Below are 40531 nucleotides of genomic sequence, written 5' to 3'. Positions count from 1 at the left end.
AAAGTTAATATTCATCTTCCATTAAGGGGAGTAGCTATACAGTAAAGTCGTCAATACAGGATGTCAGTCCTCGGCTTTATTGGCAACTAAAGTTGTTTGCGAGACCTTACCAATAATTTGGTGAGGTCTTTTATTTATTTGAGACGTTGTGACCAAATCTTGGTTATAACGTCTCTTTTTCTCGATTATAATGTATGGGAGGTTAATGCTTGAAGACATACCAAGAGCTTGCAAATACAGTGGTGATTTCCCCTAAAAAGAATCGACTGCTTCACTATGATGACTCATTAAAACTTGTTGGAACGGGAAGAAGTGCCTTTGTCTTTCTGATTAATAATTCAAGTAAGGCAATTAAAGTTTTTTTCCCTAATTATACGTACATCGCAAAAGAAGAAGCTGACATATATATAGCGTTACACGATATTTCCTATTTCCCGACAGTTTATGATTCTGGATTAAATTATATTGTGATGGATTTCATTGAAGGACGGACTTTGTTTGAGTGCGTGAATCAAGGCATACCCATAACGGCAGAACATATTAAAGAAATTGATGCGGCACTGTTGCTAGCTTCTAACAAAGGATTAAATCCTTCTGATATCCACTTGAGAAATATTTTTATCACATCGACTAACGAGATTAAACTAATCGATGTGGCACGATTTAGACAAACGAAGGATTGTACCCAATGGAGTGACTTGAAATCGGCCTATGTTCTGTATTATAAAAAGCGATATTTTCCGAAAAAAATCCCGGCACCTGTCATGAACACTGTGGCGTTTTTCTATAAAAAACAGTTAATCTCCTTTTCGAAGATGGGGTAAGCAATCGGAGCGGCAGTTTTTTCAACAACTGCCGCTTTTTTATATGAAAGAATAAGCCGCTTCTCTAATTTTCAGAGACCGAGTTTAAAATTGGCAAGATTGTGGAGTGTTTGATTTCGCGTAGAGCTAAGCTCGTCTGTATACGAGAGATGCCCAATTTATTGAGTTTACGAATAAATTCTTCTAGTCCAAGGCGATTTTTGTTCGCGACTTTTAATAAATAATCGTATTCACCGGTGAGACAATGGCACTCTAAGACTTCTGGCATGGCTTCTAAATTGTTTTCTAAAGTTTCGAGTTGCTCGGCTTGGTGTATATCCGTGCTGATGAAGATGTAGCAGAGTAGGTCAAACCCAAGTTTTTGTTGATCAAGGATTGCGACTTGTTTTTGAATATAGCCTTCAATTTCTAAACGTTTAATACGTGCATGAGTGGCAGGTGGAGATAAATTCACGCGTCGCCCAAGTTCGGCGTTGCTAATGTTCGCTTGTCTTTGTAAAATATCAAGAATTTGTAGGTCGATTGCATCTAGTGCTTTATTGATAGGTAGTTCCATAAAAATGCTCCTTTGTTTTTTATTCTGAAATTTCACTATTAAAACGTCATATTCAGAATAAAATAAGTTATTTTAATTTAATACCTTTGATTATATCGAAATTTATAAGAATGACAAAATAATATATGGTATAAACCTCTATCATGCTAAAATTACTTAATAGTCATGAAGGGGTGGTAGGCCATGCCATACTTATATTATTTTTTATTATTGTTTACGAGTTTTTTGTGGGGAGGCAACTTTGTTGTTGGTAAAACATTAGTTGATCATGCTTCTCCTGTGACGTTAACGACATTGAGGTGGATCATTGCCGTCATTGTCCTTATTCCGATTGTCTGGTGGAAAGAAAAGAGTATTTTGCCTTCTCGAAAAGCGATTCTTCCTTTGATATTGATGGGGCTAACCGGTGTTGTCTTATTTAACCTTTTTCAATTTCTAGCGTTAGATTTTACGTCAGCAACGAACGTAGGATTGATTTCTACGTTAAATATGTTTTCTATTGCTATGTTTTCATTTCTATTTTTGAAAGAAAAAATAAATCCCTTGCAAGTAGGTTCCATGGTGATTTCCTTTGTGGGAGTAATGTTGGTCCTGTCAAAAGGACATCTCGAGGTACTATTTTCAATTGGGTTTAATAAAGGCGATTTATTAATGTCCGCGGCTGTATGTGTATGGGGGATTTATTCGGTCATCAGCAAGTGGGCTATGAAACATACAACACCACTAATGGCTACGTTATATTCAGGGATATTTGGTGTAATTGTCTTAATTCCTTTTAATGTACGCGATTTTACGATTACGAATTTGGATGCGTCATTTGTGCAATCTATATTATATACAGGAGTAGTTTCAACCGTAGTGTGCATGTTGTTATGGAATATCGGAGTACAAAAATTAGGTGCAACCACATCAGGTATGTTCTTGAATTTTAATCCCATTTTCACTGCAGTCATAGCTTTTATGTGGCTTGGGGAAAGAATGACTTGGATTCAAGGAGTAGGAAGCTTGATTGTTATTACAGGTTGTTTCTTATTTACAATCTTCAAAAGGAAGCCAGCTATGTTACCGACTTTACCTCAACTGTATGTGGAGGAAGGACTCCCATCAGCTATTGCTAGAAAGTGATAATTATATAAAAACGAACCTTAACCACGAATTAAATCGTGGGTGAGGTTCGTTTTTTGGGGGGCTCTGTTAATCGATTCTGTTGTTTATTGTTTCAGTTTCTGCACCTCTACGCTAGCTTCGAAACATGAAAGTGCCTTTGTGTAGACTATTGTGCAGTAGGTAAAGCGTCCGGAAAGGACACGAAACCCTCAATAGAATTCTCTAACTTAGCTTTTTATTTAGTAGGAACTGCTTCAATTTCTTCAGTTAATTTCACCAACTCATCAACTAATTCCCCGATGTAAGCGATAGTGTCGCGAAGTGGTTTTTCTGTTGTAATATCGACGCCTGCCATTTGAGCAAGTTCAACTGGTGATTTTGTGCCACCAGCTTGAAGAACTTCTAACCACTGTGCAACTGCAGGTTCACCTTCTTCTAATATACGTTTTGAAACTTGAGTTGAAATCGTTAAACCAGCACTGTATGTGTATGGGTATAAGCCCATGTAATAGTGAGGTTGACGCATCCAAGTTAATTCGGCACCTGGTGTAATGTCGACTGCATCTCCCCAAAATTCTTCTAGGACTCCACGTTTAATGTCATTCAATATCCCAGCATTAACATTGTGTCCTGCATTGACACGTTCATATACTTTGCGTTGGAAAGCAGCTTCAAGTAAATGTGTCACAAAGTTATGGTAGTAAGTACGTGCAACGATCGATGAAATAACCCAACGCTTGAATTTAGGATCGTCTGAATTCTCTAGTAAGTGGTTCGCCATTAACATTTCATTCATTGTTGATGGTGCTTCGATGAAGTAAAGAGATGGGCGAGAATTGAAGACATTCTGTTTTTTATGGGCATTATAGAAATGTCCTGCATGTCCAAGTTCGTGTGCTAAAACAAACACTTCGTTCATGCGGCTTGACCAAGAAATTAAGATGTAAGGATGTGCACCATAAGGGCTAGAACAGAACGCTCCAGTAGATTTTCCTTTATTTTGTGCAAAGTCTATCCAACGCTCATCAAATGAACGATTGACCATATCTAAATAGTCTTCACCCATAATTGCAAGGGCATCGTTCATGTATTTTTTGGATTCTTCAATTGTGATTTTTGGTTCGTATGAAGGATCTAATGGAATCTTCAAATCTGCAAATGTCATTTCCTCTAAGCCGTGAACGTCTTGAAGAAGTTTTGCATACTTACGCATATGTGGTGCAAGTTCGCTCATAATTAAGTCGATTTGACGATTAAATAGAGATTGATCAACTTCTTGACCAAATAATAAATAATCAAACATATTGTCATAACCACGTAGGTCAGAAGTGGTTTTTTCAATTTGTACATTCATATCGTACGTCTTAGCAGTAGTGTGCTGATAGTTCTTAATTTGACTTGAGAATGATTTAAATGCAGCACGTCTTATATCTGTATCCGTTTCTGCTTCCCAGTCTCCTTCAAATAATACGTAGCTTAACGGATATTTTTTGCCGTTAACTTCAAAATCTTCAAATGATAAATCAACCATCTTAGTTGTGTTATACAATTCGTAAGGACCATCGAATGAAGAAGAATACGCTGCTAAAGTTTTTTCTACTTCAGGATGAAGTTGGTGTGGTTTTTTGCGAATTAATTTTTTTAAGTAGTGAGCAAATTCAGTCGAATTTTTCATTGCTTCTTCTAAAACTTCAACTGGTAACTCTAGCAATTCACTATCTACAAACGATAGTTTACTACTTAAATTTGCAGAGACTGATCCGAATTTTGCAGAACGCATCTGTGCTTCGCTATCTGTTTGATCGGTACTGTACGCAAGACTTGCATAAGTACCGATGGGAACGAACCGCTCATAAATTTGTGCATAGCCTGTTAAAGCTTCTTCAGCAGACTGTGAGTCCTTGATGCTGCCTTTGAATCGTGTAGAAAAAGCATCTACTTCTTTTTCAAGTTCTACAAGTGCAGATTGGTAAGATTCTTCTGATGTAAATAAGTCTTGTAAGTTCCACGTTTCTTCTATAGTAACTTCTGAACGTGTCGGTAAACTTTTAACCAATGTCATCTCTCCCTTTTATTACGGATATCGAACTAATAATAAGTATAATTGTATTTGTTTAAACATTCACTCTTTTTGTGGAAATTAAGTTTATTTTTTTCAATTGATAAGTTAATTAATGTTGGATAGGAACAGAAGTCAGTAAAATTGCGCCTTGCATGCCGCAAAAGCGTGAAGAAAATGTGCTTGGGATTAGGTTTGTTGTTCAGATATGTGGTTATTCCCATTCATTTTGATTTAATCCCATACGCCCATTTTATTCTATTAATTCATACCTGCTAGCTCGTATGAGGATTCTCAGTCTGACTTTTTGCCGTTGACGTCTGAAAAAAGAGAGCTGACGTCTGAAAAAATGATGTTGACGTCTGAAAAAAATGGAGTTACGTCTGAAAAAATGCAACGGAGGAAAAAGTAAGTTGATTTAAAAAATTGCGAGTCGAAGTAGGAATCCATTATAGGATACCTTTAAACAAGAGGATAGGTTAAATATAGCTGCGAAAATGTACAATAAACAACCTTACTTTTTATAAAGCATTTTATCTAAATAAGGAATAGATTTACTGTTCGAACAGGCTTAATAAAATAATTTCAAAAAGTTCACGATAAAACTGATAATTCTTAATAATTCGGGTATTAATAGTTGGAGATATTTATTTTGACGGACTGTTTTCCATGCTATAAGATAAATAATACCAAGTAAGTTTATCTGAATTAGGAGGAATTGAAATGAAAAAAATTAGTGCTTTATTTTTAATGTTACTAACGGCTATTTTTGTGTTGTCAGCTTGTGGAACGACAAAAGATGATAATGCAAAAAACGATGATAATAACACTGGATCTACAGATGGTGATTTATTAGCGAAAGTTCAAGAAGATGGAGAGTTATTAGTTGGTACTGAAGGAACGTACCCACCATTCACTTACCATGATGAATCTGGTAAATTAACTGGTTTTGACGTTGAAATTGCTGAAGAAATTGCTTCGCGATTAGGTGTGAAAGCTAAATTCATGGAAACACAATGGGATGCAATGTTTGCAGGTCTTGACTCTAAACGTTTTGATATGATTGCTAACCAAGTTGGGATAAACGAAGAACGCATGGAGAAATATGATTTCTCTGAGCCTTATATTTCATCTGTAGCTGTTTTAGTAACTCAAAAAGGCAATACCGATGTAAAAACCTTTGAAGATATTGATGGGTTAAAATCAGCACAATCTTTAACAAGTAACTATGCAGAAATTGCTAAATCAAATGGTGCAGAATTAGTAGGCGTTGATGGATTTAATCAAGCTATTGAATTGTTAAACTCAAAACGTGTTGATGTAACGATTAATGATAATTTATCGGTTTTAGATTTCTTAAAACAAAAACCAGATGCAAATATCCAAATTGTAGACGAAGCTGGCGATGCAGCACAAAGTGGATTGATGTTTAATAAGGGTAACGAAACGTTAGTAGAAGCAGTAAATGAAGCGTTAAACGAAATGATTGAAGACGGTACGTATGATAAAATTTCAGATAAATGGTTCGGCGAAAATGTTTTGGAATAATTTTTCCATTGACCCTGAAAAAATGGAGCGCTCTTTAGATATTGCACAATCTTCCCTTCAGCCTTTGCTGGAGGGTGCTCTTGTATATACGCTTCCTTTATCACTAATTACTTTCGTTTTGGGGCTTATTTTAGCTGTGTTAACTGCTTTAGCTAGAATATCGACCGTTAAACCGTTCCAATGGATAGCACGTTTTTATGTGTCGGCAATTCGTGGTACTCCTCTATTAGTTCAGCTATTTATCCTGTTTTATGGGTTACCGTCAGTTGGAATTGTCATTGATCCATTTCCGGCGGCCGTGATTGGTTTTTCGTTGAACGTGGGGGCTTATGCTTCTGAAGTCATTCGTGCAGCTATTTTGTCTATACCAAAAGGTCAATGGGAAGCTGCACATATGATTGGGATGTCTTATTCGCAAACGTTGCGACGCGTGATTTTGCCACAAGCAACACGCGTGTCTATTCCACCACTATCGAATACTTTCATTAGTTTAGTAAAAGATACTTCATTGGCATCTTTAATTCTTGTAACAGAAATGTTTAGACGTGCACAAGAAATTGCAGCAACCAACTATGAATTTTTACTTCTATATACAGAAGTAGCCATTATCTATTGGATTATCTGTTTCTTCCTTTCGCTCATCCAAGGTCGACTGGAACATCGCTTCGATCGCTATGTATCAAGATAATTTAAATGGATGAAGAAGAAAGGAGCATAAGATGATTTCAATAAATGGATTACACAAAAAGTTTGGGGATCTTGAAGTATTAAAAGGTATCGACTTACATGTTAACAAAGGCCAAGTAATTGTTGTCATTGGACCTTCTGGATCAGGGAAAACAACGTTACTAAGATGCTTGAATATACTAGAAGTTCCGACTGCTGGTAGCATCACAATTGATGAACAAACTGCAGATTTCTCTAAAACTGTGAATAAAAGAACAGTAGATTTACTGAGAAGAGAGTCGGCAATGGTTTTCCAACATTATAATCTCTTCCCACATATGACAGCCCTTCAAAATGTGATGGAAGGTCCGGTCATCGTTAAAAAGATGTCGAAAACCGACGCACGAGCTAAAGCTGAACAGTTGTTGAATAAAGTAGGACTCGGAGACAAACTTGATTTCTACCCACATCAATTATCCGGTGGGCAACAACAACGCGTCGGAATCGCCAGAGCATTGGCATTAGAACCGAAAGTAATGCTGTTTGACGAACCGACGTCAGCATTAGACCCAGAGCTTGTGGGTGAAGTTCTACAAGTAATGAAAGACTTGGCAACCGAAGGAATCACAATGGTGGTCGTCACACACGAAATGCGATTCGCTAATGACGTCGCGAACGAAGTGATCTTTATGGACCAAGGTAAGATCATTGAGCGTAGCAAACCAAGCGACATGTTTACACATCCAAAAGAAGAACGCACAAGACAATTCTTAAACTTGATTCAATAGGAAGTTCAACTTAATGTAGGAAAAAGCGATTGTTCATTGAGAACAATCGCTTTTTGTGTATATGTAAGAAGGATAGCGGTTAGATTGTCATTAGCAAAAGTGCTGTCGATTACCTCTTACTCTTTTAGTTGCGAAGGATAATATAGACCATGTACACAATGTAGGAGAATGCTAAGAATATTCCTTCTCGTTTTCCAATGGTGAAATGAGTAAGAGCAAAAATTAATACAATAATGGTAAAGACAATCAGAACAATCATGTCTGTAAACAATGCGCTATTTACGCCGATTGGAGAAATAGTAGCAGAAGCACCTAGCACAAAAAGAATATTGAATATGTTACTACCGATTATATTCCCGAGCGCAATTTCACTCTCTTTTTTCAATGCTGCAATGATTGACGTGACAAGCTCAGGCAATGAAGTACCAACGGCGACAATCGTTAAGCCAACAAGGGCTTCACTCATTCCAAGTGAAAGGGCGATGTCGGTACTATTTTTAACGACCAAGTCGCCTCCAAATACAATGGCTGCAAGACCAGCTAAAGTAAAAGTCCCATTCTTTAACCAACTTTTATCTTTTTCAGCTATTTCAGGTTGTACATCTTCCACATCGTTTCTACTCTTCCGTGCAAGTTCGTAAACATAATAAAGAAAGACCGCGAAGATTAATAAAAGAATGATTCCATCACTTCGAGTCAAAAGATTTTCACTGAAATTTTGTAAAAAGCTATCTGCCATTACCACAAGTAAAGTGATACTCGCTAAGAAAGAGAATGGAATTTCTTTTCGAATCGTTTGGCTATTTACAACCAGAGGAGCGATAAAAGCAGTCATCCCTAATACGAATAGCGTATTAAATAAATTACTTCCCATTACGTTTCCGAGGGACACATCATCATTTCCACTTAACGCAGCAATAATACTGACCGTCGCCTCAGGAGAACTTGTTCCGAAAGATACAATGGTCAGACCTACAAGAATAGGAGGCACACGAAGGACCGAAGAAATATTTGAAGCGCCTTTCACAAAATAGTCGGCTCCTACGATAAGTAAGGCAAAGCCGACTACTAATAATAGATACGTCATTCTAAATCCCTCTTTTTTTATTTAATGGTATCAAAATGTAACCTTCTATGCGACCAATACGCCATTCATAAGTTGTTTGATTTGAAACAGTATTCAAATATTGCTTAAATTACAAAAGAAGGAGGAGTTTCTATTATGAACAATTTTCGAGTAGAGCACGATTCCATTGGTGAGATTCAAGTACCCTCTGATAAAATGTGGGGTGCACAAACACAACGTAGTAAAGAAAATTTTGCGATTGGAACGGAGTTAATGCCTATTCAACTAATTCATGCTTTTGCGGTATTAAAGAAAGCAGCGGCAAAAGTGAATTTTGATTTAGGCACATTATCAAAAGATAAAAAGCACGCTATTTCTCGGGCAGCCAATGAAATTATCGAAGGTAAGTGGGATGAGCATTTTCCCTTAGTCGTTTGGCAAACGGGGAGTGGTACACAGTCCAATATGAATGTGAATGAAGTAATTGCTTACCGAGGAAATCAATTGTTGAAGGATGAAGGTAGCGAAGAACTGCTCCATCCTAATGACGACGTGAATAAATCCCAAAGTTCCAATGATACATTTCCAACTGCCATGCATATCGCGGCAGTAGAAGTAGTTAACACTTTGTTGTTGCCGGAACTTGAGCGCTTACGTAATACGTTAAGCAATCAAGAGGAAGAATTTAAAGACATTATCAAAATTGGTAGAACGCATTTACAAGATGCTACCCCTTTAACATTAGGACAAGAAATAAGTGGTTGGAAGCATATGGTCGTGAAATGTGAGGAAATGATCCGTGAAAGTTTGCTTCATGTATCCGAACTTGCTATTGGAGGGACTGCTGTTGGTACAGGAATAAATGCACATTCAGAATTTGGGGACCGTGTTGCAGCTGAAATAAGCAAAGATACAAGTTATCAATTCATATCATCTTCAAATAAATTTCATGCGTTAACGAGTCATGATCAGTTGGTGTATGCACATGGTGCACTGAAAGCATTAGCTGCTGATTTAATGAAGATTGCTAATGACGTTCGCTGGTTAGCGAGTGGGCCTAGAAGTGGTATTGGAGAAATAACCATCCCAGCGAATGAACCAGGAAGTTCAATCATGCCAGGGAAAGTGAACCCGACCCAAAGTGAAGCCTTAACAATGGTAGCAGCTCAAGTTATGGGGAATGATGTGACGATAGGCTTCGCTGCAAGCCAAGGGAACTTTGAACTAAACGTCTTTAAGCCGGTCATCTTTTATAACTTCATGCAATCTGTCCAGCTTCTAAGTGACAGTGTACGAAGCTTCCATGACCTTTGCGTAATTGGCATTAAACCAAATGTAGAGCAACTTTCACATCATGTCAGCAATTCGCTCATGTTAGTAACTGCCTTAAATCCGCATATAGGATACGAAAATGCAGCGAAAATTGCCAAACAAGCTCATGAAAACGGCACAACATTAAAAGAATCCGCACTACAAAGTGGATTATTAACAGAAGAAGAATTCGACCGAATTGTTGATCCTGCGAAAATGATTAAATAAGTATAGATTGCACAAAAAAGACTGAGCCTTTTGGGCTTCAGTCTTTTTTTGTTTAGTCGTTTGGAAATTTATTCGCTTCTTCAGACACGACAAACGCCAAATCGTCATTACCGAATAACTGAAGAACCTCAATCAGTGTGCCTGAATCAATGTCCAAATCCATGGATTCGTTACTATCAATGATCGTTTTAATTGCTTCATTGGGACCTTGAGAAGGATAAGCCTTTTGATAAAGAACAAAAGGATCAATCTCATGATTTTCACACCACTGTACAAATAGTTGAATCATCACTTGTTCGTCTTCTTGATATTTTTGGATAATAAATTCGGTTATACTTTTTTGGTCCATCGATATGTACTCCTTTAGTTATGCATGCTGAAATAAATTTCCTAATTAATTGGATAAGGGTGACAGGTTCCAGTGCGCTTTGGACGCTTAACCTCCTGCATAATCTGAAGAACAACAAGTAGGACTTGGGTCTATCTAATAAGTTCCAAATATAAAAAAAGTGAGAAACATGAGTCTTTTAACTGTACATACATTCGAACATTTTAAAAAGGCGTAAGTTTCTGTTTTGCACAAGATAAACTTTTGAAAAATTGGAGTGTAAGGCGGCGGGAAAAGCATCTGCTCCTGCGGTTACTCGTCGCAAAGATATTGGACGAATGACAGTTCGTCCAATATCTTTCCAGCGGGAATAGCAGATGTTTTCTGCACCGAAAGCGAAGCGGCAGGTGCATGAGCTGAAGACCCCGCAGGCGAGCTTGCTCGTCGAGGAGGCTGAGGCCATGCCCGCGGAAAGCGTCCGTCTGTTTCTGTTTCTGCATCGCTTTGCTAGCTTCGAAACATGAAAAGGCGTTGCATCGCTTTGCTAGGTTCGAAACATGGAAGTGAGCTGAAACGGAAATCGCTCTTTACTTTAACACCTATTCTTAATGATCAGAACGCTAACTCAAACCATCGATAAAACAACGTTTATTTAAACCATCCTTTTTCCTTAAATCGTGAAATGGCTTCAATTCGATTCGTAACATCCAATTTATCTAAGATAACGGAAATATAGTTTCTCACGGTACCCGTCGTAATGTACATTTGACTCGCAATTTCTTTCGTGTTTTTCCCATTCGCGATAAGTTCGAGAACTTGGTGCTCACGTTCAGTTAAGGGATTATCTTCTCCGCTATAAGCAAGATCGATAAGTTCGGGAGCATATACTCGACGACCTTCCATAATACTGCGGATTGAATTTGCTAAATCTTCACTTGGACTATCTTTTAATAGATACCCCATGACGTTGGCTTTTCGCGCGCGTTCAAAATAGCCAGTGCGGGCAAATGTCGTAAGAATAATGACTTTGCAATCATGCTCTTTTAACTCTTCAGCCGCATCTAATCCAGTTTTGGAAGGCATTTCAATATCCATAATGCACACATCAGGATTCAACTCATGAACTAAATGAATAACTTCCTCACCATTATGAGCCTTTCCTACAACTTCCATGTCATCCTCCAGATCGAGTAATGACCCAAGTGCACCAAGTAACATCCGTTGATCTTCTGCTAAAACAATGCGAATCATAATTATTCCTCCTTAACCGATTGTAGGATGACGTGAGGGATGTGTATATTAAGGGTTGTGCCATCTACGCCTGAAATATCTAAATGTCCATTAACGAACTCTAAACGTTCTTTCATGCCGCGTAATCCATTGCCATCTAAAAATTGTCGATCCGCCTCGAAGCCAATGCCGTTATCTTGTACTTGCAGAAATAATTCAGTTTGAGTTTGTTTGATCAAAACATGACAAAAGCTTGCTTGACTATGTTTGACAACATTAGTGACTGCTTCTTTTAAACACATGCTTATGACGTTTTCGACGAGCAAGGGTGTATCTTTTAATACCGGATCTCCTTTTACTCGAAAATCAATCTCCGCGGCTTTTAAGATTTGTTGTACACGTAATAATTCATCTTCTAGTTTACCTGCACGCATATTGGACACGAGTTCACGTACTTCTTTTAATGCAATTCGTGCCGTGTGATTAATATCGAGAAGTTCTTGCTTAGCACGAATGGGATCTTTTTCAAGAACTTTGCTAGCTAAATCACTTTTTAAGCCAATCAATGAAAGTTTTTGGCCTAACGTATCGTGCAAATCACGGGCAATTCTCTGGCGTTCCTGCGTAACCAGTAGTTTAGAAATTCGTTTGTTGGCATTTTCTAATTGATCTTCTAACTTTTCTTGCTTATTGCGATTATAAGAATTAAAAGGCAATAAAATAACGCCAATTACACCGATTAGAATAAAAGGGAATTGCGAAACAAATAAATCTGATTGAGTAAAAAACCCAATACTGACTGACACCATTGTAGTGACAAGATGTACGACATACATCGTAATAAAACCAGCTTTATTGCGAATGTTGCCGATGAAAAACGCCAAGAATAAAGAAAAATAAAGATACCCAAACAATATAATTAACGTAATGCTGATAGCAATTTGAACGGCAATCCAAACATACATACGCCATCCTTTTGATATAAAAGATTGACGATAGGTCAAAAAGAACGCTACTACCAAAAGCAATCCGAGAAAGCTTTCAGAGGGCGAATAGGATTTAAATATATAAAATAACGGCAGAATACAAAAAATAATCCAAATGTATATACTGACATAAGGGTTTTTAGGGAATATTTGATACCAACTTTGCATAAATGCCTCCATAATTTTGTAAGGTTTGTTTAACAATAGTATAACAGACAGAAAAACCATTCCATGAGCGGAATGGTTTTTAGTGACTATTATTTTCCTTCCATGCTCGAACGTTTTGTTTGTAGTTGCATAGAATTCTTCGTATTTTGTAATAAATGTTTAATTTCTTTAAAGCTAACGAACGTTTTTTTCGATTCATCATATAAACGGAAGTGGAACGATTTTAAGCTTGTTTTCAAAGTAATCGTTGTTGCTTTGTGAAGAGGTGGTGTAGATTCATGTGCTTGCTCTAATCGATAATTAGGTACACGTGGGCTTAAATGATGCACATGGTGATAACCAATGTTCCCAGTTAACCATTGAAGCACTTTTGGCAATTTATAAAATGAACTGCCATCTACTGCAGCTTTTACATAATCCCATTGAGATTCATCTTCGAAATAAGAATCTTCAAATTGGTGTTGAACATAAAATAACCAAATTCCGAATGATCCTGCAACTATTAAGATCGTCCCTTGAATAATTGCGAATGCTTCAATTCCGACTAACCAAATCATAAACGCATACAAAGCAACAAGTGCTACGTTGATAAGGTATGTGTTGTTACGTTCTTTTGGACGAGCATCTTTACGGTTGAAACGGTTTGAAACTAAGTATAGGAACAATGGTCCCAATCCGAACATCACGATTGGATTACGATATAAACGGTAAGCCAATCGACGGCCAGGTGAAGCTGCAACATATTCGTCAACTGTCATAACCCAAACATCACCAACACCGCGTTTGTCTAAGTTACTGCTTGTCGCATGGTGAATCGAGTGATCACGTTTCCATTTTTCATAAGCGAACAATGTCAAAATACCAGTCAGTGTTCCTAAGATAGCATTGGCTTTTTTACTCTTAAAGAAAGAACCATGCGTGCAATCATGGAAAATGATGAACGTTCTAACGATAAAGCCTGATGCGACAACCGCTAATGCGAGTGTTAAGAAAATCGAAACGTCTAAACTTAAATACGCTAAGTACCACAAAATGAAGAATGGTGGAATTGTGTTAATAATTTGTTTTACACTTGCTGACATGTCAGATTTCTCAAATGGCGCCACTAGCTTACGTAGCTGCATAGTTTTTTCTTTACTCATAGCGTCCTCCTGGAATAGATATATTTGAATTTATTTACGTAAAAACTTGTTACATTAAGAATAGGGTTTAGGAGCAGATAATAAAAGGCATAAACGTCAAGTGAAGACTATGACAAGTGTCATATAGGTAGTGTTGATTAGAAAAATGAAGATCCTGATTATTTTTCTCGTTTTTTCACACATAATACGAAATAATTATGATTTTTTACACTTTTTCGAAAATTTTTTCTACTATTTTACGCCTGCTAAGATGAAAAAAAGCGGAGGGGGTATGCTACAGTAATACAAAGAGTCCGTAACAGGAGTGATAAACAATGACAAGAATATTAAATGAGAAAAATTTCATTGAGTTAATAGAAGAAGAAGCAGACATTATTATCCCGATTGCGAATGGTGAACCAATACGCTTACTAGATATTTTAGAAGAACATGCAAGTGAATTAATTCATGTGAAAATTCATCAAATGTTGGCTTTGCATCCTCGGAAATACATTTTAGGTGAGATGCCAGAACAACTTACACATGTGTCCTATTTTTTAAGTGGTGCAACACGCAAAACGTATCAAGACGCAAAAATGGACTTAGTGCCAAACAATTTTCACGAAGTTCCAAGCATGCTTTCGGAAGTTACGAAAATGTCGATGGTTTTGTCAGTGGCATCTCCAGTTGACGAGCATGGCTATTTTTCTTTAGGTACGCAAGCTGATTATGTAGCAGAATTTATTGGAAAGGTTCCCTTTGTTTTAGAGGTTAATCGCAACATGCCACGTACATTTGGCCATAATCAAATTCATATTAGTCAAATTGCAGGATATGTAGAACATGACGCCCCATTAGCTGAGGAAGTGGTTCCTGAAATCGGAGAAAAAGATATGCTCATTGCTGAAAAAGTAGCTGCAGATATTCAAGATGGGGATACACTTCAAATTGGAATTGGTTCGGTTCCAAATGCGGTTATGAGTTTATTGAAGAATCATCGAAATCTCGGAATACATACTGAAATGTTACCTGATGGAATCGTTGATTTGGTAGAGGCAGGTGCTATTGATGGCACGAAAAAATTTACAAACAAAGGGAAAATAGTTGCGACATTTGCATATGGAACGCAGCGTTTGTATGATTTTATCCATAACAACTCGTCTATAGAGTTTTTACCCGTCAGTAAAGTTAATGACCCTCGTGAAATTGCCAAAGAAGAAAATATTGTTTCCATCAATGCGACAACAGAAGTGGACTTATTCGGTCAATGTGCATCTGAAACGGTCGGAGGAAAGTATTATTCGTCTAGTGGTGGTCAAATTGATTTTGCACGTGGTGTTCGTTTTGCGAAAAATGGAAAAGGCTTTATTTGCATGCATTCCACAGCAAAAAACGATACCATTTCAAGAATTAAATTGGATTTGACGCCAGGTTCTGTAGTTACGACAGGCAAAAATGATGTAGACAACATCGTAACCGAATACGGCATCGCACGTTTGCATGGCAGATCAATCAGTGACCGGGCCAAGCAGTTAATCAGTATCGCGCATCCGAAATTTAGAGACGAGCTTACAGAAAGAGCTATTGAACGAGGAATTATCAAGTAGAAAATTTTAATTATATGTGCCAGGCAATTAGGAGTAAGTTGGAAGAAAAACGTCCAACAAAATTCCGAAAGCCTGGCCTTTTTTCATTCTATTATGGATGAATATGACTTAATTAATCATTATAAGGATATATGTAGCAGGGTTTCTGTCTTATTTGTCGAAATATATAAGGTATGTAATTATTAAGACTTAAAAGAATAAACTGTCCCCTTTACCATGGAAAATTGATTAGATGGGAGATTTATCTGCATGAAAAATCAACTCACTCTCATTGTAGCTGCGAAATGGCAACAATTTATGAATAGTCGAAATATAGAAGAAATGCTTAAATTGATGGATCAACAAATTGAATTCGTTGGTGGTAATGAATCCGGATATGGTCATCAAGAATTTACGGACTGGATTAATCGGACGGGACTCACATTAACGACTATAAATAGTAATGTGAAAGAAGAAAACTTATTGATTAAACACCTAGCCAAGTGTCAAGGGAATGATGGTTGTTTAAATGAAGAAGAAAACTTCTATACAGTAATTAAAATGAATAATGGGAAAATCGTTTATATAGGAAGATTTGATAATCTCCGAGATGCTGAAGAAATAAGTGGAATCTCTCTTACAAAATGAAACCTTTAAAGTAAAGCTACGTAGTAATAAGAAATAGACAGAATGTAAATTGAGGTGAAACGGATGACAGGAACAATTGCTGTAATTATGATTTTTTCTATACCGATTCTTGGAATAATTACTAATCATCTTAAAGACAGTCAAAAAATAAAAGCGAGCATGTTAAAAGATCAGTTGGAATTAGAGAAGTTAAAATATGATAATTTTATCGTTGAGACGGAAAAGATGCGTCTCGAACTAGAAACGATGAAAGTGGATTACACGAAAACGGAAGTTCCGATTTTTATTGATGTTCCGGGAGAAAAAACAATTATTTGAGATTGGAAAAAAGTCGCGAAATGTTTACACATTTTGCGGCTTTTTTAATTAGATTGATTTGTTGATTTGCTGTTCACTCCAAAGCCATAAACCTTTAGCAAGGTGTGGATTCTGTGCTAATTTGGACATGGTGTCTTCTTTCATTTGATAAAAATATTTTCCGCTTATTGAAGCTACTTCATTACTAGTAGCTAGGTGAATCGCTGTTTGAGCACCTTGTGTTGGCGTTAAAAAGAAAGGTTTTAACAAATTAACAAAGATCCGTCCAAATTCTGTTTTTCGATTAATTCCTAAATTAGTTGAGACAGCTCCTGGATGGACCGCATTTATCGTTACATTCGTGCCTTCTAATCGTGAAGTTAGTTCTTGCATAAAGAGCAAGTTTGCTAACTTAGAACGACCGTATCCTTTAGCTACGTTATAACCACGAGACATTTCCATGTCCTGTATATCGATTTTTCCCCACTTGTGCGCACCGGAAGAAACTACAATGATTCGACCTTGAGTGGCACGCTGTAATTCATTCAGCAATAATTGTGTTAAATAAAAATGTCCTAAATGATTTACACCTAGTTGGGCTTCGTGCCCCTCAGAAGTGAGCTCACGTTTTACAGTAACGACCCCCGCGTTATTTATAAGAACGTCTAAATGTTCGGATTTGGTTTGGAAAGCACTAGCGAAATTACGGATACTTTCAAAAGAACCCAAATCTCCTTGGATAAGTTCTATTGAGCTAGATTGACTTTGTGAAATCGCATCCTTTAATGCTCGAAGACCTTTTTCTTCATTACGACACATCATGACGACATGAAATCCTTGCTTGGCGAGTTCAATCGTTGTTGCTAATCCCATTCCAGAGTTCGCCCCTGTTACAATGGCAACTTTCTTCATTATTTACTCACCTCTTTTAGAATGAAAAAGCAGTTTCTCAGAAAGAAACTGCTTGAATGGACAAAATAATATTAGATCTGTTTTCCGCGGAGAGTCGCATATTCCTAGCTACCTAAACGAACCAACAAAATCGTTCATTTGCGACGAGTAACCGCAGGGGCAGCTCCCTAAGTAATGAGACCAACAAGTATGTGGTTTTCATATTTGCTGGCTCATCCGGGCTGCGCTAATGTACGACAGCAGTTGTTTACCGTGCCATTAATACAGCTTACCTTGTTTGTATAAAACGGTTGAAAGACGAGTAACCGAGTGAATATAACAATTTTGACGAAGTGGGAAAGGATCGCCAAAATATTGTGGAAGAATTAAATCCATTGTTGTCTGCATTTTCACGATTAATTGTTTGTGCACTTCTTCTTCAGTATAGAATTGAGTTTCACGCCCTTGTAACCATTCCAAATAGGAAACAATTACACCACCAGCATTCGCCAAGATGTCAGGAATGATGATTACACCTTTTTGGCTAAGGTATTCATCGGCTTCTGTTGTCGTCGGAGCATTTGCCCCTTCAACAATAATGCGTGCTTTTACTTGTTCTTTATTTAAATCATTTAATTGATTTTCAAGTGCAGCAAGGAATAATACATCTACAGCCATAGTTAATATGTCTTCGCGAGGTTGAATAACAGCGCTTACTGTTATTTCTTTTAATTGTTCTTCAGTAGTTGGCAAATCACCGCGATTTTTTGATGTAAATTCAACAAGTGCAGGAATATCTAGTCCATCTGGGTTAAATAAAGTTACGTTGCGATCGCTAACTGCAACTACTTTGTTTTGTATGTTCTTACAACGATATGCTTCTAATGCCGTAACCGATCCAACATTACCGAACCCTTGGACAGCAACTGTAAGTGGTTTGTTTACAAATTCAAGTGCTGTTTTTGCAAAAGGATTTGTTGATGCTGCCAGTGTCTTCTCATTTGCTGTTACATAGTCATGTAATAAATAACGGAATGAAAAGTATACGCCTTTACCAGTTGCTTCACGACGACCTAAAGATCCACCATTTACTACGCTTTTTCCTGTGAAACTTCCTAAATATGGACTACCTGGGTTGATTTTTTTATATTCAGCCATCATCCAATCCATTTCGCGTTCTCCAGAACCAACATCTGGAGCAGGAATATCTTTATCTGGACCTATAACATTATTGAAATAACGAACATACTTAATACAAATGCGTTGCAACTCTTGTTCTGTAAATGCTTTAGGGTCAATGATGATTCCGCCCTTGCCTCCACCAAAAGGAACATTATGAAGCGCATTTTTTAAAGTCATTAAAAACGCTAAATTCACAACTTCTTCTTCATTAACCGATTCATGAAAACGAATCCCGCCTTTATAAGGACCTAAAGCGTTATTGTGGTGAACGCGATAAGAGGGAATACGTATGACTTCGCCATCTTTTAACGGAACCCGTAAAAATGATTTATGTATTTGATTCGGTGTAGAGAGAATGGCATTGAGTGAGGTAAATGCTGTTTTTCGCATATCACCTTGTAATTCAGGTAAAAACGTTTCATTACTTAATAATGCATTTAATGACTGTTGTACAATCGATCTTGTTTGTTCTTCCATGCAAAACACCTCCGGTTATAATCTGTCTACTTTATTAATACCCTTAGCTTTGTGAAGTAAACGGATAAAACCCATCAGCAGAAGCCGTTGGGTTATTATCCAAATTATCGAGTTAGAGCATTTTTATAAATGAATATAAGACAATCTTTGGGGCAATTTATGAGTGACAATTAGTTCAATTAGTGCAATGTGTTTAAATCTTCCTTCTTTTGATTTAACTCTTTCTGAAGTGAAAGAATAGGATCTGTTTGTCCTTGATTCTTAATAGCATTTTCGACAGCTCTATCTGCATGTTCAATCATTTTGTGAGCTTGTTGTATAAACTGTTCTGATGGATTTGTAAAAGCTTGTCCTACAGCATTTGTAACATTGTCCACAGAATTGTGTAGCTGAGCAAGGACATTATCTTCTTTCCAACTCATTTTTGTGTGATCTTCCATTTCCATAGCGAAGTTCCTCCTTAGGTTTGTCCGAGAAATCTATACATCCTTACTATGGCAAGTTAGCCCCATTTTATGCATAGGTAGGATGGATTGTAAAAAAACCTGGATATATAGATGGTAAAAACACGGGGTTAGTTGTAATGGTAAAATTAAACAGTATGTTTTAACATAACCATTACTTTAATACATAATAATTGGGTGAAAAAAAGACGTAAGAATGATTGCTCATCTTACGCCTTTTTGTAGTTACCACAACGTCGGTTTTATGACCATTAAAGCGAGCATTAATGCTAATAAGGTTATATAAATCCATGTAGCGTTATGTAGTTTAGTGATTAAAAATAATCGATCAACTTCGGGGTCAACAAATTTCTTGAGAGTACTTGAAAATCCGCGAGCAAGGAAGAATATAGAAACCACCATTAGACCGATAGTCAACATGATCCAAGATGTACTCCAAGGCCAAGGTCCGAGGTAGACCAGTAAAATACCAGAGCCGACGAGTACGTGACCCGCATGCTTAATAAGTCGGACCACAGAGCGGAAAATTGCTATGTAAGCTGGTTCGAGTGTTGTATCAGCTCGGCGCATTTTTTTCAAAATCGCAAACAATACAAAAAGTGGACCAACCGAAATAGCTGCACTTAACACATGGATGAAAACAATAAAAACATACCAATCAATCATTGTTTATTTTTTTACTGGGCTGAATTCATGAACCCATACAGTCATTGTTGGTAACCAAGGCATACCCGGATGGTAAGACAAAATAGATTGTTTATAGTCTTCTACCGACGTGAAACCTTCTTGTTTTGCATGTTCATCAGTCAAATCTCCAAGTGCTTGATTGTAAACAGCATCAACAATAAACGACTGGCCTTTAAGTTCCATAATCTCACCAATATCAGCGTATCGACCGTTACGACGAGTAGCCGTTTTTTCTCCTTGTAATACTTTTTCAACATCTGATTCCATTGTAACTAAACGTTCTACAGAACATGTTTTTGGGGGTAAATTTACTTCGTTTTGATTCGTCATTTTAAATTCCGCCTTTTTGTATAAGTTAGTTTAATTTGTAGATGGGTATCTTGTTAGTAAACACTCATTCTAAGTGTACACGTTAAAGAGAATTTGAACCATGATTTGATGAATTAATAAAGGGGGATGAACAAATGAAAGAAGATACATCCGAAACGGTATTGGCAAAAAGAACTGTAAACCGTATTGAAGAAATCGCAGGAACATTTCCTGGTTATCGTCGAGCGCATGCAAAAGGGGAATTATATGAAGCTGTGTTTACGCCAACGGGTCAAGCCGCCTTTTTAACGACTGCGCCCCACTTGAGAGATGCTGAGGTTCAGGCAATTGTTCGTTTTTCAAGTAGTTCTCCGAATCCAACAACAGCTGATGCCCTTGCGGCGGTCAAAGGAATGTCAGTACAATTTCAATTATCAAATGGAGCTGTTACAAATTTAGTAGGTATCACATTGCCGATATTTGTGACGAAAACTCCAAAGACTTTCTTTGATATTTTAAATACAGTGAGATCTTTCAAGGATGGAAAGCCTCATTTTAAAGAGATGGTTAAACTTTTTGCAACCTATCCAGAAAGTCGAGCAGCTTTTCAAATGATACGCAAATTAAAACATACGAAAAGTTATGCAACAGGTCGCTATTTTGCAGTGCATGCATTTTATTTAGTAAATGAAGAGGGTTCGAGAACTCCAGTAAAGTTTGAATGGGAACCGGTAGCAGGTGTAGAAACATTGTCGATCAAAGAAGCAGCTACTATGCCAACAGATTATTTAGAAGCAGAATTGAGCGACCGTTTACAGCAAGAGGAAGTAAGATTTCGATTACATATCGTCATCGGGAATCAGCAAGATCCTACTGACGATCCGACTAAAGAATGGCCAAAAAATCGACAACGCATTGAAGCGGGAGTATTACAAGTAAAAAGAAAAGCCATTGCAGAGCATGATCACTTTATTTTTGATCCGACTGTTTTATCCCCAGGTATCGAATGTTCGGATGACGAAATCTTACCATTTCGAAAAGATGCGTATGCGGTTTCCTACGAAAGACGAAAAAAAGGACAATAACAGCGAGATATACACAAAAATAAGTGAACTGTCCACAAAATGTGTATAGATTCAGAAAACGAGATGCTTATCCACATGTGGATAACATCTCGTTTTCAATATCGTCATTATTTAGAGAAAGATCAAGGATTTTCAGTGAAATGTAATTGAATCATTGTTGAGTTGAATAAAATTCGGTAACCGCTGTGTCACTCTTTATTACTGTAAGTACTTCTTGATTCCAAGATTCGAAATTGTCAACGTAGTGAGCCATATCACGACCGTATAATGTTTCGATTTCTGCTCGAGTGAATTGGAAATGATTCACTTTGTTATCATCGAGTCCTAGATGAAAATCCACGGAGTCCAGGTTATCAATAACCATAAATAATACGGTGGCATTGTATAAGAGAATGCTTCTTTTATCAGTCCAATATTCATCGTATTCACTAGTGTTCAATTTTTCTTCATCGTTCCGACCATAATTAACTATTAAGCCATAGGGTTGTTTTTTCGTTTGCAATTCAATCGTTCTTCTATATGCTGCACCAGGAAGGCCATCTAAAATTGCAATCACTGAACTATTATCGCCAATATAGGATCCTTTATATTTTATATGATTCTCTAACTTGTAGGGGATTCCATTGATTGAAAAAACATCTCCATCAGATGATGATTGCTTGGCGGGAGAGAAGTTATTGTTTTCTTGAATTGAGTTGAATATAAAAAATGCTAGTAATGCAAAGACTGCTATTCCTGCTAAATTGGTAAAGAGATATTTGTTTAATTCTCGTCTCTTTTTCGATGGGGATACAGTACTTAGTTCTTCGAGTAAAATGGAATGTATCGCTTGTTTTGACTGATTTGACATGGTTGGTTTAGGTAATGAAGTCAGTTTTTCATCAATTAGACGATTTTCGTTATTAGTCATCATTCATCCCTCCTAATTGTTCAAGCAACGCTTTTTTTGCACGATTATATGTGGATCTAACTTTATTTTCAGTCCAATTTAAGGTTTGGGCAGTTTCGAAGGTGGTCAATCCACTAATTCCTCTTAAAATCAAGATTTCTCTATGATGCTGTTTGAGTAGATGGATTGCTTGAATAAGTTCAGTATTTTCTTCACTCAACCCCACCAGATATTCAGGTGTTCGTTCGGTTGTAGGTTCAGGAAATGCGTTGAACGAAAGGATATCTTTCCATTTATTCCGTTGTTTTTTTCGTATTTCATCAATGGTAAGGTGTCTAGCAATGCTATATAGCCAGGTTTTCGGACTGGCTGTTCCATTGAAGGAGTCGTAGGATTTAATTGCACGTATATAAACTTCTTGGACTAAGTCTTCAACGTCTGAAGAACCCAGCCTATAAATAAAGAACTGGTAAATGGCATCACTATACAAGTCGAACCATTGTGAGATTTGATGATTTTTTCCCATTACATCCTCCTGAATTCTGTCGTTATGTATTAGTCGAATTGTTTTCATAATTATCGCTTCGTAAATGAAAAAAATTAGGAAAACGAAGTGGAATGTGCATAATGATAAAAATATATTAGGTTTTCAGTTAAATTTAGCGGACAATATGCATACACTACTAGTTGGTTAGGATATTACTAAAAGATAAAGGAGAACAATACATTATGAGCATTGCTGTGATATATGGAAGTACGCGCATAAACGGAAATACTGAACAATTAGCGGAACATGTTATTCAAGGTCTTGAAGTCGAGAAAATCTTCTTGCGTGATTTCTTAATTAAACCAATCGATGATCGCCGCCACGCAGAAGGTGGATTCACGGATGTAGATGATGATTATAGTCAGCTAGTTGAACGTATGATGAAGCATGATACTTTTATATTTGCGACACCAATTTATTGGTACAGTATGTCAGGAACAATGAAAAACTTTATTGATCGCTGGTCACATACAATGCGGGATGAAAAATTTCCCGATTTTAAAAAACAACTAGGTTCGAAAAAAGCCTACGTCGTAGCAGTGGGTGGAGATAATCCATATTTAAAGGGTCTCCCGCTAATTCAGCAATTTAACTATATCTTTGAATTTATGAGCATATCGTTTGGTGGTTATGTGCTTGGCCAAGCGAGAAGGCCAGGAGACATAACTGAGGACAAAGCGGCAATTGCAGCTGCTGTTAACTTAAATAAAAAAATAAATCGGTGAATAATCAGAGAATAGAGTGTCAGACGCCAAAGTTTCTGTAGGGAAATAATATCCCTGTATAGAAGAAGGCATCTGGCATTTTTTAGATGAATATTAAATCTTTTTTATCAGTTTCTTGAATTTTCTTTCTTTAGAACGTACGGAAGCTCAATTATAATGTATGATAAAAGGATTAAGCGGAAATAATCGTGCTAACATAAGAATTACATAATTGAAATAGTATTTGGAACGGGAGGAATCAAGTATGAGTGAGGCTGCCTTATTACAACGAGAAGCAATGGATGTATTAAAACAAACAAGTCGGACTTTTTTTATTCCTATAAATTTTTTAGAGCCGACCTTACGAAAAACGGTGGCATCTGCGTATCTATGTATGCGTGCAATTGATGAAATAGAAGATCATCCAGATATGAAAGCAGAGACAAAACGTCAATTATTAACGTCAATTAGTGAAAGTATGAAGACATCATTCGACGCTGAAAAGTATCGAGTGCTTATTCAACCTTACCAAAATTTGCTTCCCATCGTTACCCAACGTTTAGCAGACTGGATTTTATTATGTCCACCAGATGTTGTAGATAAGGTAAAAGCATCAACTGCTGATATGGCAGAAGGTATGGCGAAGTGGGTCGATAAAGACTGGCGCATTAAAACTAAAGAAGATTTAGATGATTATACGTATTATGTAGCCGGTCTGGTTGGATGCATGTTGTCTGATTTGTGGAAGTGGCACGATCATAATATTGAAACTGACCGTGAAAAAGCTATTGCTTTTGGACGAGGCTTACAAGCAGTAAATATTTTACGTAACCAAGAAGAAGATAGTGAACGAGGAGTTCGTTTCTTACCTGATGGTTGGGAGAGAGAAGATTTATTTTTATATGCAAAGCAAAACCTAGCAATGGGTAGCGATTATGTGAAAGATATAAACAATCGTGGAATTACGTTGTTTTGTAAAGTACCGCTGGCTCTTGCAAATAGTACATTAAAGGCGATGAAAATTGGTAGAGAAAAAATTTCCCGTATGGAAGTCGAATCAATCGTTGCCGACCTAGAAAACCAAAATTGATTTATTAATATTCAATATTAATAGAAAGTGCCAGGCAACAAGGGTTTGGGGGGACATTAAATGTCCCGATTGCCCTTTGGATGCCTGGCACTTTTAGTTGCGTAAACTATCGTGCTTCTACTGATTTTCCGAGCTGTGTAAGACGTTGTGCAAAATCATCAGAGAGAGGTGCTGACCCTCTAAATGCGTCTTTTAATTCATAAGCTTGAGTACCATGTTCAAAGAAATCTAGACCAACAATTTCTGCCTCTTTTGAAACACGTAATGGGCTAAACGAGCGAATTGCAAGCAAGCTTCCTCCGACAGTTAGTGATGTCCAAGCTATGATAGCTGCAACACCAACCAATTGAACCCCAAGTATTCCAAAACCGCCTCCATAGAATGTGCCGCTAGTTGTATCGAACAAACCTACTGCAAGTGTTCCCCAGATACCGCCGATACCGTGGACAGATATCGCGCCAACGGGATCGTCAATTTTTGCTTTGACATCGAAGAACCGAATGCTTTCAGTCATGATGACCCCAGCGATAAGTCCAATTGCGATTGCCCCAACTAGAGAGACATTCGCACATCCTGCTGTAATACCAACGAGCCCGCTAAGTGCACCGTTTAATGACAGGGAAGCATCCATATGTTTGTAGCGGAATTTTGTGTGTACAGCTGTAGATAAAACCGCTGCAGATGCTGCAAGTAATGTGTTTGCAATGACTGTCGGAACTAATGTCGTGTCTGCGGCTAACGTACTTGCACCATTAAATCCAAACCATCCAAGCCATAAAATAAATACACCAAGCGCTCCAAGGGGAATGCTATGGCCAGGAATGACATTGACGATTTTACCGCTATATTTTCCAATACGAGGACCGATTAACCACGCTGCAACTAATGCACCAACCGCTCCTGTTAAATGAACGACTGATGATCCGGCAAAATCAATGAAACCAAGTTCAGATAACCAACCGCCGCCCCAAACCCAGTGTCCTACAACTGGATAGATTACTCCTGTCATAGCGACCGTTAAAAGAAGATAAGAAGATAATTTCATTCGTTCTGCAACAGCTCCTGAAATAATGGTTGCACATGTTGCAGCAAATACTGCTTGGAAGACGAAGAATCCAATATCTTCACGTCCAAAGAGTGCAAAACCTTCCGTTCCAATAATTCCGAATGCTGAAGGGCCAAACATGAATGCAAATCCTACTATAAAATAGAGAATTGAGCCCAGTGATACGGTCAATATATTTTTCATTAAAATATTGACGGTATTTTTTGAACGAGTAAATCCGGTTTCGACCATCGCAAACCCTGCATGCATAAAGAAAACTAAAATTGCACCTATCATCATCCACATCATGTCAACAGAGCTTTGTACTGCTTCAATTGCCTCCATATTTACTCCCCCTTAGTATACGGCTACAGCGCCGCGTTCTTTTGTTCGAATTCGAATGGCCTCGTCAACTGGGAAAATAAAAATTTTTCCATCCCCAACTTCCCCTGTAGCTGCGTACTCTAAAATAGCTTCAATAACAGGTTCAACTAATCGTTCTTCAACGACCATTTCCAATTTTAATTTTGAAGAGAATTCCATTTCATACACATTTCCACGAAAAAGTCCGGTTCTGCCTTCTTGTCTTCCACACCCAGCAATTTCAGTTACACTCAGACCATCAATACCTTCTAGTGCCAATGCTCTCCGAACATCTGGAAATACATCTGGACGAATTATTGCCTCAATTTTTTTCATAACCTTTCTCCTTTCGTGTTCTTTTACTAACATATGTTAGCTTTCCTAACATGATAATTCAAAATAGTTAAATAATCAAACTATTTTTAAAATTAATGTTAGATTATCTAACATGAAGTGAAAAAATGCCAGGTTTGAAGCCATAAAAATAGCGGCCGTTGTAAGAATAACGGCCGCTACTAAATTTTTGTTGTGTCAATCAATCTTCCAAATTCTACGTTTACAATTAAACCCTCAAGATCTAACTAATTTCCTTGGTGTGATAATTCCGGATGCATGTGTAAAGACGTACTTCAACCATTTCAAATGGTATTTCGAGAGTGAAAATTAGCTTAATGGACAACTAGTAACAATGAGTGGACGGAAATTGCTATTGAATGGACGACCACGCCCATCGAGTGGACAGAAATCAAAGTTGAGTGGACAACAAACCATAATGAGTGGACAACCCACCAAATCATCATGATTCCGCCAATCAAAAATATTAATTTCATGTTAGAACTAAGTTAATTCATTCACCTAGGAAGGGGAATTTCAATTTAAAGAGAATTGTAAGTAGAGTGTTTCTGAAAATGATTGTATCGAATATGCTTCGCATCGTATAAAGTATATCTATATTGTATAATTATACATAAAACTAACACAATAAAGGAGTAGAACAAAATGAAAATGAACAACCAAATAGAACAACAAATTCAAAATTGGTTTTCTCATTTCCATGCCCATCCTGAAATAAGTTGGAATGAAATCAAAACAACGGCAAAAATTGCATCCATATTGGATGAACTGGGCGTGTCATATAAAACATTTAGTGATGTCACTGGAGTCGTAGCTGAAATTGGCTACGGTACAGAAGTAGTTGCTGTTCGGGCGGATATCGATGCACTGTGGCAAGAAGTAGATGGAGTTTATCAAGCGAATCATTCGTGTGGTCATGATGCCAATATCTCAATGGTTCTTGGTGCATTGCTTTATTTGCAAGGACATTCATTGGATAAACGAATTCGGTTTATTTTCCAACCAGCAGAAGAAAAAGGGAACGGTTCCATGGCAATGATGGAGCGTGGGGCAGTTGATGATGTTACATATTTATTTGGCATTCATTTACGGCCAGTTGAAGAATTGCCTTTTGGAAAAGTAACACCTTCAATCCATCACGGAGCGGGTGTTTTTTGTGAAGGGAAAATTGTAGGCGGGGATGCTCATGGCGCACGTCCTCACCAAGGAAAGAGTGCCATTGATGTTCTTGTTGCCATCCATCAATTTATCAAGTCGATTTACGAATCACCATTTGAACCGTACTCGGTAAAACTAACAAACATGCACGCAGGTGGGGAAAGTCTCAATATTATTCCAGGGACGGCTACTTTTGCTATTGATGTACGGGCACAATCCAACGAAGTATTGACTCGCTTGCAAGAAAAAGTGAGTGCAGGGTTGACTAGCATAAGGACTTTGTTTGATGTGGACATGTCATATGAATGGAGTGATTACACGCCAGCTGCAGAGGTATCTGAAGATGCGGCTAGCCTTGCAGATGCAGCAATACGTGAAGTGGTGGGTCAAGAACATACAGCTCCCGCAGTTATTACCTCAGGAAGTGATGATTTTCACTTTTACACAATCAAGTATCCTTCAATAAAAGCAACCATGATCGGTGTTGGCGCAAATCTATCACCGGGTCTCCATCATCCTAACATGTCGTTCAACCGCGACGCGCTGGACATTGGTGCCAGAACTCTTGCTGCGACCGTCTTACAAGCAGCTATTCAACAAAGCCCAGGGCTAGAATGAAGAAAAGAAGTAACCGAGGCAGTTTTCTTTTAACGGATCTTTTGATTCGTTATACTGCCCTAGAAGAACTGTTTCGACTAAAGAAGTAAGAAGCATTCTCTATGTAAAGATGATAAGGAGGAATCCATTTTGTCAACAAATCTAAAAGGCAAGAACGCTATAATTACAGGTGCAGGACGGGGGATCGGTCGTGCAATAGCCATCGCACTAGCAAATGAAGGTGTTAATGTGGGTCTACTTGCTCGTTCTGAGGGACATTTGCAAGAAGTGGTAAAAGAAACAGAAGCACAGGGTGTGAAAGCTGTTTTCGCAACTGCTGATATTTCTTCAAATGAAGAGGTTACAAAAGCCATTCTTTCATTGACTAGTGAGCTTGGAACCGTCGATATTCTAATTAATAACGCAGGGATTGCGAAATTCGGTAAATTTATGGACCTTGAAGTTGAGGAATGGGAAAAAATCATTCAAGTCAATTTGATGGGCGTGTATTATGTGACTCGTGCTGTATTGCCGGGAATGATTGAACGACAATCTGGAGATATTATCAATATTTCTTCTTCTGCAGGTCAAAAAGGTGCACCAATCACAAGTGCGTATAGTGCATCCAAATTTGGTGTTATGGGCATTACCGAGTCATTGGCAATGGAAGTGCGCAAACATAATATTCGAGTGTCTGCATTAACTCCAAGTACCGTAGCCACTGATTTAGCGATTGACAATGATCTAACAGATGGAAATCCTGATAAAGTAATGCAACCTGAAGACATTGCCGAATTTATCGTTTCACAATTAAAATTAAATAAACGTATCTTCGTAAAAGAAGCGGGACTTTGGTCAACAAATCCATAGAATCTTCTTAAAAGATGATGCCAGGTTGAGAGTAGAATATTACTCTCTTACCTGGCATTTTCTATTTTTGAAAAACAATTTCAATACATGTGTAATATTTTCATTTACTTGGGTATGGATAAGGAATACTATTTATTTCATTTCATTTCATTAATTGGAGCGTGAAGGTATGAATTGGATTTTTACTATTCTTGTCATGATTGGAGTGCCATTAACGGCTGTCGGGTCGTTTATGCATTGGTCAAGCATTGCCATGTTTATTATTTGTTCAATCACTGTAGTTGCGATTTCAAGTTTTATGGGCCGTGCAACAGAGAGTCTCGCGATAGTGAGTGGACCTCGAATTGGTGGTTTGCTTAATGCTACATTTGGTAACGCAGTTGAATTAATTATTTCGATATTTGCATTGAAGGCGGGGTTAATAGGTGTCGTATTAGCATCATTAACAGGATCCGTATTGGGGAACTTATTGTTAGTAGGAGGGCTTTCCTTTTTCTTAGGAGGCATTAAATTTAAACGTCAGAAGTTCAGCGTTCACGATGCACAGCATAATTCCGGCTTGCTTGTTTTTGCTGTCATTGTGGCATTTGTGATTCCAGAAATCTTTTCAATGTCTATGAATGAAACGAAGACGTTACAACTCAGTGTCGGGATTTCGGTAATAATGATTGTTTTGTATTTAGCAGGACTATTTTTCAAATTGGTCACACATCGTGGTGTGTATGCTCATAGTGAAGAAAGTACAGAATCGGAACATGAAGAACCAGAATGGACTAAGAAAAAATCATTAACCATTCTAGTATTGGCGACATTAGCGGTTGCATTTGTATCGGAGAGCCTGGTACATACATTTGAAGCAGTTGGAGAGCAATTTGGATGGTCTGAATTATTTATTGGGGTTATCATTGTTGCCATTGTTGGGAATGCTGCAGAGCATTCGTCAGCCATATTAATGGCGATGAAAAATAAAATGGATGTTGCTGTGGAAATTGCCATTGGTTCTACTTTACAAATCGCGATGTTTGTCGCACCAGTGCTAGTTATAATTTCTTTATTTATGCCAACAGCGATGCCACTGGTATTTACGATTCCTGAACTCGTTGCCATGGCGACAGCTGTTTTACTAACGATTAGTGTGTCAAACGACGGTGAATCCAACTGGTTTGAAGGACTCACATTACTGGCAGCATATTTAATAATGGGCATAGGATTTTTCTTGTTGTAAAAGTAGTTAAAATGGAAGTTTTACTTTTAGGCTATGTTAAATGTGGCTGTTGATATTCCGCAAAACAGTTACGCTTTCCGCGGGCTTGCGCCGAATTAACTCGGACTTAACGTCCGAGTGGATTTCAGCACTTCGCTATTCCCGCTGGAGTCTTCACTGTTTTGCTCCATATCACTAAATCGAAAGCTATGTCATATACTTGTTCACTAGAATGATTGTAGTAGAAGGTGGTGGGAAAACATGGTGCTCCTGCGGTTACTCGTCGCAAAATGAAGGGCTAAGAAATTTGACAATGCCTTCGTGACCAACATTCCTGTTGGCCAGAGGAGGCTAGTGGAACGCCCGCGGAAAGCCTCCGCCTGTTTCTGTTTCTGTTTCTGCATCGCTTTGCTAGCTTCGAAACATGAAAGTGCGCTGCATCGCTTTGATAGCTTCGAAACATGAAAGTGCGTTGGAACGAAAATCAACAATATCGTTTAACTGAGCCTACTTTTAAATAATAGTGCCAGCTACCAAATTAGTCATTGGGACAGAAAAAGGTTCTACTAAAGACTTTGGTGCTTGGCACTTTTTCTTTCGAAATTATGTAGATTAGAGGTGAATCGTTTTGATAGATTTATTGTTAGTAGGAGGCGGTCATGCGCATTTAGGAATTTTGCGGAGAATCCGAATGAAGGCTGTTGATTACAACGTAACACTTATTTCAGCTTCAACTTACCAATATTATTCGGGGATGTTTTCTGGATTTACCGAAGGATTATATTCAGAGCAAGAGATTCGAATAAATTTAGCCGAGTTATGTGAGCAAGCAGGAGTGCAGTTTGTTGAAGATACAATTGTTAAAATAGACGCTGCTAACCGCAAATTGGTTGGTGCTACTGGCAAAGTATACGATTTTAAGTTGGTTTCATTTGATATTGGATCAAGCATTGGGGATATTGATGGCTCGATGAAGCAAATAAAAATCAAACCTAACTTTGTGTTCCCAAAGGAAATTCATTCGTTTCGCGAAACAGCGTTTCCGGTAGTTGTAGGTGGGGGAGCGGCAGGAGTTGAAATGGCCTTGTCAGTTCAGGCATGGCGATTAAATAATGGCTTTAAACCAAATGTCACTGTCATCAGTTCTTCGCCACTCTTATCTTCAGTAAGTGAAAAAGCCTCGTCAAAAATAATGAAAATTGTTAAACAAAAAGGCATTGTTGTTTTTGATCAAGATGAAATAAAAGAGACGTCTAGACAGCAATTGATTACTAAAAGTGGGAAGCGAATAGCGTGCTCAGAACTTCTCCCATTAACTGGCCCCAAAGCGAGTTCTTTGTTCACTAATTCTTTATTACCACAGGATGAAAATGGATTCTTATTGGTGGAAAGTACATTACAAGTAAAAGACTTTCCTTGCGTATTTGGCGCAGGCGATTGTGTTAGTATACAAAACAACCCGCAGTTACCTAAAAACGGTGTGTATGCTGTGAGACAGGAACCTGTATTATGGGGCAACATCAATCTCTATTTAACAGGTAAACCCTTAAAAAGCTTTGTACCTCAAAAGAAATTCTTATCGATTTTGTCGGTGGGTCAACAAGAAGGACTCTTTACATATGGTGACAATGCCTTTTATGGTAAGTGGGCATGGAGACTAAAACATAGCATAGACGTGAAATTCATGGGAAAACACAAATGAAATCAGGCACAGAAAAAGCTTCTGACCACGATTCAAATAGAAATCATGATGTTTTTGAAAGAAAATTTCTTGAATGGCCCATTCGCTGTCGCTTGGAGGGTTTTTCAGAGTGGATTTTTGATGAGCTATTGCTCAGTTGGAAAATACACGCTCCAAGTTGGAAAATATGAAGGCCAAGTTGGAAAAATCGTGATTCAAGTTGGAATCGAGATGTTTTGAAGCCTGAACGAATGGTGCCCTAACAGAAAAAGCTTTTGACATTAATCAGTCAAAAGCTTTTTCTGTGCTAACTTATCTGCATGGTGAGCAATTTCAGAAATCGACTGAAATTGTAGTCCAGTATTACGGTTTATCGATTTAACAATATCTGATTCATTATTTATAGATACTTTTTTAGCAGTCAGTATTGTTGGATCGTGTAAACTACTAATCATTATTCCACGGAATGTATGTAGAATATCCCTACGAGTGTGGGTAGGTAAAGTCGTGGAAATTTGTTCATTCTCTAAATGTTTAAAGTCTATATTCATTCAACGACTCCTCGATACAAAATGATGGTACAGTACTCTATATACCCTTTTTCCCTACATATTACACAATTGTGCTTAAAAGTGCGCAAGTAAAGGAGCTAATTAAAATGAAACGAAAATTATTTTATGCAGATGCTTACCGTCAAAGTGACAGGACGAAAATTGTCAGTTTAGCTAAAGATGAATTAGAAAGATGGTACGTGACTTTAGAAGAAACTCTCTTTTATCCTACTGGTGGAGGACAACCTCATGATGTCGGTCGAATAAACAACTTAGTAGTTTTCGATGTGGAAGAAGTAGAAGATGAAATTCGTCATTTTATCGCAGAACCTTCCTTACAAGTTGGCCAATCAGTAGAGCTAGAGATTAATTGGCATCGTCGTTTCGACTTTATGCAACAACATACAGGTCAACATATTTTGACTGCATCCTTTGTAGAGTTATTTGGAATACAAACGACTAGCTTTCATTTAGGAAAAGAACTAGTAACGATTGATCTTGATGTGAAAAAGGTCTCTGATGAGCAGTTACTTGAAGTAGAAAAACGAGCAAATCAAATCATTTTAGAAAATCGTCCGATTGAAACAAAGTGGGTTAGCAAAGATGAACTGGCAGCATATCCTTTGCGAAAAAAAGTGGCTGTTGAAGAAGATATTCGATTAGTTATTATTCCGGATTTTGATTATAACGGTTGCGGTGGAACTCACCCCTCGTCGACTGGACAAATCGGTGGATTAAAAATCCTTGATACAGAAATGCAAAAAGGTCATGTGCGGATTCATTTCGTTTGTGGCAACAGAGTGCTAACTCAACTACATCGCAAACAAAAAACAATGCAAGAAGTAACTCGCTTATTAAGTGCTTCAAAAGATGGAGTAGTCAACTCTGTGAAAGTATTATTGGATAATGGTAAGAAGCTTGAGAAAACGATGGAAGATTTACAAGAACAATTGTTGAACTACGAAGTGAAAGAAATTTTAAGCGGAATGAAGGAAGGCACTGCGTCTATTGAACGTGTATTCCAGCATAGAGCCATCCAAGAATTACAAAAACTTGCACGTCTTATCGTGACAGAAGCAACGAACAGTCAGTTAATTTTCATCGCTGAAAATGATGGGTTACTACAAGTAGTACTGGCCCGGGGACCTGACAATCAAGCGAACATGAAACAATTAATAGCAAAAATCCTGCCACTCATCAACGGGAAAGGTGGGGGCTCAGAATCCTTTGCTCAAGGCGGAGGCTCAACGGATCTAACAGGTGAACAACTTTTAGAACAAATTCATGCATTTATATATATTGATATAGCAAAACCTTAATATGAAAAGTAGAATGTACGTTCGGAAAATGCTATAATTTCCCTATGGATTTATATGAAGAAAGGTGGGGGTTTGGTGAAACCAGTGATTATTGCAGAAAAACCAAGTCAGGCAAAAGCGTATGCAGATGCTTTTAAAGTGAAAAAGCAAGAAGGTTTTTTTGATGTGCAACCATGTGAAGCATTTCCACAAGGCGCCTACATTACTTGGGGAATCGGCCATTTAGTCGAACTGCGTGATCCAAAGTCTCACGATCCGAAGTGGGCCAAGTGGTCACTTCAAACATTGCCAATAGTACCAGATGAGTTTCAGTTTCAAGTGGCTAAAGGAAAAGCGAAACAATTTGGCATTATTAAAAAACTCATTTATGAAACAGATACGGTAATAAATGCGTGTGACGTCGATCGAGAAGGCTCAAATATTTTTTACAGTATTTTTGATTACACCCGCGCACGCAATAAAACAATTAAGCGATTATGGATTAACTCGTTAGAAGTAGATGAAGTACGAAAAGGATTTCTTCACTTACAAGATAATCGCAAAGATTTGTTAATGTATGAAGAAGCAAAAGCACGTCAAATGAGTGATTGGCTCGTTGGAATGAATGGGTCCCGACTTTACACGCTACTCATTCAACAAAAAGGAATTCGAGAAGTGTTTTCCATTGGACGAGTTCAATCCCCCACCGTATATCTGATTTACCAACGTGCTCTTGAAATCGAACGTTTTGTGCCGGAAGCTTTTTATGAACTAGAAGGAACGTTCCAGGCTGAACACGGTTCATATAAAGGCAAGGTGAAAGGTAAGATGAAGGTCATTGAAGAAGCACAGGAGCTTTTACAAAAACATCAATTAACCGGTACTCTTCCAGGAACGGTTCAGCAATTAAAGAAGGAAGATAAGAAAATACTTCCTCCAAAATTGCATGCTTTATCGACCATTCAAGCCACTGCCAATCGCAACTGGAAATACAGTCCTGCGAAAGTATTGTCTACGATGCAGAGTTTATATGAGAAGAAACTCGTCACCTATCCTAGAACAGATACTCAATTCATTACACCAAACGAATTTTCATATTTAGAAGGCCAAGTTGAAGCTTATCAACAGCTAATTCAACAACCTTTCCACGTTGTTTCAAGAAATCCAAGTAAACGCTATGTCGACAGTTCAAAAGTGCAGGAACATTATGCGATCATTCCTACTAAAAAAATCCCGACTGAGAGAGTTTTAGCGGGCTTGTCTCGTGAAGAACGTAATTTATATGAAGAAGTTCTGCGTACAACACTTGCCATGTTCCATTCAAATTACTTGTATCAAGAGACGACTGTGACCACAGAAGTAAACGGACTTTCATTTTTATCAAGCGGTAAAACGGAAATTGATAAAGGGTGGAAAGCATTATTCTCAAATGATAAAGAGGCAAAATCAGCAAAAGAGCCCACCTTGCCAAAACTGACACTTCATGAACAAGTGAAAAGTAAAGTGGCTATAAAAGAAGGACAAACTACGCCACCTAAGCCATACACTGAAGGTCAATTAATTGCCATGATGAAAACTTGTGGAAAGTTTGTAGAAGATGCAAGTGAAACTGAAATACTAAAAGAAGTGGAAGGTCTCGGAACAGAAGCGACTCGAAGCGGAATTATTGAAACCATAAAGCGACACGGGTATATTGAAGTAACTAAAAACATTGTTGCCATTTCTGAAAAAGGACGAGTCCTTTGTGAAGCAATCGAAGGCAATTTACTTGCAAGCCCGGCCATGACAGCGAAATGGGAAGCATATTTGAAAAAAATAGGAACTGGAGCAGGTTCTTCAGAGTTGTTTTTAGGAAGCATCGCCAAGTACTTAAATCATTTGATCCAAGAAGTCCCTACACAACTTCACGATAAGGTATTTCACATGACGACTGAAACTTTTGTCACTAGGAAAGAAATTGCGACTTGCCCTACGTGTCAAAAAGGAACCATTATTTCAAGAAAGAATTTTTATGGTTGTTCGGGTTATAAAGAAGGCTGCAAGCAGACGTTTCCAGCTAATTATTTAAAAAAGCGTTTATCAGCCAAACATATTGAAGATTTATGTACACAAGGTAAAACAGAAGGAATAAAAGGTTTTGTTTCTAAAGCAGGCAAAACATTCAATGCCAAACTTGTCTTAACAAATGGTCAACTTAAACTAGATTTTCTTTAGGAAGAATACAAATGACTGAAAAAAATTATCAAGCGTTAATTGATGATCGTATTTTTATTGGCGGAGTTGATGATGTGACAAGCGCCATAGAAGAGGAAAAAATTGATGTTGTGTATGATTTGCGAGCGGAAGTTGCTGCTTCTTCAAGTGAAATCAGTAAACAACAACCGATTGTAGACGATGGTGCATTTCAAGATGAGTCTATTCGCACCGGCGTTAAGCAAATTGTTCAAGATTATCAAGACGGCAAGAAAATTTTCTTTCACTGTAATTCTGGCCGTGGCCGTGCAGGAACAATGGCAGTTGCTACATTAATGGAACTTCGCTTAGCAGATACAATCAAAGAAGCTGAAGCGAGAGTAAAGATGGTTCGACCTGAAGTTGATGTGAAACCTCAATTCAAGGATGCTTTAAAACGCATATATGGAGCATAATTAGCATAGAATAAGTAAGCAATCTTCTGTTAATGAAGATTGCTTACTTTTTTTGAGTGCAGAAATTGAACTTGGTTATGCCGTTATGCCAGTAAGTGACACTAGACGTAATTGAGAGTTTTTTATACACCGAATACAGTGTATTTAGTATGTCCTTATTTTAAGGTTAAAGACGCTGTTTAAGTGAATAATGGCCAAATGTCCAGCAATTAAGTCATTGTCCGAATGGATAAAAAAATTATTATTACTTATAAAGAACATCTTGTAACCCTTGTACAGTATGAGTTGTATGCTTCGACAAATTTTGCGAAATGACTGTTAGAGAGCTTTTGACCTATTATTTAACTTAAAAAAGGTGTATACTTGTACTAAGAGAACTTTTAGAAGAGGTGAAGTATGGAGAAAGATCAAATTCCAAGTGCGGTCAACAAGGATTTCTTGACAAATGAATTAGGGTTAATTCAACACTTAAATACAACCATATTTAAGAAAAGAGATTTTTTTGTATTGTCACCGTCGGTTCAAAACAAGTCTAATGGATTTGATTTAAGAGAAGTTAGTTTAAACAAGTATAATCGAATCGCTCATAACGGATATTTACTTATTCGTTACAAAGAACGTTTCTTGATTGCAAAACTTGCTAACTTCAGAAAAAAAATGATGCGTGAAGAACTTAAAGCAACTAGTACTTCTAAAACGTCTCATTGGAAGTTTATTGTTAAGGAATCTCCTACATTACATGTCGTTTGTCAAACTGACAGTGATGAAACGTATCCCCTACAAGAGCCATCAAGTAATCAATTAATTAAATTCTTTCAATAAATAAAGGAAAGCATGCGTATACATCATACGTATGCTTTTTTTGTTGGGAAAAGAATAGTTTTGTAATATTACTGTGTATTTTTTGTCGTCATTTATAACAAAATATTTAAATTCTTGCTTAAAAAATTTTAATACGGGTATTTGTATGACAAAACCTTAAAATGGGAGTTGTTATATTTATGCTTATGAGAGATCATCATCAAATCGAATTATCTAACCTTACTTTAGCGTATCAAGATAGCGGCGAAGGAGATGCTATCGTATTGCTTCATGGGTTTTGTGGTAGTCATGCCTACTTTGATAAGATCATTCCCACATTATCTGAAAATAATCGAGTAATTGTACCTGATTTACCGGGACATGGAGATTCCACATTTCCTAAAGGGAATTATGAGATGGAATACATGGCGGATACGTTAAAAGAATTATTAGACGGTTTGAATCTAGATAAGGTAACTTTATTTGGTCATTCTTTGGGAGGATACATAACCCTTGCATTTGCAGAAAAATATGAAGAGCGTCTTCATGGTTATTCCTTAATCCATTCTACGGCGCTTCCAGATTCAGAAGAAGCAAAAGAAGGTCGAGATGCTGCCATTGAAAAAGTAGAATTAGAAGGTGTTTCATCTCTAATTGAAGGGTTAGTTCCTAAGTTATTTGCTCCTGAAAATATGGAAACTCATTCGAAAGATGTAGAAAAAGCAAAAAACATTGGTTACGAAACAACTACTGAAGGGGCAATCGGCATGTTGAAGGCAATGAAAAATAGACCTGATCGAAATCATGTATTAAAAAACAGTAAACTGCCAGCACTTTTGATTGCGGGTGAAAAAGATCAAGTGATTCCTCCTGAAAAAACATTTTCAGTGCATAAGGATACTATCTCACAAGCATTAATTAAAGGTGCAGGTCATATGAGCATGATGGAAAAACCGGAAATTCTCATTTCAGAAATTCAAGATTTTTTAAAGCCTTGATGGGCCGATAAACGTGAAAGACCATTATTCAAGAGAATAATGATCTTTCACGTTTTTTAATTTCAGTTTATGTGTAAAATTATTCAATAAATTTATAAATATATAGGTATTTATAATTAGTGAGGGATTGACTTTTCATTGAAAACCCTATAATTTTAGAGAGTTATGTAAATTATATACAAAAGGGGAAAGATGGATGAAAACGCCAAATTTAACATCAGACAGAGAAACAATTTACTTTGTACTAGGTAGTATTGTTAGTATTTTTATCTATATTTTTGCAGCTGTTTCAATCATCGGAATTGGCATAGGAGTTTCAATTTTTGCCATTATACTTTATGCGAATTTGATTATGCTTGGATCCATTCGAGGAAATGGTATTCGACTTCAACAAAATCAATTCCCAGATGTTTATGAGCGAGTGGTAACTTTATCTAATGAGATGGGTTTGAAACGTGTTCCCGAAGTATTTATTGTACAATCCGAAGGGGCATTAAATGCATTTGCGACACGTTTCTTGGGACGAGATATGGTCGTCATTTATTCGGAAGTATTCGAACTCGCTCGACAAGGGGGAGCGGCAGAGTTAGATTTTATCATCGCCCATGAACTCTCCCATATTAAACGTAGACATGTATGGAAAAATATTCTCTTAGTTCCTGCAAGTTTCATTCCTTTCTTATCACAAGCTTATAGCCGTTCATGCGAATATACATGTGATAGAGAAGCTGCATATTATACACAAGACGGAATCGCTGCAAAGCGAGCTTTAACGATTTTAGGCTCTGGTAAAGATTTATATTTAGAAGTGAATGAACAAGCTTATTTGGAACAAATCAAAAGCGAATCCAATGTTGCCGTTTGGTTAAGTGAAATATTATCGAGCCATCCGCTTTTACCAAAACGTATTCAATCGGTTGGTCGATTTATGAACGTTGAAGGAACGCCTTCTTATGCTCAAAATCAAGGTAAAATAGCATTTGGTGCTGCTTTGTTATTTGGTGGAATGTTCGGCGTGTACATCTTAACCATCATGTTATTCTCAGCAGGCACAGTTGTGTATGGTAAATTAATTCCAGATTTATTTGCAGATGACCCATTGTATGACGAGGCATCCGGTGATTTTATTGAAGAAGAAACTCCTCTTATGACCGCAGTTTATAATGGTGATGTAGAAGAAGTGAAGGCTTTGATTAATAAAGGTGTTGATTTAGAAGCTAGAGATGTAGATGGCTTCACTGCTTTAGGATATGTTTTGTTTTCTGAGGAGAATGCAATTGGACAACTATTGCTAGACGCAGGTGCAGACCCGAATGCACAAGATAATTATTCAAATGTGCTTGTGGGTGCATTAATGAATAATAACTATGAATTTGCATCAATGCTATATAAACATGGAGCGGATCCAATGTTAGAAGATAGTACAGGGGAGTCCGCTTATTCTTATCTAGGTGTAGATAATGAAGAAGATTTTTTACGTGCCATAGAAGAGTGAACACCATATAGGAAAGAGGACGTTGTGAAAGTCGGGATTGCCGACTTTTATAACGTCCTCTTGTTTTAATTAAAAAGGGGTTTACTTAAAAACAACGGAAAGATGTAATTCTGTCTAAATCCGTTCCGTAGTAATTCCATCTACGTCCATTCCATCTAAATCCTGCAACGGATTGGCGACCGACGAATGTTGGATAAAGCCAGAAAGAACGACCGTTTCTTAGCCATACATAGGTAAAGCGGAACAAGCATCCTCGAATTGCGCCAGGATCTACTGCAAATGTTTGCGCTCCGCCTCGGGTTTGAGCAGGTTGTTGTGGAACGAATGAGGGTGGGGGTCCAGAGGGAGCACTAGTAGATGGACGTCCACCGCCTCCAGGTCCTTGCCCAGGAAATCCGCCTTGACCGGGAAATCCAGGGAAACCACCTTGACCAGGGAAACCACCTTGACCGGGGAATCCTCCTTGACCAGGGAAATTTGGAAATCCAAAGCCTGGCCCTCCTTGTCCAGGAAAGTTTGGGCTTCCAAAGTTAGGTGAGTCATCACCGGGTAGAAATGGGAAAAATTGATTAACCAAAAATGGGTACCTCCTTTAATCTGTATTCGAGTTAGTATATGGCTTTATT

The 40531-nt window shown here is 37.7% G+C and carries 41 protein-coding genes; 22 read left to right on the top strand and 19 right to left on the bottom strand.

Annotation, left to right across the window (positions count from 1 at the left end):
* Positions 1–209 precede the first annotated feature (209 nt).
* Positions 210–824 (top strand): protein kinase family protein, encoded by a 615-nt coding sequence (locus WBG45_RS11370; RefSeq protein WP_424414644.1) that lies wholly within the window; start codon positions 210–212, stop codon positions 822–824.
* Between the two features lie 64 nt (positions 825–888).
* Here the strand turns inward: WBG45_RS11370 and WBG45_RS11365 are convergent, their stop codons facing one another.
* Positions 889–1380, bottom strand: coding sequence for an Lrp/AsnC family transcriptional regulator (locus WBG45_RS11365; RefSeq protein WP_424414643.1), 492 nt, complete (start codon positions 1378–1380; stop codon positions 889–891).
* Positions 1381–1563: 183 nt separating this feature from the next.
* On the opposite strand from WBG45_RS11365, the gene WBG45_RS11360 reads away from it, so the two are divergent.
* Complete coding sequence (locus WBG45_RS11360; protein ID WP_424414642.1) at positions 1564–2505, top strand: DMT family transporter; 942 nt, start codon at positions 1564–1566, stop codon at positions 2503–2505.
* Between the two features lie 217 nt (positions 2506–2722).
* On the opposite strand, the gene pepF is transcribed toward WBG45_RS11360, so the two are convergent.
* The gene (pepF, locus tag WBG45_RS11355; RefSeq protein WP_424414641.1) at positions 2723–4549 is read right to left on the bottom strand and encodes an oligoendopeptidase F; all 1827 of its coding nucleotides are present in this window, start codon (positions 4547–4549) and stop codon (positions 2723–2725) included.
* Positions 4550–5269: 720 nt separating this feature from the next.
* On the opposite strand from pepF, the gene WBG45_RS11350 reads away from it, so the two are divergent.
* The 3 genes from WBG45_RS11350 to WBG45_RS11340 are packed head-to-tail and all read left to right on the top strand — an operon-like array spanning position 5270 to position 7548.
* Positions 5270–6094 carry an amino acid ABC transporter substrate-binding protein gene (locus WBG45_RS11350; protein WP_424414639.1) on the top strand — a complete coding sequence of 275 codons (825 nt, stop codon included), beginning with the start codon at positions 5270–5272 and terminating at the stop codon, positions 6092–6094.
* Complete coding sequence (locus WBG45_RS11345) at positions 6081–6782, top strand: amino acid ABC transporter permease (protein ID WP_424414637.1); 702 nt, start codon at positions 6081–6083, stop codon at positions 6780–6782. The genes WBG45_RS11350 and WBG45_RS11345 overlap by 14 nt, the downstream gene beginning before the upstream one ends.
* A gap of 31 nt (positions 6783–6813) precedes the next feature.
* Positions 6814–7548 (top strand): amino acid ABC transporter ATP-binding protein, encoded by a 735-nt coding sequence (locus tag WBG45_RS11340; protein ID WP_424414635.1) that lies wholly within the window; start codon positions 6814–6816, stop codon positions 7546–7548.
* 124 nt (positions 7549–7672) lie between these two features.
* Here the strand turns inward: WBG45_RS11340 and WBG45_RS11335 are convergent, their stop codons facing one another.
* Complete coding sequence (locus tag WBG45_RS11335; RefSeq protein ID WP_424414634.1) at positions 7673–8635, bottom strand: calcium/sodium antiporter; 963 nt, start codon at positions 8633–8635, stop codon at positions 7673–7675.
* A 135-nt stretch (positions 8636–8770) separates the two neighbouring features.
* Between WBG45_RS11335 and fumC the strand changes: the two genes are divergently transcribed.
* Positions 8771–10153, top strand: coding sequence for a class II fumarate hydratase (gene fumC, locus WBG45_RS11330; protein ID WP_424414632.1), 1383 nt, complete (start codon positions 8771–8773; stop codon positions 10151–10153).
* A 52-nt stretch (positions 10154–10205) separates the two neighbouring features.
* Here fumC and WBG45_RS11325 read toward each other — a convergent pair whose 3' ends face one another.
* The 4 genes from WBG45_RS11325 to WBG45_RS11310 form a co-directional block, all read right to left on the bottom strand.
* Entirely contained in the window at positions 10206–10502 is a 297-nt protein-coding gene (locus tag WBG45_RS11325; protein ID WP_424414631.1) for a hypothetical protein, read from the bottom strand.
* A gap of 627 nt (positions 10503–11129) precedes the next feature.
* Positions 11130–11732, bottom strand: coding sequence for a response regulator (locus WBG45_RS11320; RefSeq protein WP_424414629.1), 603 nt, complete (start codon positions 11730–11732; stop codon positions 11130–11132).
* A gap of 2 nt (positions 11733–11734) precedes the next feature.
* Positions 11735–12865 (bottom strand): sensor histidine kinase, encoded by a 1131-nt coding sequence (locus WBG45_RS11315; RefSeq protein WP_424414628.1) that lies wholly within the window; start codon positions 12863–12865, stop codon positions 11735–11737.
* Between the two features lie 89 nt (positions 12866–12954).
* The gene (locus WBG45_RS11310) at positions 12955–14007 is read right to left on the bottom strand and encodes a fatty acid desaturase (protein WP_424414626.1); all 1053 of its coding nucleotides are present in this window, start codon (positions 14005–14007) and stop codon (positions 12955–12957) included.
* 314 nt (positions 14008–14321) lie between these two features.
* Here WBG45_RS11310 and WBG45_RS11305 point away from each other — a divergent pair, with 314 nt between their 5' ends.
* From WBG45_RS11305 to WBG45_RS11295, 3 genes are all read left to right on the top strand, one after another.
* Positions 14322–15593, top strand: a complete 1272-nt coding sequence (locus WBG45_RS11305) for an acetyl-CoA hydrolase/transferase family protein (RefSeq protein ID WP_424414624.1) — start codon at positions 14322–14324, stop codon at positions 15591–15593.
* Positions 15594–15842: 249 nt separating this feature from the next.
* Positions 15843–16220 (top strand): hypothetical protein, encoded by a 378-nt coding sequence (locus WBG45_RS11300; protein WP_424414623.1) that lies wholly within the window; start codon positions 15843–15845, stop codon positions 16218–16220.
* A gap of 63 nt (positions 16221–16283) precedes the next feature.
* Positions 16284–16538 (top strand): hypothetical protein, encoded by a 255-nt coding sequence (locus WBG45_RS11295; protein WP_424414621.1) that lies wholly within the window; start codon positions 16284–16286, stop codon positions 16536–16538.
* 48 nt (positions 16539–16586) lie between these two features.
* Here WBG45_RS11295 and WBG45_RS11290 read toward each other — a convergent pair whose 3' ends face one another.
* From WBG45_RS11290 to WBG45_RS11270, 5 genes are all read right to left on the bottom strand, one after another.
* Positions 16587–17429 carry an SDR family oxidoreductase gene (locus WBG45_RS11290; protein WP_424414619.1) on the bottom strand — a complete coding sequence of 281 codons (843 nt, stop codon included), beginning with the start codon at positions 17427–17429 and terminating at the stop codon, positions 16587–16589.
* Positions 17430–17687: 258 nt separating this feature from the next.
* Complete coding sequence (locus WBG45_RS11285) at positions 17688–19067, bottom strand: Glu/Leu/Phe/Val family dehydrogenase (protein ID WP_424414617.1); 1380 nt, start codon at positions 19065–19067, stop codon at positions 17688–17690.
* A gap of 179 nt (positions 19068–19246) precedes the next feature.
* The gene (locus tag WBG45_RS11280; protein WP_424414616.1) at positions 19247–19513 is read right to left on the bottom strand and encodes a hypothetical protein; all 267 of its coding nucleotides are present in this window, start codon (positions 19511–19513) and stop codon (positions 19247–19249) included.
* Positions 19514–19756: 243 nt separating this feature from the next.
* Positions 19757–20197 carry a hypothetical protein gene (locus WBG45_RS11275; protein ID WP_424414614.1) on the bottom strand — a complete coding sequence of 147 codons (441 nt, stop codon included), beginning with the start codon at positions 20195–20197 and terminating at the stop codon, positions 19757–19759.
* Positions 20198–20200: 3 nt separating this feature from the next.
* Positions 20201–20548, bottom strand: a complete 348-nt coding sequence (locus tag WBG45_RS11270; RefSeq protein WP_424414612.1) for an ASCH domain-containing protein — start codon at positions 20546–20548, stop codon at positions 20201–20203.
* 134 nt (positions 20549–20682) lie between these two features.
* On the opposite strand from WBG45_RS11270, the gene WBG45_RS11265 reads away from it, so the two are divergent.
* The gene (locus WBG45_RS11265) at positions 20683–21612 is read left to right on the top strand and encodes a catalase family peroxidase (protein ID WP_424414610.1); all 930 of its coding nucleotides are present in this window, start codon (positions 20683–20685) and stop codon (positions 21610–21612) included.
* Positions 21613–21763: 151 nt separating this feature from the next.
* On the opposite strand, the gene WBG45_RS11260 is transcribed toward WBG45_RS11265, so the two are convergent.
* Both WBG45_RS11260 and WBG45_RS11255 read right to left on the bottom strand, forming a co-directional pair.
* Entirely contained in the window at positions 21764–22522 is a 759-nt protein-coding gene (locus WBG45_RS11260) for a DUF4825 domain-containing protein (protein ID WP_424414608.1), read from the bottom strand.
* A complete protein-coding gene (locus WBG45_RS11255; RefSeq protein WP_424414607.1) occupies positions 22515–23027 on the bottom strand; it encodes an RNA polymerase sigma factor in 513 nt (170 codons plus the stop codon). Before WBG45_RS11255 ends, WBG45_RS11260 begins: the two co-directional genes overlap by 8 nt.
* Before the next feature lie 203 nt (positions 23028–23230).
* Here WBG45_RS11255 and WBG45_RS11250 point away from each other — a divergent pair, with 203 nt between their 5' ends.
* The gene (locus WBG45_RS11250; protein ID WP_424414605.1) at positions 23231–23773 is read left to right on the top strand and encodes a flavodoxin family protein; all 543 of its coding nucleotides are present in this window, start codon (positions 23231–23233) and stop codon (positions 23771–23773) included.
* 244 nt (positions 23774–24017) lie between these two features.
* A complete protein-coding gene (locus tag WBG45_RS11245) occupies positions 24018–24842 on the top strand; it encodes a squalene/phytoene synthase family protein (protein ID WP_424414604.1) in 825 nt (274 codons plus the stop codon).
* A 106-nt stretch (positions 24843–24948) separates the two neighbouring features.
* Here WBG45_RS11245 and WBG45_RS11240 read toward each other — a convergent pair whose 3' ends face one another.
* The 3 genes from WBG45_RS11240 to WBG45_RS11230 all read right to left on the bottom strand — a co-directional run bounded on the left by WBG45_RS11240 (position 24949) and on the right by WBG45_RS11230 (position 27080).
* The gene (locus WBG45_RS11240) at positions 24949–26232 is read right to left on the bottom strand and encodes an ammonium transporter (protein WP_424414603.1); all 1284 of its coding nucleotides are present in this window, start codon (positions 26230–26232) and stop codon (positions 24949–24951) included.
* Positions 26233–26244: 12 nt separating this feature from the next.
* The gene (locus WBG45_RS11235; RefSeq protein WP_424414601.1) at positions 26245–26586 is read right to left on the bottom strand and encodes a P-II family nitrogen regulator; all 342 of its coding nucleotides are present in this window, start codon (positions 26584–26586) and stop codon (positions 26245–26247) included.
* Positions 26587–26918: 332 nt separating this feature from the next.
* Positions 26919–27080 carry a hypothetical protein gene (locus WBG45_RS11230; protein WP_424414599.1) on the bottom strand — a complete coding sequence of 54 codons (162 nt, stop codon included), beginning with the start codon at positions 27078–27080 and terminating at the stop codon, positions 26919–26921.
* Positions 27081–27255: 175 nt separating this feature from the next.
* Between WBG45_RS11230 and WBG45_RS11225 the strand changes: the two genes are divergently transcribed.
* The 4 genes from WBG45_RS11225 (at position 27256) to WBG45_RS11210 (ending at position 32135) form a co-directional block, all read left to right on the top strand.
* Positions 27256–28380: an amidohydrolase gene (locus tag WBG45_RS11225; RefSeq protein ID WP_424414646.1), complete on the top strand. Its 1125-nt coding sequence runs from the start codon at positions 27256–27258 to the stop codon at positions 28378–28380.
* A 129-nt stretch (positions 28381–28509) separates the two neighbouring features.
* Positions 28510–29229 carry a 3-ketoacyl-ACP reductase gene (locus tag WBG45_RS11220; RefSeq protein WP_424414597.1) on the top strand — a complete coding sequence of 240 codons (720 nt, stop codon included), beginning with the start codon at positions 28510–28512 and terminating at the stop codon, positions 29227–29229.
* Between the two features lie 169 nt (positions 29230–29398).
* Complete coding sequence (gene cax, locus WBG45_RS11215; protein ID WP_424414596.1) at positions 29399–30454, top strand: calcium/proton exchanger; 1056 nt, start codon at positions 29399–29401, stop codon at positions 30452–30454.
* 607 nt (positions 30455–31061) lie between these two features.
* The gene (locus tag WBG45_RS11210) at positions 31062–32135 is read left to right on the top strand and encodes an FAD-dependent oxidoreductase (protein ID WP_424414594.1); all 1074 of its coding nucleotides are present in this window, start codon (positions 31062–31064) and stop codon (positions 32133–32135) included.
* A 260-nt stretch (positions 32136–32395) separates the two neighbouring features.
* Here WBG45_RS11210 and WBG45_RS11205 read toward each other — a convergent pair whose 3' ends face one another.
* Entirely contained in the window at positions 32396–32569 is a 174-nt protein-coding gene (locus WBG45_RS11205) for a hypothetical protein (RefSeq protein ID WP_424414592.1), read from the bottom strand.
* A gap of 197 nt (positions 32570–32766) precedes the next feature.
* On the opposite strand from WBG45_RS11205, the gene WBG45_RS11200 reads away from it, so the two are divergent.
* The 6 genes from WBG45_RS11200 to WBG45_RS11175 all read left to right on the top strand — a co-directional run bounded on the left by WBG45_RS11200 (position 32767) and on the right by WBG45_RS11175 (position 39905).
* Positions 32767–33984, top strand: coding sequence for an alanyl-tRNA editing protein (locus WBG45_RS11200; protein WP_424414645.1), 1218 nt, complete (start codon positions 32767–32769; stop codon positions 33982–33984).
* Positions 33985–34059: 75 nt separating this feature from the next.
* Positions 34060–36177 carry a DNA topoisomerase 3 gene (locus WBG45_RS11195; protein ID WP_424414591.1) on the top strand — a complete coding sequence of 706 codons (2118 nt, stop codon included), beginning with the start codon at positions 34060–34062 and terminating at the stop codon, positions 36175–36177.
* Between the two features lie 11 nt (positions 36178–36188).
* Positions 36189–36611, top strand: a complete 423-nt coding sequence (locus WBG45_RS11190; RefSeq protein WP_424414589.1) for a protein-tyrosine phosphatase family protein — start codon at positions 36189–36191, stop codon at positions 36609–36611.
* 396 nt (positions 36612–37007) lie between these two features.
* Positions 37008–37433 (top strand): hypothetical protein, encoded by a 426-nt coding sequence (locus tag WBG45_RS11185; RefSeq protein WP_108584905.1) that lies wholly within the window; start codon positions 37008–37010, stop codon positions 37431–37433.
* A gap of 179 nt (positions 37434–37612) precedes the next feature.
* Positions 37613–38410 (top strand): alpha/beta fold hydrolase, encoded by a 798-nt coding sequence (locus WBG45_RS11180; protein WP_424414587.1) that lies wholly within the window; start codon positions 37613–37615, stop codon positions 38408–38410.
* A gap of 196 nt (positions 38411–38606) precedes the next feature.
* Positions 38607–39905, top strand: coding sequence for a M48 family metallopeptidase (locus tag WBG45_RS11175; protein ID WP_424414585.1), 1299 nt, complete (start codon positions 38607–38609; stop codon positions 39903–39905).
* An 85-nt stretch (positions 39906–39990) separates the two neighbouring features.
* Here the strand turns inward: WBG45_RS11175 and WBG45_RS11170 are convergent, their stop codons facing one another.
* Positions 39991–40482 (bottom strand): transporter, encoded by a 492-nt coding sequence (locus WBG45_RS11170; RefSeq protein ID WP_424414584.1) that lies wholly within the window; start codon positions 40480–40482, stop codon positions 39991–39993.
* Positions 40483–40531 lie beyond the last annotated feature (49 nt).

Origin of the sequence: Paenisporosarcina sp. (assembly GCF_049671445.1) — a bacterium.
Lineage (GTDB): Bacteria > Bacillota > Bacilli > Bacillales_A > Planococcaceae > Paenisporosarcina.
Note: the sequence above shows the minus strand (reverse complement) of the source record. Positions and strands in the feature narration are given on the sequence as shown.

Bases quoted from the DNA above. Each gene is read 5' to 3' on its own strand.
- WBG45_RS11315 (WP_424414628.1), bottom strand. From the start codon at position 12,865: ATGCAAAGTTGGTATCAAATATTCCCTAAAAACCCTTATGTCAGTATA.
- WBG45_RS11340 (WP_424414635.1), top strand. From the start codon at position 6,814: ATGATTTCAATAAATGGATTACACAAAAAGTTTGGGGATCTTGAAGTA.
- WBG45_RS11260 (WP_424414608.1), bottom strand. From the start codon at position 22,522: ATGACTAATAACGAAAATCGTCTAATTGATGAAAAACTGACTTCATTA.
- WBG45_RS11335 (WP_424414634.1), bottom strand. From the start codon at position 8,635: ATGACGTATCTATTATTAGTAGTCGGCTTTGCCTTACTTATCGTAGGA.
- WBG45_RS11365 (WP_424414643.1), bottom strand. From the start codon at position 1,380: ATGGAACTACCTATCAATAAAGCACTAGATGCAATCGACCTACAAATT.
- WBG45_RS11350 (WP_424414639.1), top strand. From the start codon at position 5,270: ATGAAAAAAATTAGTGCTTTATTTTTAATGTTACTAACGGCTATTTTT.
- WBG45_RS11280 (WP_424414616.1), bottom strand. From the start codon at position 19,513: ATGGAAATGGAAGATCACACAAAAATGAGTTGGAAAGAAGATAATGTC.
- WBG45_RS11235 (WP_424414601.1), bottom strand. From the start codon at position 26,586: ATGAAAAAAATTGAGGCAATAATTCGTCCAGATGTATTTCCAGATGTT.
- fumC (WP_424414632.1), top strand. From the start codon at position 8,771: ATGAACAATTTTCGAGTAGAGCACGATTCCATTGGTGAGATTCAAGTA.
- WBG45_RS11300 (WP_424414623.1), top strand. From the start codon at position 15,843: ATGAAAAATCAACTCACTCTCATTGTAGCTGCGAAATGGCAACAATTT.
- WBG45_RS11230 (WP_424414599.1), bottom strand. From the start codon at position 27,080: ATGAAATTAATATTTTTGATTGGCGGAATCATGATGATTTGGTGGGTT.
- WBG45_RS11320 (WP_424414629.1), bottom strand. From the start codon at position 11,732: ATGATTCGCATTGTTTTAGCAGAAGATCAACGGATGTTACTTGGTGCA.
- WBG45_RS11190 (WP_424414589.1), top strand. From the start codon at position 36,189: ATGACTGAAAAAAATTATCAAGCGTTAATTGATGATCGTATTTTTATT.
- cax (WP_424414596.1), top strand. From the start codon at position 29,399: ATGAATTGGATTTTTACTATTCTTGTCATGATTGGAGTGCCATTAACG.
- WBG45_RS11305 (WP_424414624.1), top strand. From the start codon at position 14,322: ATGACAAGAATATTAAATGAGAAAAATTTCATTGAGTTAATAGAAGAA.
- WBG45_RS11290 (WP_424414619.1), bottom strand. From the start codon at position 17,429: ATGAAGAAAGTTGCCATTGTAACAGGGGCGAACTCTGGAATGGGATTA.
- WBG45_RS11310 (WP_424414626.1), bottom strand. From the start codon at position 14,007: ATGAGTAAAGAAAAAACTATGCAGCTACGTAAGCTAGTGGCGCCATTT.
- WBG45_RS11265 (WP_424414610.1), top strand. From the start codon at position 20,683: ATGAAAGAAGATACATCCGAAACGGTATTGGCAAAAAGAACTGTAAAC.
- WBG45_RS11360 (WP_424414642.1), top strand. From the start codon at position 1,564: ATGCCATACTTATATTATTTTTTATTATTGTTTACGAGTTTTTTGTGG.
- WBG45_RS11175 (WP_424414585.1), top strand. From the start codon at position 38,607: ATGAAAACGCCAAATTTAACATCAGACAGAGAAACAATTTACTTTGTA.
- WBG45_RS11345 (WP_424414637.1), top strand. From the start codon at position 6,081: ATGTTTTGGAATAATTTTTCCATTGACCCTGAAAAAATGGAGCGCTCT.
- WBG45_RS11245 (WP_424414604.1), top strand. From the start codon at position 24,018: ATGAGTGAGGCTGCCTTATTACAACGAGAAGCAATGGATGTATTAAAA.
- WBG45_RS11240 (WP_424414603.1), bottom strand. From the start codon at position 26,232: ATGGAGGCAATTGAAGCAGTACAAAGCTCTGTTGACATGATGTGGATG.
- WBG45_RS11250 (WP_424414605.1), top strand. From the start codon at position 23,231: ATGAGCATTGCTGTGATATATGGAAGTACGCGCATAAACGGAAATACT.
- WBG45_RS11225 (WP_424414646.1), top strand. From the start codon at position 27,256: ATGAACAACCAAATAGAACAACAAATTCAAAATTGGTTTTCTCATTTC.
- WBG45_RS11180 (WP_424414587.1), top strand. From the start codon at position 37,613: ATGCTTATGAGAGATCATCATCAAATCGAATTATCTAACCTTACTTTA.
- WBG45_RS11270 (WP_424414612.1), bottom strand. From the start codon at position 20,548: ATGACGAATCAAAACGAAGTAAATTTACCCCCAAAAACATGTTCTGTA.
- pepF (WP_424414641.1), bottom strand. From the start codon at position 4,549: ATGACATTGGTTAAAAGTTTACCGACACGTTCAGAAGTTACTATAGAA.
- WBG45_RS11325 (WP_424414631.1), bottom strand. From the start codon at position 10,502: ATGGACCAAAAAAGTATAACCGAATTTATTATCCAAAAATATCAAGAA.
- WBG45_RS11185 (WP_108584905.1), top strand. From the start codon at position 37,008: ATGGAGAAAGATCAAATTCCAAGTGCGGTCAACAAGGATTTCTTGACA.
- WBG45_RS11275 (WP_424414614.1), bottom strand. From the start codon at position 20,197: ATGATTGATTGGTATGTTTTTATTGTTTTCATCCATGTGTTAAGTGCA.
- WBG45_RS11295 (WP_424414621.1), top strand. From the start codon at position 16,284: ATGACAGGAACAATTGCTGTAATTATGATTTTTTCTATACCGATTCTT.
- WBG45_RS11285 (WP_424414617.1), bottom strand. From the start codon at position 19,067: ATGGAAGAACAAACAAGATCGATTGTACAACAGTCATTAAATGCATTA.
- WBG45_RS11205 (WP_424414592.1), bottom strand. From the start codon at position 32,569: ATGATTAGTAGTTTACACGATCCAACAATACTGACTGCTAAAAAAGTA.
- WBG45_RS11255 (WP_424414607.1), bottom strand. From the start codon at position 23,027: ATGGGAAAAAATCATCAAATCTCACAATGGTTCGACTTGTATAGTGAT.